Origin of the sequence: Thioclava nitratireducens, from assembly GCF_001940525.2 — a bacterium.
In the GTDB taxonomy this organism is placed as follows: Bacteria; Pseudomonadota; Alphaproteobacteria; order Rhodobacterales; family Rhodobacteraceae; genus Thioclava; species Thioclava nitratireducens.
Genome location: NZ_CP019437.1, coordinates 644,296 through 700,070, shown reverse-complemented (window position 1 = coordinate 700,070; position 55,775 = coordinate 644,296). Strand labels below are relative to the sequence as shown.

The 55,775-nt window shown below is 63.8% G+C and carries 60 protein-coding genes (2 of these 60 only partly in view); 23 read left to right on the top strand and 37 right to left on the bottom strand.

The genetic code is table 11. From position 1 onward, the window contains the following. Both BMG03_RS03550 and BMG03_RS03545 read left to right on the top strand, forming a co-directional pair. A protein-coding gene (locus BMG03_RS03550; protein ID WP_075775891.1) for a prepilin peptidase crosses the window boundary here: on the top strand, positions 1-100 show its final stretch. It extends 401 nt beyond the left edge of the window; 100 of the gene's 501 nt are visible here — the last part of the coding sequence; its start codon lies off the left edge, out of view; it ends in the stop codon at positions 98-100. Positions 101-240: 140 nt separating this feature from the next. Then, entirely contained in the window at positions 241-1,551 is a 1,311-nt protein-coding gene (locus tag BMG03_RS03545) for an ATPase (RefSeq protein ID WP_075775890.1), read from the top strand. Positions 1,552-1,556: 5 nt separating this feature from the next. Here BMG03_RS03545 and BMG03_RS03540 read toward each other — a convergent pair whose 3' ends face one another. The 18 genes from BMG03_RS03540 to BMG03_RS03455 all read right to left on the bottom strand — a co-directional run bounded on the left by BMG03_RS03540 (position 1,557) and on the right by BMG03_RS03455 (position 17,629). Then, entirely contained in the window at positions 1,557-1,865 is a 309-nt protein-coding gene (locus BMG03_RS03540) for a LytTR family DNA-binding domain-containing protein (RefSeq protein WP_075775889.1), read from the bottom strand. Between the two features lie 132 nt (positions 1,866-1,997). Then, positions 1,998-2,411 (bottom strand): hypothetical protein, encoded by a 414-nt coding sequence (locus tag BMG03_RS03535; protein ID WP_075775888.1) that lies wholly within the window; start codon positions 2,409-2,411, stop codon positions 1,998-2,000. Between the two features lie 107 nt (positions 2,412-2,518). Beyond that, entirely contained in the window at positions 2,519-3,421 is a 903-nt protein-coding gene (gene folD, locus BMG03_RS03530; protein WP_075775887.1) for a bifunctional methylenetetrahydrofolate dehydrogenase/methenyltetrahydrofolate cyclohydrolase FolD, read from the bottom strand. 12 nt (positions 3,422-3,433) lie between these two features. After that, positions 3,434-4,312, bottom strand: coding sequence for a bifunctional 5,10-methylenetetrahydrofolate dehydrogenase/5,10-methenyltetrahydrofolate cyclohydrolase (locus BMG03_RS03525; RefSeq protein ID WP_075775886.1), 879 nt, complete (start codon positions 4,310-4,312; stop codon positions 3,434-3,436). Then, positions 4,293-4,613, bottom strand: a complete 321-nt coding sequence (locus tag BMG03_RS03520; RefSeq protein WP_075775885.1) for a chorismate mutase — start codon at positions 4,611-4,613, stop codon at positions 4,293-4,295. Before BMG03_RS03520 ends, BMG03_RS03525 begins: the two co-directional genes overlap by 20 nt. A gap of 67 nt (positions 4,614-4,680) precedes the next feature. Further along, positions 4,681-6,348: a formate--tetrahydrofolate ligase gene (locus BMG03_RS03515; protein WP_075775884.1), complete on the bottom strand. Its 1,668-nt coding sequence runs from the start codon at positions 6,346-6,348 to the stop codon at positions 4,681-4,683. Positions 6,349-6,429: 81 nt separating this feature from the next. Beyond that, positions 6,430-7,020 (bottom strand): MOSC domain-containing protein, encoded by a 591-nt coding sequence (locus BMG03_RS03510; RefSeq protein ID WP_075775883.1) that lies wholly within the window; start codon positions 7,018-7,020, stop codon positions 6,430-6,432. After that, a complete protein-coding gene (locus tag BMG03_RS03505; protein ID WP_075775882.1) occupies positions 7,020-7,829 on the bottom strand; it encodes a methyltransferase domain-containing protein in 810 nt (269 codons plus the stop codon). The genes BMG03_RS03510 and BMG03_RS03505 overlap by 1 nt, the downstream gene beginning before the upstream one ends. Positions 7,830-7,847: 18 nt before the next feature. Continuing rightward, positions 7,848-9,761, bottom strand: a complete 1,914-nt coding sequence (ftsH, locus tag BMG03_RS03500; protein WP_075775881.1) for an ATP-dependent zinc metalloprotease FtsH — start codon at positions 9,759-9,761, stop codon at positions 7,848-7,850. An 82-nt stretch (positions 9,762-9,843) separates the two neighbouring features. Further along, positions 9,844-11,067 (bottom strand): tRNA lysidine(34) synthetase TilS, encoded by a 1,224-nt coding sequence (gene tilS / locus BMG03_RS03495; RefSeq protein WP_075775880.1) that lies wholly within the window; start codon positions 11,065-11,067, stop codon positions 9,844-9,846. A gap of 10 nt (positions 11,068-11,077) precedes the next feature. Continuing rightward, positions 11,078-11,911, bottom strand: coding sequence for a tol-pal system protein YbgF (ybgF, locus tag BMG03_RS03490; RefSeq protein WP_341865723.1), 834 nt, complete (start codon positions 11,909-11,911; stop codon positions 11,078-11,080). A 5-nt stretch (positions 11,912-11,916) separates the two neighbouring features. Beyond that, positions 11,917-12,450, bottom strand: coding sequence for a peptidoglycan-associated lipoprotein Pal (gene pal, locus BMG03_RS03485; RefSeq protein ID WP_075775879.1), 534 nt, complete (start codon positions 12,448-12,450; stop codon positions 11,917-11,919). 71 nt (positions 12,451-12,521) lie between these two features. Beyond that, entirely contained in the window at positions 12,522-13,844 is a 1,323-nt protein-coding gene (gene tolB, locus BMG03_RS03480; protein WP_075775878.1) for a Tol-Pal system beta propeller repeat protein TolB, read from the bottom strand. Between the two features lie 102 nt (positions 13,845-13,946). Further along, complete coding sequence (locus BMG03_RS03475; protein ID WP_075775877.1) at positions 13,947-15,203, bottom strand: hypothetical protein; 1,257 nt, start codon at positions 15,201-15,203, stop codon at positions 13,947-13,949. A 16-nt stretch (positions 15,204-15,219) separates the two neighbouring features. Continuing rightward, entirely contained in the window at positions 15,220-15,699 is a 480-nt protein-coding gene (gene tolR, locus BMG03_RS03470; RefSeq protein WP_075775876.1) for a protein TolR, read from the bottom strand. 2 nt (positions 15,700-15,701) lie between these two features. Next, positions 15,702-16,397, bottom strand: a complete 696-nt coding sequence (gene tolQ, locus BMG03_RS03465) for a protein TolQ (protein WP_075775875.1) — start codon at positions 16,395-16,397, stop codon at positions 15,702-15,704. 115 nt (positions 16,398-16,512) lie between these two features. Continuing rightward, entirely contained in the window at positions 16,513-16,914 is a 402-nt protein-coding gene (gene ybgC / locus BMG03_RS03460; RefSeq protein ID WP_075775874.1) for a tol-pal system-associated acyl-CoA thioesterase, read from the bottom strand. Then, positions 16,904-17,629, bottom strand: coding sequence for a hypothetical protein (locus BMG03_RS03455; RefSeq protein ID WP_425275161.1), 726 nt, complete (start codon positions 17,627-17,629; stop codon positions 16,904-16,906). The genes ybgC and BMG03_RS03455 overlap by 11 nt, the downstream gene beginning before the upstream one ends. A gap of 384 nt (positions 17,630-18,013) precedes the next feature. Between BMG03_RS03455 and ileS the strand changes: the two genes are divergently transcribed. Further along, positions 18,014-20,998, top strand: coding sequence for an isoleucine--tRNA ligase (ileS, locus tag BMG03_RS03450; protein WP_075775873.1), 2,985 nt, complete (start codon positions 18,014-18,016; stop codon positions 20,996-20,998). A gap of 60 nt (positions 20,999-21,058) precedes the next feature. Here ileS and BMG03_RS03445 read toward each other — a convergent pair whose 3' ends face one another. Continuing rightward, positions 21,059-21,454, bottom strand: coding sequence for a DUF805 domain-containing protein (locus tag BMG03_RS03445; protein ID WP_075775872.1), 396 nt, complete (start codon positions 21,452-21,454; stop codon positions 21,059-21,061). A gap of 163 nt (positions 21,455-21,617) precedes the next feature. On the opposite strand from BMG03_RS03445, the gene BMG03_RS03440 reads away from it, so the two are divergent. Then, positions 21,618-22,091 (top strand): hypothetical protein, encoded by a 474-nt coding sequence (locus tag BMG03_RS03440; RefSeq protein ID WP_077701090.1) that lies wholly within the window; start codon positions 21,618-21,620, stop codon positions 22,089-22,091. On the opposite strand, the gene BMG03_RS03435 is transcribed toward BMG03_RS03440, so the two are convergent. Next, entirely contained in the window at positions 22,081-22,518 is a 438-nt protein-coding gene (locus BMG03_RS03435) for a flagellar FliJ family protein (protein WP_075775870.1), read from the bottom strand. The genes BMG03_RS03440 and BMG03_RS03435 overlap by 11 nt on opposite strands. A gap of 7 nt (positions 22,519-22,525) precedes the next feature. Beyond that, positions 22,526-23,395, bottom strand: a complete 870-nt coding sequence (gene motA / locus BMG03_RS03430) for a flagellar motor stator protein MotA (protein WP_075775869.1) — start codon at positions 23,393-23,395, stop codon at positions 22,526-22,528. Between the two features lie 231 nt (positions 23,396-23,626). Here motA and BMG03_RS03425 point away from each other — a divergent pair, with 231 nt between their 5' ends. From BMG03_RS03425 to BMG03_RS03415, 3 genes are read left to right on the top strand one after another with little or no spacing between them, the layout of a single operon-like run. Then, positions 23,627-24,769, top strand: a complete 1,143-nt coding sequence (locus tag BMG03_RS03425; protein ID WP_075775868.1) for a hypothetical protein — start codon at positions 23,627-23,629, stop codon at positions 24,767-24,769. 3 nt (positions 24,770-24,772) lie between these two features. Further along, positions 24,773-26,119 (top strand): FkbM family methyltransferase, encoded by a 1,347-nt coding sequence (locus BMG03_RS03420; RefSeq protein ID WP_075775867.1) that lies wholly within the window; start codon positions 24,773-24,775, stop codon positions 26,117-26,119. Continuing rightward, positions 26,116-27,972 (top strand): tetratricopeptide repeat protein, encoded by a 1,857-nt coding sequence (locus BMG03_RS03415; protein WP_075775866.1) that lies wholly within the window; start codon positions 26,116-26,118, stop codon positions 27,970-27,972. Before BMG03_RS03420 ends, BMG03_RS03415 begins: the two co-directional genes overlap by 4 nt. A gap of 21 nt (positions 27,973-27,993) precedes the next feature. Here the strand turns inward: BMG03_RS03415 and BMG03_RS03410 are convergent, their stop codons facing one another. Next, positions 27,994-29,343, bottom strand: a complete 1,350-nt coding sequence (locus tag BMG03_RS03410) for a FliI/YscN family ATPase (RefSeq protein WP_199224671.1) — start codon at positions 29,341-29,343, stop codon at positions 27,994-27,996. An 86-nt stretch (positions 29,344-29,429) separates the two neighbouring features. Here BMG03_RS03410 and BMG03_RS03405 point away from each other — a divergent pair, with 86 nt between their 5' ends. From BMG03_RS03405 to flhB, 8 genes are read left to right on the top strand one after another with little or no spacing between them, the layout of a single operon-like run. Next, positions 29,430-29,801, top strand: a complete 372-nt coding sequence (locus tag BMG03_RS03405) for a flagellar basal body rod protein FlgB (protein ID WP_077701089.1) — start codon at positions 29,430-29,432, stop codon at positions 29,799-29,801. Between the two features lie 21 nt (positions 29,802-29,822). Continuing rightward, the gene (gene flgC / locus BMG03_RS03400) at positions 29,823-30,233 is read left to right on the top strand and encodes a flagellar basal body rod protein FlgC (protein WP_075775863.1); all 411 of its coding nucleotides are present in this window, start codon (positions 29,823-29,825) and stop codon (positions 30,231-30,233) included. Between the two features lie 7 nt (positions 30,234-30,240). Continuing rightward, on the top strand, positions 30,241-30,561 hold the full coding sequence (gene fliE, locus BMG03_RS03395) for a flagellar hook-basal body complex protein FliE (protein WP_075775862.1): 321 nt from the start codon (positions 30,241-30,243) through the stop codon (positions 30,559-30,561). Positions 30,562-30,577: 16 nt separating this feature from the next. After that, positions 30,578-30,847: a flagellar biosynthesis protein FliQ gene (gene fliQ, locus BMG03_RS03390; RefSeq protein WP_075775861.1), complete on the top strand. Its 270-nt coding sequence runs from the start codon at positions 30,578-30,580 to the stop codon at positions 30,845-30,847. 26 nt (positions 30,848-30,873) lie between these two features. Beyond that, a complete protein-coding gene (locus tag BMG03_RS03385; protein WP_240496987.1) occupies positions 30,874-31,656 on the top strand; it encodes a lytic transglycosylase domain-containing protein in 783 nt (260 codons plus the stop codon). A 7-nt stretch (positions 31,657-31,663) separates the two neighbouring features. Continuing rightward, the gene (gene flhA, locus BMG03_RS03380) at positions 31,664-33,754 is read left to right on the top strand and encodes a flagellar biosynthesis protein FlhA (protein WP_075775859.1); all 2,091 of its coding nucleotides are present in this window, start codon (positions 31,664-31,666) and stop codon (positions 33,752-33,754) included. A gap of 3 nt (positions 33,755-33,757) precedes the next feature. Next, on the top strand, positions 33,758-34,519 hold the full coding sequence (locus BMG03_RS03375) for a flagellar biosynthetic protein FliR (protein WP_244270985.1): 762 nt from the start codon (positions 33,758-33,760) through the stop codon (positions 34,517-34,519). 10 nt (positions 34,520-34,529) lie between these two features. Further along, positions 34,530-35,663: a flagellar biosynthesis protein FlhB gene (flhB, locus tag BMG03_RS03370; protein ID WP_075775858.1), complete on the top strand. Its 1,134-nt coding sequence runs from the start codon at positions 34,530-34,532 to the stop codon at positions 35,661-35,663. Positions 35,664-35,741: 78 nt separating this feature from the next. Here flhB and BMG03_RS03365 read toward each other — a convergent pair whose 3' ends face one another. From BMG03_RS03365 to BMG03_RS03350, 4 genes are read right to left on the bottom strand one after another with little or no spacing between them, the layout of a single operon-like run. Next, entirely contained in the window at positions 35,742-36,377 is a 636-nt protein-coding gene (locus BMG03_RS03365; protein WP_075775857.1) for a MotE family protein, read from the bottom strand. Beyond that, a complete protein-coding gene (locus BMG03_RS03360) occupies positions 36,371-36,748 on the bottom strand; it encodes a hypothetical protein (protein ID WP_077701087.1) in 378 nt (125 codons plus the stop codon). The genes BMG03_RS03365 and BMG03_RS03360 overlap by 7 nt, the downstream gene beginning before the upstream one ends. Beyond that, the gene (locus BMG03_RS03355) at positions 36,732-37,685 is read right to left on the bottom strand and encodes a flagellar motor switch protein FliM (RefSeq protein WP_075775855.1); all 954 of its coding nucleotides are present in this window, start codon (positions 37,683-37,685) and stop codon (positions 36,732-36,734) included. The genes BMG03_RS03360 and BMG03_RS03355 overlap by 17 nt, the downstream gene beginning before the upstream one ends. A 2-nt stretch (positions 37,686-37,687) precedes the next feature. Continuing rightward, the gene (locus BMG03_RS03350; RefSeq protein ID WP_075775854.1) at positions 37,688-38,233 is read right to left on the bottom strand and encodes a flagellar basal body-associated FliL family protein; all 546 of its coding nucleotides are present in this window, start codon (positions 38,231-38,233) and stop codon (positions 37,688-37,690) included. A 156-nt stretch (positions 38,234-38,389) separates the two neighbouring features. Between BMG03_RS03350 and fliF the strand changes: the two genes are divergently transcribed. From fliF to BMG03_RS03325, 5 genes are all read left to right on the top strand, one after another. Further along, positions 38,390-40,081 carry a flagellar basal-body MS-ring/collar protein FliF gene (gene fliF / locus BMG03_RS03345; RefSeq protein WP_341865722.1) on the top strand — a complete coding sequence of 564 codons (1,692 nt, stop codon included), beginning with the start codon at positions 38,390-38,392 and terminating at the stop codon, positions 40,079-40,081. A gap of 1 nt (position 40,082) precedes the next feature. Next, positions 40,083-40,733 (top strand): FliH/SctL family protein, encoded by a 651-nt coding sequence (locus BMG03_RS03340; protein WP_075775853.1) that lies wholly within the window; start codon positions 40,083-40,085, stop codon positions 40,731-40,733. Continuing rightward, positions 40,734-41,135 carry a FliM/FliN family flagellar motor switch protein gene (locus BMG03_RS03335; protein WP_075775852.1) on the top strand — a complete coding sequence of 134 codons (402 nt, stop codon included), beginning with the start codon at positions 40,734-40,736 and terminating at the stop codon, positions 41,133-41,135. Next, complete coding sequence (gene fliP, locus BMG03_RS03330; protein WP_075775851.1) at positions 41,132-41,995, top strand: flagellar type III secretion system pore protein FliP; 864 nt, start codon at positions 41,132-41,134, stop codon at positions 41,993-41,995. Before BMG03_RS03335 ends, fliP begins: the two co-directional genes overlap by 4 nt. A gap of 124 nt (positions 41,996-42,119) precedes the next feature. Next, positions 42,120-43,136, top strand: a complete 1,017-nt coding sequence (locus BMG03_RS03325) for a flagellar motor switch protein FliG (protein WP_075775850.1) — start codon at positions 42,120-42,122, stop codon at positions 43,134-43,136. Positions 43,137-43,160: 24 nt separating this feature from the next. Here the strand turns inward: BMG03_RS03325 and BMG03_RS03320 are convergent, their stop codons facing one another. The 7 genes from BMG03_RS03320 to BMG03_RS03290 all read right to left on the bottom strand — a co-directional run bounded on the left by BMG03_RS03320 (position 43,161) and on the right by BMG03_RS03290 (position 47,914). Continuing rightward, positions 43,161-43,991 carry a DUF1217 domain-containing protein gene (locus tag BMG03_RS03320; RefSeq protein WP_075775849.1) on the bottom strand — a complete coding sequence of 277 codons (831 nt, stop codon included), beginning with the start codon at positions 43,989-43,991 and terminating at the stop codon, positions 43,161-43,163. After that, the gene (locus BMG03_RS03315) at positions 43,985-44,419 is read right to left on the bottom strand and encodes a flagellar biosynthesis repressor FlbT (RefSeq protein ID WP_075775848.1); all 435 of its coding nucleotides are present in this window, start codon (positions 44,417-44,419) and stop codon (positions 43,985-43,987) included. Before BMG03_RS03315 ends, BMG03_RS03320 begins: the two co-directional genes overlap by 7 nt. 15 nt (positions 44,420-44,434) lie before the next feature. Beyond that, a complete protein-coding gene (locus tag BMG03_RS03310) occupies positions 44,435-44,836 on the bottom strand; it encodes a flagellar biosynthesis regulator FlaF (RefSeq protein WP_075775847.1) in 402 nt (133 codons plus the stop codon). Positions 44,837-44,995: 159 nt separating this feature from the next. After that, on the bottom strand, positions 44,996-45,829 hold the full coding sequence (locus tag BMG03_RS03305; protein WP_075775846.1) for a flagellin N-terminal helical domain-containing protein: 834 nt from the start codon (positions 45,827-45,829) through the stop codon (positions 44,996-44,998). Between the two features lie 120 nt (positions 45,830-45,949). Further along, positions 45,950-46,447, bottom strand: coding sequence for a hypothetical protein (locus tag BMG03_RS03300; protein WP_077701086.1), 498 nt, complete (start codon positions 46,445-46,447; stop codon positions 45,950-45,952). Next, entirely contained in the window at positions 46,440-46,757 is a 318-nt protein-coding gene (locus tag BMG03_RS03295; RefSeq protein ID WP_075775845.1) for a rod-binding protein, read from the bottom strand. Before BMG03_RS03295 ends, BMG03_RS03300 begins: the two co-directional genes overlap by 8 nt. After that, positions 46,757-47,914 (bottom strand): flagellar basal body P-ring protein FlgI, encoded by a 1,158-nt coding sequence (locus BMG03_RS03290; RefSeq protein WP_077701085.1) that lies wholly within the window; start codon positions 47,912-47,914, stop codon positions 46,757-46,759. The genes BMG03_RS03295 and BMG03_RS03290 overlap by 1 nt, the downstream gene beginning before the upstream one ends. A 152-nt stretch (positions 47,915-48,066) precedes the next feature. Between BMG03_RS03290 and BMG03_RS03285 the strand changes: the two genes are divergently transcribed. After that, positions 48,067-48,819: a response regulator transcription factor gene (locus BMG03_RS03285; protein WP_075775843.1), complete on the top strand. Its 753-nt coding sequence runs from the start codon at positions 48,067-48,069 to the stop codon at positions 48,817-48,819. Between the two features lie 9 nt (positions 48,820-48,828). Here BMG03_RS03285 and BMG03_RS03280 read toward each other — a convergent pair whose 3' ends face one another. The 4 genes from BMG03_RS03280 to BMG03_RS03265 form a co-directional block, all read right to left on the bottom strand. Further along, complete coding sequence (locus BMG03_RS03280) at positions 48,829-49,896, bottom strand: flagellin (RefSeq protein ID WP_077701084.1); 1,068 nt, start codon at positions 49,894-49,896, stop codon at positions 48,829-48,831. A gap of 12 nt (positions 49,897-49,908) precedes the next feature. After that, positions 49,909-51,321, bottom strand: a complete 1,413-nt coding sequence (flgK, locus tag BMG03_RS03275) for a flagellar hook-associated protein FlgK (RefSeq protein WP_075775842.1) — start codon at positions 51,319-51,321, stop codon at positions 49,909-49,911. A gap of 30 nt (positions 51,322-51,351) precedes the next feature. Beyond that, entirely contained in the window at positions 51,352-52,650 is a 1,299-nt protein-coding gene (locus tag BMG03_RS03270; protein ID WP_075775841.1) for a flagellar hook protein FlgE, read from the bottom strand. A gap of 133 nt (positions 52,651-52,783) precedes the next feature. Then, positions 52,784-54,565: a tetratricopeptide repeat protein gene (locus BMG03_RS03265; protein ID WP_075775840.1), complete on the bottom strand. Its 1,782-nt coding sequence runs from the start codon at positions 54,563-54,565 to the stop codon at positions 52,784-52,786. 141 nt (positions 54,566-54,706) lie between these two features. Between BMG03_RS03265 and flgF the strand changes: the two genes are divergently transcribed. Both flgF and flgG read left to right on the top strand, forming a co-directional pair. Next, positions 54,707-55,444: a flagellar basal-body rod protein FlgF gene (gene flgF / locus BMG03_RS03260; RefSeq protein ID WP_075776010.1), complete on the top strand. Its 738-nt coding sequence runs from the start codon at positions 54,707-54,709 to the stop codon at positions 55,442-55,444. A 23-nt stretch (positions 55,445-55,467) separates the two neighbouring features. Beyond that, positions 55,468-55,775, top strand: partial view of a flagellar basal-body rod protein FlgG gene (gene flgG / locus BMG03_RS03255; RefSeq protein ID WP_075775839.1) — the 5' end (the start) only. The gene runs 478 nt beyond the window's last position; 308 of the gene's 786 nt are visible here — the first part of the coding sequence; it begins with the start codon at positions 55,468-55,470; its stop codon lies off the right edge, out of view.

Sequence of the window (55,775 nt, the reverse complement as noted above, 5' to 3'; positions counted from 1 at the left end):
GACCCCCGACTGGGTCAGCTGGAAGCGCAAGGACTTCCCGATGGGCTTGGCGCTGGTCGGCACGCTCTGGGCGTATCTGCTGCTCGCGGCCCTCGGCTGATTGTTCGGCCCGCCGATCAGGTATCGCGACGATTACCCTGTTTTTCCAACTTTTGGCCACAATCGCCAGCAAGATTGGCCCGGACCGATCTTCGCCCCGTTTTCGATCAGACGGGACGTATAGCCGAGAGGATGCGCCAGATGAACATGATGACCGCGAATGTCATCGCCCCTGTCCCGCCGCGCGCGCTGGAGGAAACGGGGCTAAATGTCGTGGTGATGCGCGACATCCTCCTGAAGACGATGTTCCGCACCAATACGGACACGGCCTCCGCGCTGTCGAAGCTGGTCTGCCTGCCGATTACCATGGTGCAGGAATTGATCGACATGTGCCGCAAGCACGGTCTGCTGGAGGCGATGGGCACGCTGCACGCCAATTCCGGCGGCGAGATGGGATTCCAGCTGTCCGATAGCGGCAAGGCCCGCGCGCTCGATGCGCTCGCACAGTCGGAATATTACGGCGCGATGCCTGTCCCGCTGACGATCTATCGCGAGCAGGTCAAGCGCCAGTCGATCCGCAACATCCAGCTGACCCGCCAGCAGCTTCTGGGCGCGATGGGCCACCTGATCCTGCCGCCCGACCTGATCGGCCAACTTGGTCCGGCGGTCTCCTCGGGGCGCTCGATCCTGATGTACGGTCCCCCCGGCAATGGCAAATCCTCGATCTCGAACGGTATCCGCGACGCGATCGGCGACAATATCTTCATTCCTCGCGCCGTCGAATATGCCGGTCAGATCATCACCGTCTACGACCCTATCGTACATACCCCCGTCCCCGTCGAGGAGGACGATCCCACCGCCCTGCGCAAGCGCGGGATGCAGTTCGATCAGCGCTACGTCTATTGCGAGCGCCCGACCGTGATTACCGGTGGTGAACTGTCGCTCGACATGCTCGATCTGAAATACAACGCGACCGCGCGCACCTATACCGCGCCGCTGCAGTTCAAATCGGCGGGCGGCGTCTTCATCGTGGACGACCTTGGCCGTCAGGCAGAGCCGCCGCAGAAGCTGGTGAACCGCTGGATCGTGCCGCTGGAAGAGAACCGCGATATCCTCTCGCTTCAGTCGGGCGAGAAGTTCGAGGTGCCCTTCGACACGCTGGTGATCTTCTCGACCAACTTCCACCCGAACGATATCTTCGACAAGGCGGCGCTGCGTCGTATCTTCTTCAAGATCAAGATCGACGGGCCGAACCAATCCGACTATCTCAAGATCTTCCAGATGGTGGCGAAGAAGCGGCAGATGCCACTGGATGAGAAAGCGCTGCTGCACCTGCTCAAGGTGAAATATCCCACCATCGACAATGTCTACGCCAATTATCAGCCGATCTTCTTGATCGACCAGATGATCTCGATCTGCGAATTCGAGGGCATCCCCTATCAGATGACACCGGAGCTGGTGGATCGCGCCTGGGACAACATGTTCGTGAAAGACGAGGTGATCGTCCACTGACGGCGCTACTGCGCGGCCATCCGCTCCGCTCCGGAAGGCGGGAAGCCCGCAGCCTCGACGCGCGGCTGGTAGGTGCGCGAGACAGGCACCTCTTCGCCGTCGGACATCTCCAGAAAGACCCGCCCCTTCTCCTTGCGCATCGCGCGCACCGCTTCGCGCGCCACCCAATGCGAGCGATGGACCTGCAGGCCTGGCGCGCCCTCGGTCTCGGCGATCGCATCGGCAAGCCGGATCAGCAGACTGGTCTGCCCGGCCTCGGTGACCACGTCGACATAGTGGTCATTCACCGCAAGCCGGATCAACGGCGCGCGCAAGTCCGGCTCGAGCCGATAGAGCAGACGTGGCGCGGGCCGTGTCAGAGCTTTCTCGGCGGACGGATCGGCCCCGCTTGGCGCTTCTGTCGTATAGGCAGCGGCATGGATCTCACGCGACCGCGTCCGGCGCCCCTACTCGGGCGCCATCCAGTGCCGCAGGATCGATCCCGCCATCGAGAGGCCAAAGATGTATGCGGCCATGTGGAATATCTCGAACCCGCCGAAATTCGGCTTCTCCGCAAGCAGCAGGACGAGCAGGTAAAGCGGCGCGGTCAGCACGAGAGCCGAGAGACCCGCGAGGGTCGGAGCCTCGTATCGGAAACAGCGTAAACCCAACTTGCGCCGCACGAAAATGCGGATTGCCGCGCCTATCAGAATGCCCACGGCGATACTGGTCGGCCAGAAAACCAAGCGTGCGCCGAAGGACATGGATTCGAGAGAGTTGAACGGACCGGCGGCGACGCCGAAAAGCGATGCGACGATCCAGATCACCGGCAGAGCCGGAATCTTCAACGCCCGCCAATATGTCTTCCAGAATCCTGCCATAGCCGCCACGCCTCAATTGACGCTTGGGTAACGCAAGCATCACAGGTCCGACAACGGCAAAGGCCGTTTTCTCCTGTCCAACCTGCGGAAATCCTTACCTACTTTCGTCAGGCAGTCAAACCCTCGGGTTCGGGCAGATTGTTCGCGCGGCAGCAGGCAGTGACCGTGTTGGCCAGCAGGCAGGCGATGGTCATCGGCCCGACGCCGCCTGGCACCGGGGTGATCGCGCCGGCGACCTCCTTGGCGCTGTCGAAATCGACATCGCCGACCAGCCGCGTCTTGCCCTCGCCCTTCTCGGGCGCGTCGATCCGGTTTATGCCGACATCGATCACGGTCGCGCCAGGCTTCACCCAGTCGCCCGGGATCATGCGTGGACGGCCCACGGCCGCGACAAGGATATCGGCGCCGCGACAGACATCCGCGAGGTTCTTGGTGCGGCTATGCGCGATGGTGACGGTGCAGCTGTCGCGCAGCAGCAGTTGCGCCATCGGCTTGCCGACGATGTTGGAGCGCCCCACCACGACGGCGTTCAGCCCCGAGAGGCTACCCAGTTGATCGCGCAGCATCATCAGGCAGCCCAGCGGCGTGCAGGGTACCATCGATTTCTGCCCGGTGCCGAGAAGGCCCACATTGAGGATATGGAAGCCGTCGACATCCTTCGCGGGGGTGATCGAATTGATCACCTTCTCCTCGTCGATGTGATCGGGCAGCGGTAGCTGCACGAGGATGCCATGCACCGCCGGATCGGCGTTCAGCTTCTCGACCAGCGCAAGCAGATCGGCCTCGGAGGTCTCGACGGGCAGCTTGTGCTCGTAGGAGTTCATCCCGGCTTCAAGGGTCTGCTTGCCCTTGTTTCGGACATAGACCTGACTGGCCGGGTCTTCGCCCACCAGAACCACCGCGAGGCCCGGCGTGATGCCGTGTTCCTCCTGCAGCCGGGTGACATGCTCGGCCACCTTCTCGCGCACGCTCGCTGCGAAGGCCTTCCCGTCGATGATCGTCGCCGTCATTTCATTCCTCCGTCACTCCGCCGCCGCGAAGGTCGCGCGGTAATGGTCCATCTGCATGCGGGTCGCGCGGACCGCGTTGTTCATCAGCGTCGAGACCGTGACCGGCCCCACCCCGCCTGGGACGGGCGTGATCCAGCCCGCCACCTCGGCGCAGCTGTCGAAATCGGCGTCGCCCACGGCGCGCCCCTCGACCCGGTTGATGCCGATATCGATCAGGGCCGCGCCGGGCTTGAGCATTTCGCCGTGCACCAGCCCCGGCTTTCCCACAGCGACGAAAACGGCGTCTGCGGCGCGCGAATGCACCGAGACCTGCCGCGTCATGTGGTGACACACCGTGACGGTGGCGCCGAGCCCCATCATCAGGAAGGCGATCGGCTTGCCCACGATCTCGGAGTGGCCGATCACGCAGACATTGAGCCCTTCGGTCTGGAGCGGCAGGGATTTCAGGATCTCAACCGCAGCGACGGCGGTGCAGGGGCCCAGTTCCAGCTCGTTATAGACGATGTTGCCGATCGAGGACGGATGCATCCCCTCCACATCCTTGAGCGGATGCACCGCCTTTTGCAGCGCCTTGACCGGGATATGTGCGGGCAGCGGGCGCTGGATGATGATGCCGTTGACGCGCGGATCGGCGTTCAGCCCGGCCAGCACGCCCTGAAGCTGTTCGAGGCTGATCGTCTCGGGGTAGTTGCGCACCTCGAAGGCCACGCCGGCTTTCTCGGCATATTTCCTCTGGTTGCGCACATAGAGTTCGGCGGCGGCGACGTCACCTACCGAGATCGAGACGAGGCACGGCGCCCAGCCTGCCTCCGAGAGCCGCTGCGCCTCGGCATAGGTCTCGTCCAGCTTGCCCTGCGCAAACGCCTTGCCGTCAATGATCGTGGCGCTCATCGGGATCTCCCTTGCCCAGAACCTGTTCTTCCTGCCCGATGAAATGCTCGATCATCTCGCGCCAGAGGCGGTCGGCGAGATCGGGATCGAGCCCGGCAGGCTCCGCTGCGGCGCGCACCTTCGAGACCACGTCCTCGACCCGGTCGGGGATGCGTGCAGGCCAGCCATTTTCCTGTTTGAGTTCCGCCGCACGGGCGATCAGCCGGGTGCGCGCGGCGAGCATTTCGACCAGCTCCCGGTCGAGCGCATCGATCGCGACGCGCAGCTCTTCCATCGAGTGTAGTTCGGACGGGGTTTTCATCGACAAGGCTCCCGGAACACTTGCGCCCCCTATCGCAGCTTGGCCCAACAAGCTCAAGACCGCGCGCCTAGAACAAACCCGTGATGCGGCAGTCGGCATCGAGGCCGATCGTCTCCGCAGCCGGGTGCCGGGGGAGGCCCGGCATGGTCATGATTTCACCGCAGATCACCACGACGAACCCCGCCCCGGCCGAGAGCCTCACCTCGCGGATCGGCAGCGTATGGCCCGAGGGCGCCCCGCGCAGCGTCGGGTCCGCGCTGAAGGAATACTGCGTCTTGGCCACGCAGATCGGCAGGTTTCCATAGCCCGCGGCTTCCCAATCGCGCAGCTGGTTGAGAATCTTCTGATCGGCATAGACGTCGCTCGCGTGGTAGATGCGCGTGGCAATGGTCTCGATCTTCTCGATCAGCGGCATGTCATCGGGATAGAGCGGCGCGAATTGCGAAGGGCGCTCGGTAAGCGCGACGATCTTCTCGGCCAGCGCCTCGGCTCCGGCGCCGCCTTCCGACCAGTGTGTGCATAGAACCGCCTCCACGCCCTGCGCCTCGGCGGCGGCGCGCACCGCTGCGATCTCGTCCTCGGTATCGGCGGTGAAGCGGTTGATCGCGACCACGACCGGTACGCCGAATTTCTTCATATTCGCGATGTGACGGTTGAGATTAGCGCAGCCCGCCTCGACCGCGGCAACATCCTCCGCGCCAAGATCCGCTTTAGCGACACCGCCATTCATCTTCAGCGCCCTAACCGTCGCCACGACCACAGCAGCACTCGGCGTCAGTCCGGCCTTACGGCATTTGATGTCGAAGAATTTCTCAGCACCCAGATCGGCGCCGAACCCCGCTTCGGTCACGACGTAATCGGCCAGCTTCAGCGCGCTTTGCGTCGCGATCACCGAGTTGCAGCCATGCGCGATATTGGCGAAGGGCCCGCCATGGACGAAAGCGGGAGTGCCCTCCAGCGTCTGCACGAGATTGGGCTGCAGCGCCTCTTTCAACAGCACCGCCATCGCGCCGTCGGCTCCGATCTCGGCGCAGGTCACCGGCGAGCGGTCGCGCCGATAGGCCACGACGATCCGACCGAGCCTCTCCTGCAAATCCGTCAGGTCGCGGCTCAGGCAGAGGCAGGCCATGACCTCGGAGGCGACGGTGATGTCGAAGCCGGTCTGGCGTGGGAAGCCGTTCGAGACGCCGCCGAGGCTGACGACGATGTCGCGCAGCGCCCGGTCGTTCATGTCGAGCACACGCCGCCACGTTATCCGGCGCGCGTCGATCTCGAGCGCGTTGCCCCAATGGATGTGATTGTCGATCATCGCCGCGAGCAGGTTATGCGCCGCGCCGACCGCGTGGAAATCGCCAGTGAAATGGAGGTTCATCGACTCCATCGGCACGACCTGAGCGTAACCGCCCCCCGCGGCCCCACCTTTCATCCCGAAATTCGGGCCGAGCGACGCTTCGCGCAGGCAGATCGCGGCGCGCTTTCCGATCCGGGACAGCCCGTCGCCCAAGCCCACGGTCGTCGTCGTCTTGCCCTCGCCCGCGGGGGTCGGCGAGATCGCTGTGACGAGGATCAGCTTGCCGGTTTCGCGCCCATCCAGCCCAGCGACGAACTCCGCCTCCAGCTTCGCCTTGTCGCGACCATAGGGGATCAGGGCGTCTTCAGGAATGTCCAGTTTCGCTGCGATTTCCGGCATCGGGCGCAGCGTGGCGGCACGGGCAATATCGAGATCACTGGTCATCTGGTCCTCCTGCTGACGGAGGGTAACCATTTGACGACGCGGCGAAAGGGAAAGAAGCGACCGTTGCGGGATTAAATCGCCTCAGCGGACCTCGTCCATCAGCTCCCAGGCGCGCTGATCGGGGATGTGCAGCCGCAGCGTCTCACCGACCACCAGCCGGCCCGGACGTTCGACCCATGCGGTGACGCCGCGCCGTCCGTGCGCTGCGGGCTTGTAGCGCTTGCCTTTATCTGGATAGTGCTCTTCGATCACCCGGCCCGGCAGGACGCAGGGGCGGTTTTCCATATCGACGACGAGGGTCAGCCCGGTCTCGTTCTGAAGCCGCGCCGAGGGCGGGATATGGGTCAGATCCGGCAAGCCGCGCAGCACGATCGTCGCGCCGACCCAGGACGGATCGATTTCCGGCACGCCCATCGCGAAAGCGGTCTCCGCCAGCTCCTCGGCCGACAGGATCGTCAGCTGGCGGACATTGGCGATCTCGGTGCCCTTGGGATGCTGATCTGTGACCCGCGAACAAGAGGGACGTGTGCGTCCGCCATGCAGTTCTCCCACGGGACCGTCGAAGGTGAATTCGATCTCTTCGACCGGGGTCGAGGTCAGCTGTCCCTCGGTGGTAACCAGCCCGAGCCAGACGACCTCCCCTTGATATTGCGTGGGTTTCAGCGCGGCCATCAGCCCCTCTTTGACAAGACGACAAACAGACGACGGAACGGGAAAAAGACGCTGCCATCGTCCCGCAAAGGATAAACCGTCTCCAGCGCGGTTTCATAGCGTTCGATGAGAACCTGCGCTTCAGTGTCGCCCAAGAGCCGCAGGAAGGGTCGCATCACGGTGCTTTCCGTAAAGCGGCGGACCGGATGCGCGCCCGGCGTGGGCTCCAGTTCCTGCAGATATTCGGTGTGCCAGATGTCGACCTCGCCGAGGGGGCTGAGCATTTTCGCGTAATCCACCGCCGGGGCCACGGGCGGCACCCAGCCAGCGAAGTTGAAGCGGTCGGGAAACATCTCCTGCGACAGGTCGCGCAGGATGCGATGCGACGGCGCGCCATGCTGGGCGGGCATCTGCACCGCCAGAACGCCGCCATCGCGCAGCTCTCCGGCCAGACGCGGGAACAGCTTCGCGTGATCGGGCAGCCAATGCAGCGCAGCGTTGGAGAAGATCATCGCCGGCGGCTTGTTGGGCGTCCATTCGGAAATATCGACCAGATCGCAGCGATGATAGGCGCCGGTCGCCGCAGCGCGCTTGAGCATCGCCTCGGAATTGTCGACGCCCACGATCTTGCGCTTGGGGTACTGGTGGTTCAGCGTCTCGGCCACCGCGCCATTGCCGCAGCCCAGATCGATGATCTTGCCGCGCTCTGGCAGATGCGGAACCCGCGCCAGAAGGTCGAGTGCCGGACGCAGCCTCAGATTGCGGAACCGCGCATAAGCGTCGGGATCCCAATCGGCTGCGCCCGGCACTGAAGCGTCACGCGTGACCATTCTCGCGAACCTGCGCGATCAGGCCGAAGGCTCGGGGGTGGTTTCCGCCCCGCCGTCGCCCTGATCCTTTTTCTTGGACGTCTTGGGCAGCGCGGTCACCGACGGCAGGCTTCCCGAGGAGCTGTCATCGTCGTCGCCGCCCAGCGGCTCTCCGGAGAGGACCTTCTTGATCTCGTCGCCCGTGAGGGTCTCGTATTCCAGAAGCCCCTGCGCCAGACGTTCCCAATCCTCGATCCGCTCGGTGAGGATGCGGCGGGCCTCCTGATAGCCCTCTTCGATCAGGCCGCGCACCTCTTCCTCGATCAGCTCTTTCGTCTTGGTCGAGACCGAGAAGCCAGCGGTGTTGCCCTGATAGCCCTCATGCGCCTCGGCGTAGTCGATATTGCCGACCTTGTCGGACATGCCCCAGCGCATCACCATCGCGCGGGCGATGGCCGACGCCTGCTGAATGTCACCGGCCGGGCCGTTCGAGACATGTTCCTCGCCCCATTTGATGATCTCGGCAGCCTTGCCCGCCATCGTCATGGTGATTTTCTGCTTGGCCTCGTCCTTGTGGTAGTTGAGCTTGTCCATCTCGGGCAGCGAGACGACCATACCCAAGGCCTGACCGCGCGGAATGATCGTGGCCTTGTAGACCGGATCGCATTTCGGCAGCGACAGTCCGACGATGGCGTGACCGGCCTCGTGATAGGCGGTCATTTCCTTCTGCTCGGGGGTGAGGACCATCGAGCGGCGCTCGACACCCAGCATCACCTTGTCCTTCGCGTTCTCGAAATCTTCCATCGAGACGAAACGACGCCCGACGCGCGCTGCCATCAGCGCTGCTTCGTTCACGAGGTTCATCAGGTCGGCGCCCGAGAAGCCCGGCGTGCCGCGCGCGATGGTGCGCAGGTCCACATCGGGCCCCACCGGCACTTTGCGCGAGTGAACCGTCAGGATCTTCTCGCGGCCCTTGATATCGGGGTTCGGCACGTGGATCTGGCGATCGAAGCGGCCCGGACGCAGCAGCGCGGGGTCAAGCACGTCTTTCCGGTTCGTCGCCGCGATGATGATGATGCCTTCGTTTGCCTCGAACCCGTCCATCTCGACCAGCAGCTGGTTGAGGGTCTGTTCGCGCTCGTCATTGCCGCCGCCGATGCCGACGCCCCGAGCACGGCCCACCGCGTCGATTTCGTCGATGAAGACGATACAGGGCGCGTTCTTCTTGGCCTGTTCGAACATGTCGCGGACACGCGATGCGCCAACACCGACGAACATCTCGACGAAGTCGGAGCCCGAGATGGTGAAGAACGGCACACCCGCCTCGCCCGCAATCGCGCGGGCAAGAAGCGTCTTACCGGTGCCCGGAGGGCCCACCAGCAGCGCGCCTTTCGGGATCTTGCCGCCAAGGCGCGAGAATTTTTGCGGGTTGCGCAGAAATTCGACGATCTCTTCGAGTTCTTCCTTGGCTTCGTCGATGCCCGCCACGTCGTCGAAGGTCACGCGACCATGTTTCTCGGTCAGCAGTTTTGCCTTGGACTTGCCGAAGCCCATCGCGCCGCCTTTGCCGCCGCCCTGCATCCGGTTCATGAAGAAGATCCAGATGCCGATCAGCACGAGGAACGGGAGCCAGACGCCCAGCAGCGACATGAAGCCGGATTGCTGTTGCTTGACGACGCTCACCGCGATGCCCTTGTCGATCAGCTTCTCTGCGATCTGATCTTCCAGAGGCTTGACGGTGGTGAAGCTCGTGCCGTCGGCGAGCTGGTAGCGCACCTCTTCGCCATCGAGGCGGACGTTCTTCACCTCGCCTTTGTTGACGGCGTCCATGAACTCCGAATAGGTCGCTTGGGACGAGTTCATCGACGATTGCCCATCACCGAAAAGGTTGAACAGGGCCAAAATCAGCAGGAACAGCACCGCCCAAAAGGCCAGATTGCGCGCATTACCCAAGGAATATCCTCCAATCGTATCGGGCGGCTGACCTGCGGTCGCCGCCTCTTCCTCAGTGAAAATAGGCATTACGCGCCCGGGTTCAACGTCGAATTAGCCAAGTGTCGAATGCGTCGCGGCAAATCCGCGCCTGCCAGCCGATCCCGAAGCCTGCGAGCGGTGCCACGACAAGCGTTTCGCCGCGCCATATGGCCGGGCTTGCGGCAAGCGAGGCACGCGGAAGGCCCGTTTCGCGCCAATCGGGGCATTGGCGTAATCCCGCCTCCCCCAGCGCCGCGACTTCCGTGGCGTCCATGGCGGGCCCGGTGACCTCCCAGCGGTCCCAGGTCGCGGCGCCATCTTCGAGGGTCACGCGCAGATCGGCCACCGCCTGCGCCTCGCGGGTGATGCGTAGCGCGCCCTTGGCGGTGGTGATACGGCAACCGTGCAGGGTGCGGTCGCCTTGCCGGGGCAACTCCGCCAGCAGGGTCTGCACCTTCGAGGCGCGCGGCGCGTAATCCGCGCCAGAGATCCAGCGCAGCGCGGCCACGATCAGGCGGCGTTGCAGCTCCGGTTCCATCGCGGAAAAGCCCGCCACGTCGATCAGCAGATCTCCCGATTGCTCGGAGACATGGCGCTCGACCTCCGCCATCAGCAGTCGATGCAGCGCAGCGTTGGCCGACGCAAGGTTTGTCGTCACCCCGGCAATCGCCTGCGCATCGACGCCCAAAGATTTCAGCGCGCCAAGCGCCTGTCGCGCCTTCACCCGGTCGAAGCGTTCATTTTCGTTGGACGGATCGTCGACCCATGCGATGCCCTGCCTGCGCAGGTAATCGCGCAACGCCTCTCGTGTCTGGGCCAGAAACGGGCGGTGCCATGTCACCCCCTCGGCCTCGAAGCGTGGGCGCATGCCTGACAGCCCCTCCAGCCCCGCCTCGCGCGCGAGCCGCATCAGAAAGGTCTCTGCCTGATCGTCGGCAGTATGCCCAAGTGCGACATGACCGATCCCGGTCGAGCCCGCCCATGCGCCGATCAGGCCCAGACGCGCCCGGCGCGCGGCGTCCATCAGGTTACCTTCGGCGCTGGCTCCGTCCCAGCGCAGGATCGTGTGCGGAATGCACCGATCTGCGCAGAACCGCCCGACAAATGCGGCTTCCTCGGCAGCCTCGGCGCGCAGCCCGTGATCCACCGTCACCGCGGCGACCTCGAAATGCGCAGCCAACAGCGCCAGCGTCGCCATCGAATCCGAGCCCCCGGAAACGGCAACCCCGACGCGCCGGGGCGCATCGGGGTCAAAACCGTGTCTTGCGATGTCGTCCAGCGTCACCGGAGAACGCTCACTGGCATCCCAGCGATTGCTGCGCGTTCTGCGCCTCGCCCGCCGCCGAGGAACCCGGGAAGCGTGCGCTCACCTGACCCAGCGTAGTGCAGGCCTCGCTCTGCTGTCCGAGCTGCCCCAGCGCCTTGCCGAGCGACAGCAGGTTGTCCGCGGCGCGCGAGCCTTTCGGGTCGGCGGAGAACCCGTCGAGCCATGCCCGCGCAGCGCCCGCCTCATCACCCTGCTTTTGCAGTGCGAGACCGCGATAATACATCGCGTCGCTGGTCAGCGGGGAACCGGGATAGGTCTGCCGGAAGGTCGTGAGAAGATCGGCCGCAGAGGCGTAATCGCCATCCTCATAGGCCTTCTTGCCCGCCTCGAAATCCGATTTCTCGTTGATCGCAAGATCGGGTCCGGGCGTGGAATCCGGAGCCGGACCCGTGACCGACGCACCGGTGTTCGGCGCTTCGCCTCCCAGCGGCTCTGTCTTGCCAAGCTTCGAAATGTCGCAATTCTCTTCCATCTCGCAGACCCGGAAGTTCAGATCGCCGATCCGCTTCGTGCCGTCGGCGACGACGCGGTTGATCTTGTTTTCCAGCTCCTCGACGCGGTCGGTCATATGCGACAGCGACAGCTCCATCGAGTCCATGCGCTGCAGAGCGGAATCGCCGCCCGCCTTCTGCAGACCGGCTTGACCAGAGGATTTCAGTTCCTGGCGCAGGCTACCGATCTCGGTCTGAAGCTGTCCCAGTTCGGTCTTGATGTCAGCCAGCGTCTGGGCGCGGTTCGCGTCCTGAGCCAGCGCGGGCGCGGCTGCCAGAACAGCCGCACCGAGAAGCAAAGCTCTCAGCATCGCGATCAGCTCCCGACCGCCGATTGCGAGATCACCGTCACGGCGCGACGGTTCTTCTGGTAGCACTCTTCGGTCGAGCAGACTGCCAGCGGACGTTCTTTACCGTAGGAGACCGTGCGCAGACGGTTGCCGGCCACGCCTTGGCTGATCAGGTATTCCTGCACCGCAGAGGCACGACGCGCCCCAAGCGCGAGGTTGTATTCGCGGGTGCCCTGCTCGTCGGCATGGCCTTCGATGATCGCGGTGTAGCTCGGGTGGCTCACCAGCCAGCTCGCCTGCTGGCTCAGGATGCCGCGCGCGGTGTCGGTCAGCGTCGACTGGTCGACTTGGAAATGCACCATGTCGCCGATGGTCTGGCTGAAATAGGCCGGCGAGTTCGGATCGTTGATCCCGCCTTGGCTGACGCCGCCCATGCCAGCGCCGCCCGGTCCGAGCGCGCCGCCGGGACCGGTCGCACCGGAGCCGTATTGATCGGGGTTCGAACAGGCCGCGAGGCCCAGCATCGAGATGGCCAACACGGCCTTCACTGCAAATTTCATTGGTTCCGCCTTTGTTGATCTGCCCATTGCGGGCGAGCCTACCAGTTTCTCTAACGCTTGTTAATCCGCCCTCACGGCAGAAGCGGCGACCAGGCCGGGTCCGACGCGGCGCCCGGCGTGGAGACTTTCTTCAGGTTGCGCCCGGAGATGTCGACCGAATAGAGCGAGGCCGAGCCTTCGGCGCCGGGGCTCTCCCGGGTGAACATGATTACGCGGCCATTGGGCGACCAGGTTGGGCCCTCGTCGAGGAAGGACGAGGTCAGCAGCCGCTCTTCCGAGCCATCGGTGCGCATCACGCCGATATGGAACCGGCCTTGGTTCTGCTTGGTAAAGGCGATCATATCGCCGCGCGGCGACCAGACCGGCGTCGAATAGCGCCCGTCGCCAAAGCTGATCCGCGTCGCCTCGCCGCCGCCGACCGGCATGATGTAGAGCTGCTGGGTACCCGAGCGATCGGACTCGAACACGATCCGCGATCCGTCGGGCGAGAAGCTGGGCGAAGTCTCGATCGCGGGCGAGGTCGTCAGGCGTTGGGTCTGGCCCGTGCTGACATTCATCATCCAGAGGTCGGTATTGCCGTTCTGCTCCATCGAGTAGACGATCTTCTGCCCATCGGGCGAGAAGCGCGGCGCGAATGTCATCGTCCCGGGCACTTCAGGCAGCAGCCTCGCCGAGGCGGTCGCCACGTCGAGCATCTTGATGCGCGGGAAACCGGTCTCGAAGGTGGTAAAGAGCACTTTCGTCCCGTCGCGCGAGAAACGCGGTGCGAGCACGATGGTCGAGGCATCGGTGAGATAGGTCACATTCGCGCCGTCGTAATCCATCACCGCGAGGCGCTTCTGGCGGTTGTCCTTCGGCCCGCTTTCCGAGACGAAAACAACGCGGCTGTCGAAATACGGCCCCTCGCCCGTGATGCGCGAATAGATCACGTCCGAGACCTTATGTGCCAGACGCCGCCAGCTTGCCGGCGAGGCCGCAAGTTGCTGCCCGTCGCCCATCTGCTGTCCGGAGAACACGTCGAACAGGCGGAACTTCACGACCACCTTGCCGCCCTGCATCCCGACCGACCCCACGACCAGCGCCTGTGCGTTGATCGCCTGCCAGTCGGAATATTTCACCGGCGTGTCGAAGCTCGACACGTTCTGGATATAGGCGGATTTCGGAATTTCGCGGAACAGCCCGGTCCCGGTCAGATCGCTCGAGATCACCTGCGTGATCTGGCTCGCCATCTGGCCAGCGTCGGGGGTCTCGGGGATGAAACCCGCGATTGCGAACGGCATCGGCTCGATCACACCATCGGTGATCTCGATATGCAGCGGCTCGGAATCCTGCGCGATTGCGGCGATGGGTGCCAGCATCACAGCGGCCAGCAAACTGAGAACGAAACGCATCATGTCACACACTCCCTTTCCGGGTCTTGCCCGGTTTGTAACGCGCTGCGGCACGATCGTGCATCACAACCCCATGACACCGCGCGGAAATTCGCCGACCAGCCATCATTTCATCCTCATTTTTTCGGGATTGAAGTCGATGGTGATCGTTTTCCAGCGGTCATATTTCTCCGGCGGCAGCGGGAACCCGTCCGAACCGCACAGAACGATGGCGCGTCGCCCGGCCTCGAAGGCCTGATCGACCGCGTTGCCGGTGCCGCCCGTCGCCCCGACCAGCTTGATCGAGGAGATGATCGGGTGGCCGTCGGGCTGCATATCGACCGACAGCGTCACTGTGGTGCGCAGCGCATCCGAGCTGAGCGCGCCGGTGTTCCAGCACTGCTTGATATCGACGATCAGCGCGTCTTTCTCGCCCGCGGTGATCGGCGGACCCGTCGGCGCAGAGCCGGTGCCACCCGTGCCTTCACCGCCCAAGGCAGCCGCAAGCGCATCGTTGACCGAGGCGCTGTCGACTTTCTTCGGCTCGCTCGGCGGCGTTTTCTCAGCCTGTTTCGGCTCAGCCGGTTTCTTCTCGGCGGGCTTGGGCGCTTCAGGCTTCTTCTCTGCCGGGGACGCAGCCGTCTGCGTCTCTTTCGGCGCCGGCGGTTTCGGCTTGGCGCTCGGCCGCGGCGAGGCCAGCGGCGCGGAGCTTTCCGGCTTGTCCTTGGTCTTGTTCGCCTCGGTCACGATTTCGGTGGAGGCTTCGGGCGGCGCCGTCGCCTCCTTCGGCTTCTCGGTGGGCTGATCGGGCGTGTCGGCGGGTTTGGGGGCCTCTTGCGGCTGAGCCTGCGGGTCGACCTTCGCCTCGGGCGGCGGCTCGGGCGCAGGCGTGGGAGCAACGCGCGGCGCCTGTTTCGGCTTCGGCACGGGCGAGATATCGGGCGTGACCGTCGGCGAAGGCTCCTCGACCGGCGGCACGATCTCCGGCGGCGTGTCGCTAACTTCGGCAGGCGGCGTCGGCTCTTGCAGGGCCGACACATCGGGCTGCGCATCCGGTACGGGGTCGGGCTGCTGCATCGCCTGCGGTTCCGGCTCGGGCTTGGCCTGCGGCTCCGGCGCGGGCGGCTTGGGCGGCGGGGCCGTCTCGGTTGGCGTATCGGGCGCCGTGGGCGCGACCGGATCCGGCGTGGGCTGCGGCGCGTCCTTCGGCGCCGAGGCCATCATCGTGTTGAAGTCCTTCTCGGACATCACCGCGACCTGAGAGATCACCACCGGCTTATTCGGTTTCGGGAAGAACCACTGGCCCCCGGCAATGACCCAGAAGAGCACGCCCAGATGCAGCGCGCCCGACAGGCCGTAACCGATCTTGTCCGCACGGTTCATGCGATGCCCCCTGGGCTCAGTTCCCCGCAGGCGCCGTCAATTGCGGCCCCCCGGTATCGGTGACGAGCGTGATGTTCGAGAACCCCGCGCCGTTGAGCGCGCCCATCACCTGCACCACCTGAGAATAGGAAATCTTGCCATCCGCACGCAGGAAGACCTTGTCGCTCTTGCGCTCGGCCGCGATCGCCTTGAGACGGTCGATCAGCTGATCCTGCGGCACTTCCGAGTTCATCAGCGAGACCTTCCCGTCCGCCTGGATCGACACCGTCAGCGGCACCTCCTGCTCGGTCGGTACGGCCTTGGCCGCCGTCTTCGGCAACTCGAGCGGCACGCCCACCGTCATCATCGGCGCGGCGACCATGAAGATCACCAGCAGCACCAGCATCACGTCGACCATCGGCGTGACGTTGATCTCGCTCATCGCGGCGTGACGCCCGCGTCCGCTCCTGCGGCGCCGCGATCCGCCCGATCCGCGTTTTGCAACACCCGCACCCATGATCAGCTATCCAACTGGCGCGACAGGATGGTCGAGAATTCGTCCGCGAAGGCCTCATAGTTGCCCGCAATGCGATCGGCATCGGACGACAGCTTGTTGTAGAAGATCACCGCCGGAATTGCCGCGAGAAGACCCAGCGCGGTCGCCACCAGCGCTTCCGAAATGCCGGGCGCCACGACGGCGAGCGAGGTATTCTGCGAGATCGCGATCTCCTCGAAGGCGACCTTGATCCCCCAGACCGTGCCGAACAGGCCCACGAAGGGCGAGATCGAGCCCACGGTCGCAAGGAAGGTCAGCCCGTAATTGAGGTTTTCGGTCGCCTTCTGGATCGCGACATCCATCGAGCGTTCGATCCGCGCTTGCGCGCCGGTGATCAGCGCCCCGTCATGACGATGCGACCGGCGCCATTCCAACATGCCGGCGGCGAAGATCTTCTGGCTCGCGCCTTCGGGCGCGGGGCCGATCTGGTCGAACAGCTCGTCGAGCGGCTCGCCGGACCAGAAGGCCCGGTCGAAGGCTTCCGCCTCGGAGCGCGCCGCGCGATAGGCGATGAATTTGCGGATGATGATCGCCCAGGACCAGAAGCTGGCCACGACGAGGATGATCATCACGAGTTTGACGGTCAGCGATGCGCGCAGAAAGAGCGCCAGCAGGGAGAAATCGATCTCCTGCGCCATCGCAAGCGAAGAATGGTCCATAGGTACTGCTCGCCGGTTGGGGCCACGTTATCGGGCCTCTGATTAGCAGCGATTCTATATCAGCAGTAAGGGGAACGCCATAACAACAATGTAACCGGCGAAACCCCGCCGCTTTTCAATGCAGTTTCGGGGCCAGTTTCCGGCGAATATCGGCGGGAAGCCGCTGAGCCGCGCCCGCCTCGTTGAGACAGACGATGGTGACCTGCGCGGTGAACAGCACCTCGCCGTCGCGCTGCACGGTCTGTTCCATCACCAAGCGCGCGCCCGTTTCGGTGACGAGGTCGGTCGTCACCACCAGTTCGTCGTCGAATTTCGCGGGACACAGGTAATCGGCCTCGACGCGGCGCACCGCGAAAACCACCCCGTAATCGGCCTTCATGGCGACCTGATCGACGCCCAGCGCGCGGACGAATTCGGACCGCCCGCGCTCGATGAACTTCAGGTAATTGGCGTAATAGACGATCCCCGCGAGGTCGGTATCCTCGTAATAGACCCGGATCGGAAACTCATGCGCCATGCTCGTTCTCCCGATCGTCCGGCTCCGCCTCGCCCACTTCGCGCGACAATTCCCGTACCGCCTCTGCGGCCTCGCCCTGACGCAGGCCGGCGCGGGCCGCGAGACGCAGCGCGTGGCTCGGATCTTTCGCCACAGCCGGCATCGTCGGGTCGTAGGCAGCTGCGATCACCGCAGCGATCTCGGGGCGCAGCACGGTCACCCCGCGTGCCACCGCAAGCGGCGAGCGTTTCACGAAGGCCTTGTCGGACCAAAGCAGGATCATCTGCACCGCCTGGCTGAGCGCGATTACCTCGGCGGGCACCTCGTCGAGCCCCGCATCCATCCGCACGAAGGCGAAACAGGCGCGGATCGCGCCCTCCTTGTCGAAGCGGAAGACGCGATACTGGTTCGCCCCCTGATCGTCGAGCCGGATCACCAGATCCTGCAACCCGTCGATCAGGTGATCGAGATTGGGCACCTCGAGCAATTCCTGCCAGTCGCGGAAGAAGAAGACCATCAGGTTCGCGCCCAGCTCGGGATCGGTCTCGGCCATCTTGTGCCCTGCCAGCGCCACCACCGCCTCGACCGCGCCCTTCACCGTCGCAAGCGTCGCCGCCTCGACCCCGAACACGACGGGAACGACGGGGCGCCCCCAACGTGCGAATAGATATTCGTCGGAAGAGCGCCGGAAGAGCTGCTCCACCATTTCGCCCGTGATTTCTGCCTGTTCCGCCATGCTGCCTCCCTCGCTTCGCCCCGACCCTAAGAGATCGCGACCGAGGGGGGAAGGGGGCCAGCCCGATCGGCCGCGCATCCCCGGCTTTTGCCTGCAACGACGTTTCGGCTTGACACAAATATCCCGGGGGAGCGCCCGACCGGGCGTGGGGGCAGCGCCCCCTCCTCTTCGGCGATTGCGAACCCACGGTGACGGGCGGCAGCCCTCCCTGATCTGCGCTTGCCGCGCTTGCACCTCACGCCTATAAGGGCGGCATGTTCTTGCTGGCTGCATATCCGCGAATTATTTGCCCGGCGCTCTGACGCGTCAGGGTAGCCGGGATATTGCGCCAAGCCTCGCGGCGTGCGCGCGCACGCCCTTCCCTTTCCCAAGGACGACCTATCCATGAGTTCCGACCAGACCACCGAGACGACCGCCCCCGACTATCGCGGCACCGTCTTCCTGCCGAAAACCGATTTCCCGATGCGCGCGGGCCTGCCTGCGCGTGAGCCCGACTGGCTGGCGCGCTGGGAGAAGATCGGCGTCTACGATCGCCTGCGCGAGAAGGCCGCGAAGGAGACGCGCCCCGGCTTCGTGCTCCATGACGGCCCTCCCTACGCGAACGGCCATCTCCATATCGGTCACGCGCTCAACAAGATCCTGAAGGATTTCATCACTCGCTCTCAGCAGATGATGGGCCGCGATGCGCGCTACGTGCCTGGCTGGGACTGCCACGGCCTTCCGATCGAGTGGAAGATCGAAGAGCAGTACCGCGCCAAGGGTCTCGACAAGGACGCTGTCGACGTGGTGGCGTTCCGCCGCGAATGCCGCGCCTTTGCCGAGAACTGGGTCGACATCCAGCGCGAGGAATTCAAGCGTCTGGGTGTCTATGGCAACTGGGCCGATCCCTATCTGACGATGAACTACCATGCCGAGGCGGTGATCGCCGAGGAGTTCATGAAGTTCCTGATGAACGGCACGCTCTACCAAGGCTCCAAGCCCGTGATGTGGTCGCCGGTCGAGAAGACCGCGCTGGCCGAGGCAGAGGTCGAGTATCACGACCACACCAGCCACACGATCTGGGTGCGCTTCAAGGTCCGCCGGGGCGGCAATGCCGACATGCCGACCGAGGATGCGGTCGAATATGACGCCGCGGATCAGGCGCTGCTGGCCGATCAGCTACACGCGGCGAGCGTCGTGATCTGGACCACGACCCCGTGGACGATCCCGCAAAACCGCGCCGTGTCCTTCAATCCGGGCATCGCCTACGGGCTCTACCGCGTCGACACGCTGGGCGAGAAATCGACCGCCGAGGAAGGCGAACTGCTGCTGATGGCCGATGCGCTGGCGCAATCGGTGATGGATCAGGCGAAAGTCGAGAGCTTCACCCGCGTGCGCAATGTCAGCGCGGCAGAGCTTGAGGGGCTGACGCTCTCGCATCCCTATGCCGGCGTCGAGGGCGCGAATGGCGAGTGGGATTACGACGTCCCGGTCCTGCCCGGCGACCACGTCACCGACGAGGCCGGGACGGGCTTCGTTCACACCGCACCGAGCCACGGCGACGACGACTATCAGATGGGCCTGAAATACGGGCTGCAGATGACCTATAACGTCGAGCCCGACGGCAGCTACCGCAAGGACCTGCCGCTGTTCGGCGGCGAGGCGATCGTCGCGGCTGATGGCAAGGACGGGCCGGCAAATGTGTCGAACATCAAGCAACTGGCCTGGGCCGGGGCGCTTCTCGCCAAGGGCAAGATCAAGCACTCCTATCCGCATAGCTGGCGCTCCAAGGCCCCGCTGATCTATCGCAACACGCCGCAATGGTTCGCCGCGATCGACCACACGCTGGATGACGGCATGGGCGAGTATGGCGACACGATCCGCGCCCGCGCGCTGACCTCGATCGAGGAGCTGGTGACCTTCACGCCCGAGAAGGGCAAGAACCGCCTGCATTCGATGATCGAGAACCGTCCCGACTGGGTGCTGAGCCGTCAGCGCGCCTGGGGCGTGCCGCTCACCTGTTTCGTCAAGAAAGGCGCCAAGCCCACCGACGAAGACTTCCTGCTGCGCAACGCCGAGGTCAACGCGCGCATCACCGCCGCCTTCGAGACCGAGGGTGCGGACGCGTGGTACGAGGACGGTTTCAAGGCGAAGGTTCTGGAAGGCGTCGTGACCCCCGACGAGTACGAGCAGATCTTCGACGTGCTCGACGTTTGGTTCGATTCCGGCTCCACCCACGCCTTCGTGCTGCGCGACCGCGCCGACGGGACAGAGGACGGCATCGCCGATGTCTACCTCGAGGGGACCGACCAGCACCGCGGCTGGTTCCACTCCTCGTTGCTGCAGGCCTGCGCCACGAAGGGCCGCGCGCCCTACCGCAACGTGGTGACGCATGGCTTCACGCTCGACGAGAAGGGCATGAAGATGTCCAAATCGCTCGGCAACACCGTCGCGCCGCAGGAGGTGATCGAGCAATACGGCGCCGATATCCTGCGGCTCTGGGTTGCGCAGTCGGACTTCACGGCCGATCTGCGCATCGGCAAGGAGATCCTGAAAGGCACCGCCGACAGCTATCGTCGTCTGCGCAACACGCTGCGTTTCATGCTGGGCAATCTCGATGGGTTCTCCGACGCCGAGCGCGTCGATCCGACCGAGATGCCGGAGCTGGAGCGCTGGGTACTGCATCGTCTGGCACAGCTCGATACCGAGGTGCGCAAGGGCTATGACGCCTTCGATTTCCAGGGCGTTTTCCAGCAGCTGTTCAACTTCTGCACGGTGGACCTGTCGGCCTTCTATTTCGACGTCCGCAAGGATGCGCTCTATTGCGACCCCGAGGACAGCCTGCGCCGCCGTTCGGCGCGCACGGTGCTGGATCTGCTGTTCCATCGCCTGACGACCTGGCTCGCGCCGATCCTCGTCTTCACCATGGAAGACGTGTGGCTGTCGCGCTTCCCGGGCGACGATGCCTCGGTTCACCTGCAGGACATCCCCGAGACGCCAGAAGCCTGGGCCGACGCGAGCCTTGCGGCGAAATGGGATGGCATCCGCCGCGCCCGTCGCGTGGTGACGGCAGCGCTGGAGGTGCAGCGTTCGGCCAAGGTGATCGGAGCCTCGCTAGAGGCCGCACCAGTCGTGCATGTCGAGGATGCGGACGTTCTGGCGGCGCTGAAATCGGTGCCCTTCGAGGATCTCTGCATCACCTCGGACATCGCGCTGACCGCCGATCCGGCTCCGCAGGAAGCGTACCGCCTGCCCGAAGTTTCGGGCATCTCGGTGGTCTTCGAGAAGGCCGACGGTCAGAAATGCGAGCGCTGCTGGAAGATCCTGCCCGATGTCGGCACGCATGAGCATCCCGGCACCTGCAAACGGTGCGATGCGGCGCTCGACTGAGCGACGCGTATCCGGTGACGGAATGAAGGGCACCCGCATGGGTGCCCTTTTTATGTCAGGTCAGGACGGCATCTGGTGCGGCGGCAGCGGCGGCGGCCCGAAACGGTTACCGCGCGGGGATCCGCGCTGAACGGTGAAGAAGAGCAGGACCAGCGTCCCGATCAGCGGGATCAGCATGATCAAGGCCCACCAGCCGGTTCGGTCGAGGTCGTGCAGCCGCCGCACCAGCACCGCGAGCGATGGCAGGAACACGACGAGCGAGAAGATCGCCCCCAGCAGAGACGCTTCGCCGCCCCGCATCATCATCGGACCGAAAAGGATGCGATCCAGCAAGCCGAAGACGATGTTCCCGAGAAAGACGAAGAGCACGAACCACCAGAATTCGGGCCGGGCCGCGCGGCCGGTGAAAGTCACGTAGTTCGAGAAACATTTGCGGATCGCTTCGCTGAACTCCATCGGGCGTCTCCCTTCGTGGATGAGCTGTCGAGGAAGCTTAGCCTCAGGACGACGCGTCACGCCAGCGTGAATCCGGCGGGGCAGGTGCGGTGGGCGCGTGATGCGTCAACGCGCGACGTGCATTCTTCTTATTTGCGTCAAGATTCGCGGCTAACCTCGCGGAATGACCCGAAGTGAAAGCCATCCGTCCGCCCCGCTTCGCCCCCTGTTTCGCAGTTGGGGCTTCTGGGCGTTGCTGGCGGGCGCGGCCGCGTTGGTTCTCGTTTTCGTGCAGATCTCGGGTATTGCGAACGGGCCTCAGCCCTCTGCCGGAAGTCAGATTGGCGAGATCGCTGGCGAGATCAAACGCTCGGCTTGGCGGTCCTTCTTCGGCCTTGCGCCGAAGCCGGTGGAGCCGCAACCACTCCCGGCTTCCACCTACCTCGGCCTCGCGGCGCCGGTCCTCGGGATCCTAGCGATCGTGCTCGCGGGGATCGCAGCGGCACTCCGCGAAAACTGGCGACTGCCGAGCTATGCGGTGAGCCTCGGAATCGCGGCGATCGTCTTTCAATATGTCTGGTGGATCGCGCTGCTCGTTGCGGGCGTTGTCCTGCTCGTCACGATCATCGCCAATCTCGGCGAGATTTTCAGCTTCTGACCGCATCCCTGTCGCGCAGCCAGCGCTGTAGCGTGCGCTCCTCGACCTGCGCCTGCTCGCGCTTTGCCAGCTCCGCCGCGCGTTCGGCGCGGGCACGGTCGAGAAGCGTGTCATAGGTCTTCGCCTCTCGGAACAGCTCTCGCATCCGGTCTTCGAGCGGCACGCGGCGTTCGTTCAGCGTGCCGATCTCCTGATCGAGCCACGAGACCGTCTCGCGCACCGCCTCGCGGAATCCGGCGGCGTAAGGCGCGGTCTCAGGCGAGGTGACGTGAAGCTCGGCGCGGGCGCGCGCTGTCAGCGTATCGCGCTCGCTTTCCAGCCGCGCGACCTGCGCATTCAGCTTCGATAGCTCGCCGGCCTGCTCTTCGAGCTCACGCCGCCGCAGCCGCCCGATCACCTCCAGGGCCGCGATCCGGTTGCGGGCCATGGCGCGGTTACGCCGCCTGCGGCAGGTCTTTCTGCGCCTGCTCGACGGCGTAGAAATCCGGCTGATGCGCGGTTGGGATGCTGCCGCGCCCGATCTCGACGCAGATATTCGGCGGGTGGTCGCTCACAAGCGCAACGAAGATGTCGCGGATCACCGCATAGAACGCGGAATCCTCTTCCTCGATCTGGCGCAGACGGCCAGACATCGGCTGCACGAAGCAATAAGCAAGGAACACGCCGAGGAAGGTGCCGACAAGCGCGCCGCCGATCATACCACCCAGGATCTCCGGCGGCTGGTCGATCGCACCCATGGTTTTGATCACGCCCAGAACGGCGGCGATGATGCCGATGGCAGGCAAGGCGTCGGACACGGTCTGGAGCGCTGAGGCAGGGGCCAGAACCTCGCGGTGATGCTTCTTCAGTTTGCGGTTGATGACGTCCTCGGTCTGGTACTTGTCGTCGAAATTCATCGCCAGCATCCGGAAGCTGTCGGTAATCAGCTGGATCGCGAAATGATCCTTCAGGATACGCGGATAGCGGCTGAAGATCTCGCTCTCTTCCGGGGCTTCGACATGCGGATCGAGCGCGATGATACCCTTGTTGCGATAGAGCCGCGACAGCTCGTAGAGCAGGTTCAAGAGGTCGGTGTAATCCGCCGTCTTCCACTTGCTGCCCTTGAGCACCTTTACGAGCCCCCGGCCCGATTGCTTGATCATCCCGAACGAGTTGGCGATCAGGAACGACCCGAGCGCGGCGCCACCGATCATCATCCCTTCGAACGGCAAGGCATGAATCAGAACGTCCATGCTGCCGCCGGACAGGAGGAAGCCGCCGAACACGAGGCCCACGACGGCCAACAGGCCAAGGATGATCGTCATTATACTTTGTCCGTATGCTTCGCGCCCCCAGTCTTTCACCGGCAGGCGCAGTTTCCCCAAAATCTCGAGCAAATCTCCGGTGACGCTCTCGTTAAGTCAAGTATAAATACCAAAATCATTAACGAGAATAAGCACAAAACACACTATATCATCTATAGACAAGGAAACTTGACCGATTATTCATGAATAGATAGGATAACTCCAACACTGATCTTGGATTCAGGGCATCGAATGAGCGCCAGTGCGGAAGCCATAGCCTTTCTGCTCGAAGAGCAGGATCTGCGCCATCTGTTCCAGCAATGGCCGCAGCACATGTGTCTGGCCGTCGGCCTCGACCCGGAAGGCGGCTGCGCGATGCTGGTCTTCCACGCGAGCGAGGCCGAGCGGGTACTGCCCCGGCTCGCGCGGTCGATGAACTGGCGCGCGGATGAGTTCAGCGTCATTCCAAAGATCGACGGCTACCAGACACGGCGGATACTGTTCTCCGACGAGCAGAAGATTCTGTCGCTCGTGCAGGACACCGACAACCTTCCGGAGATCGCCCGCGATTACGCGATCAATTTCGCCTATGCCGCCGACGAGGGGCTCGACCCGGAAGCGCTGACCGATGCGAAATCCGCCTCGGTGTCGCCCGCGTTGCGCGAGGTCGAGCGGCTCCTGTCGGCGTTGAACCCGACACACTCCGCGACATCGAGCGCTCCGCCGACGAGCAGGAATGCGGCCTCTGTGCCTACCAATCGAGCGGAAACAACGGCCCCGGTGAGCGCGGATGGCGGCCCGCCCGGCTTCCGGCGGCTGAGCGATACGCACCGGGCCGAGGCGCTGATGGCGACTTGCGAATTGAGCCTCGATGCCGACACCGTGCGGATCACCATCGACGAGGCCGGCGCCGATGCGCAAAGCTTCGGGGTCCGAGACGTCTACTTCCGCGACGATCTTCGCAGCTTCGCCATCCCGGTGGCGGAACTCGCGCGTCAGGGGGCAACCGCCCTGCCCGGCCAGATCCACGCCGCGGCGGATCACTTCCCGGCCCCGCTTCTCGCGACCTTGCGGCAGGCGCCGCTGACGGCGCGACTGACCGCGCTCGACCACTACATCTTCATCGCCCCCGAAGCCGCAAAACCGCGCGCCGCTGCCCTGTCTGCCCCGGCGCGCGCCGAACCAGGCAAGTTTCCAGCAAAGCGCGAGGGCGCGAAGCCGCAGATGCGCACGATGTTGGGCGGCGCCGCGTTGATCTTCTTCTCGGCGCTGGCGCTGCAACTTGGCCTGACGCCTGCGCTCAGCCATGGCGAGGCGCGGAAGGTCTCGCTCGATACGATCCGGGAATCCGTCTTCCAGTCGCTTGCGGATGAACAAAGCGGCAAGGAGCGCTGAGCCATGGATTGCGCAATCATCACCCCGATCGGCCCCGGCCATCGCCAGTTGTTCGAAGAAAGCTGCGCGCCCTCCGTCGAGACCGCGATCGGCTTTTCCAAGGGGCCGTTCGACCATGTCCATCACTACGCGATGGATGACATGCAAGGGCTGCACGGCCGGTCTGCACGTCGCAATACCGCGATCCGGCAAGCGCAGGAGGCGGGCGTCGAATGGATTTTCTTCCTCGATGCGGATGACGTGCTGACCCCTAACGCGTTCGAGGCTTTCGGCGCGCGACTTGCCGATGAGCCCACGCTCGATGCGCTTTGGGGGCTGATCTGCGAATTCGACGCGGCGGGCGAGCCGCAGCTGCGTGACGGTCAGCCGGCAGAGCTTTCCAGCTATGCAGAGTTTCTCGCCACGCCCCCCTTCTTCGCGGTTCAGATCGGCGCCTTCATCCGCACCGAACTCGTGGCGCGCTTCGGCTTCGATGAGGCGATGGATACGGGCGAGGATTACAAGCTTTACCTGCAACTCTGGCAGAACGGGCACTGCGCGAAACGCCCGGAGATCTTCTTCATCAACCGCCGCGATCAGCACTCCACCGGGCCGCGCTCTGCGACCGGAGCCGATTGGGCCCGACAGGTCGAGCGGATGTGGGCCGACGCGGTCGAGCGCGATCCGCTCTGGGCGCCGCTCGAACATCGGGGGGTGGCGGCGAAAATGCAGATCACCAATCCGCTCGACATCATCCAGAACACCCACCTTCAGGGGAGGTTCTTCGAGGATAGCTCGCTCGAGAAGCTGCGCGATCTGATCGGCGTGACGCACCCGCATATCGTTGAGGTCGGCGCGAATATCGGCAACCACGTCGTCTGGTACGCACAGCATCTGAACCCGGCGCGCATCTATCCGGTGGAGCCGAACCCCGCGGCGCTGACCCTTCTGGAAGGCAATATCGCCGCGAACGGGATCGACGGCCTGATCGACCGGCGCGGCATGGGCTTCGGCGTGGGCCGCGCGGAGGGCAGCTTCCGCGCAGAGACGACGCAGGAAAACAACCTCGGGGCCACGACACTGATCGCTGACGAAGCGGGCGAGTTGAAGGTCGTGACGCTGGATGCGCTGATGGCCGATGCCCGCGCCGATTTCCTCAAGATCGACGCCGAAGGGATGGAGCTGGACGTGCTCGCCGGGGCCGAGGGGCTGATCGCGCGCGACCGCCCGCTGATCTGGGTCGAGACCCGCCGCGACAACCTCCTCGCCTTCGCGCAGGAATGGTGCCGCGCGCATGACTACGTGCTGGTCGACAGCGTGTTCTACGTCCACTCGATCGACTACTTCGCCATTCCGAGGGAACGCGCATGACCCAGACCACCCTCTCACGCAAGGACCGGCGCGCCCGGGCCGCGAAAGCCGCGAAGTATTACGGTATCGCGGACAGCGCAGCGGCGCTGACGATGCACGAAGCCTATGAGGCGCTCGCTGCGGCTGACGGCCCGCACGCGGCGCGGCTGGCGCATGAGGTCAGCCAGGCGCATCCGGCGAACCGTCACCCGTGGCTCGTGCTGGGCACCGTGGCGCTCGACCGCCGCGAGGCCGAAGCCGCAACGAAGTTCTTCGAACGCGCCCTGCTGATCGCGCCCACCGATCCGATGGGGCTTGCAGGGCTGGGTAAGGCGCGTGTTCTGAAGGCCGACATCTTCGCGGCCATCGATCTGTTTGCGCAGGCAATCGAGCGTGGCAGCGAAGACGTTCCGATGGCCCGCCTCTATGCCGATCTGATGGGGCGGCTCGACCGGTCGACCACGGCCGGACGAAATCTGCGCAAGATGGCTGAGCGCATGAAGACGGCCGAGATCTGGTTCATCACGGCCGACGCCTTCGCCACAGGCGAAAGCAATGCCGAAGCCGCGCCCGCCTACGAGGAAGCCGCGCGACTTTCGCCGGCGCCGATCGCGCACCGCATCGGCTTGCTCAAGGCGAAACTCTTCCGCCAGAACTACAGGGGCCTCATCGTCGGCGCCGATGCCTTGCTGGCCGAGGCCGATCTGCCCCCCGCGCATCGCGACGAAATCGTAACCCTTCGGATGGCGGCTCTACGTGCGTGCGGCGAGACCGAGCGCGCCCTCGAAACCCTCTCGCATCGCTTCGAAGATCCCGCGCAGTTCCAGCGGGTTTTGGGATTTTCCGGCAATTGCCACCTCGACCGGGAAGACTTTCGCGCGGCGCGGATCGCGTTTCGCGAAGCCCTTCACCTCGTTGACGGGGGCGGGCTCTGGGTGCGGCGCGCCTACGGCACCTTCCTGATGGGCGAAGGCGATTTCGCGGCGGGAGCCCCCTATTACGCAGGCCGCCAGCCCGACGCGAACCGCCGCCGCATTCCCTATGAAAATTCCGATCCCGAGCGGCTCGCCACCCGCGATCGCCTCTTTCTCGTCGACGAGCAGGGGATCGGCGACCAGCTTGCGCTGCTGCCCATCATCGGGCGCGCTCCCCTGCCCGCCGGCGCAAAGGTGACCTTCGTCGGCGAGGCCCGGATGAAGCCCTTGATCGAGCGTTCCGGCCTTGGGATCGCCTTCGCGGAGACCACCGAGGTCGACAAGATGGGCGTCGCTCCGGAGGAAATGATCTTCGTCGGTGACCTCGTGCGCTATCTCAGCGTCGAGGCGCTCGCGGCGCGACCGCTTGGCGGGTATCTGAACGCCGATCCGGTGCAGGTCGAGATGACCCGGGCCCGCTATCGTGAGATGGCGCAGGGGCGACCGATCGTCGGCGTCGCATGGCACAGCAGCGACGCGATCACCGGAGCGCATCGCTCGCTCGCGCTCGAAACGATGCTGAGGGCCCTGCCCGAAGGTGCCTTGGTGGTGAACCTGCAATATGGCGACCGCGAGGCGGAGCTGGCGCAAGCCGCCCGCAGCCGTCCTGACCTGACGCTTTTCCACGATGCCGCAATCGACCAGTTCGCCGATCTCGACGGGTTCGCCGCGCAGATCATGGCGCTCGATCGGGTGGTGAGCATCGACAACACCACCGCCCATCTCTGCGGTGCGCTGGGGCATCCCGACACCCATGTGCTGATCCCGAAAGGGGCGGCGTGCATGTGGTATTGGGGCCGTCAAGGAAGCCCGGATCGTTGGTATGGAAACCTGCAACTTCATCGCCAGGCGCAGCTCGGCGACTGGAGCGGCCCACTGTCGGAAATCGCCGCGCTTTAAGGGGCGCTCGGGACCGCGGGCTTACGCGCCCTCGCCATCTACCTCTTCGGGAAGCGGCACGTCGAAACCCGCTTCCAGTAGCAGCCTGTAGGTTTCCGCGAAGGCCCGCATCGATCCAAGCTGCTCCGATTTCCGCTGCGACAGGAAAACCGTCGCGCTTTGGTGGAAGCGGATCGCCGCATCTGTGTCGGGATCGGCGCCGGGACGGTAAGCGCCCACCCGGATCAGATCTTCCATATCGGCATATTTCCCCAGCGCACGCCGTGCTGCCTGCATGATCCGATACTCGGCGTCGGTGTGGCAGTCGGGCAGCATCCGCGAGATGCTTTTCTGCACATTCACCGCCGGATAGCGGTCCTGTTCGGCGATGTGGCGGTCGAGCACGATATGCCCGTCCACGATCCCGCGCACGGTATCGGCAATGGGCTCGTTCATGTCGTCGCCGTCCACCAACACCGTGTAGAGCCCGGTGATATCGCCCGTCCCTTCGACGCCGGGTCCCGCCCGTTCCAGCAGATGCGGCAGTTCCGCGAATACGGTGGGCGGGTAGCCCCGGGTCGTCGGCGGCTCGCCCCCGGAGAGGCCGATCTCCCGCTGCGCCATCGCGAAGCGGGTAACGGAATCGATCAGCAGCAGCACCTGCTTGCCCTGATCGCGGAAATGCTCGGCCACCGCCGTCGCGGTCCAGGCCGCCTGACGACGCAGCAGAGGTGGCTCATCACCCGTCGCCACCACGACCACCGCGCGCGCCATCCCCTCTGGGCCGAGGTCGTTCTGGATGAAGTCCTGCACCTCCCGGCCACGCTCGCCCACCAGCCCGATCACGATCACATCCGTATCGGTATTGCGCGCGAGCATCGCCATCAATGTCGATTTCCCGACGCCGGAGCCCGCGAAGACACCCATGCGCTGGCCACGGCAGATCGGGGTAAAGATGTCGAATACTTTGATTTGCGTCTCGAGCTTCGCGCCGACCCGCTTTCGGTCGAAGGCGCGCGGCGGGGCGGCCTTGAGGTCGCGCGCCATCTCCCCCGGGGTCCAGCCAGTGCCGCTGCGCACGGGCCGGCCCAGCGCATCCACGACCTGACCGATCCAGCTTTCATCGGGGTGGATCAGATCGCCGTGCTGGTCGAGTTCGACCCGATCCCCCACCGAGACGCCATCCCAGCTGCCGAACGGCAGAACGCGGGTTCCAGCCTCGTTCAAACCGACCGCCTCGGCGAGAACCGGACCGCGCCGCCCGTGCACGATGCAGCGCTGGCCGATTCCCATCGCGCGTTCGAGCCCGACGACAGTCAGCGACAGGCCCGTGACCGAATGGACATGACCGACAATTCTTGCCTCATCGGCCTCGTCAACCGCATAATTCAAGGAAGAAAAAATCGTATTCACAAGTATAAACCCTACCAATCCATTCTCACACCAGTATACTATCCATGAAAACGGAGCGATCCAACGTGAAACTTGATACGATATCCTTTTTTAACCTCGCCTCGGATCGGATGCAGTGGCTTGCGGCCCGCCAGAAGGTGCTGGCCGAGAACATCGCCAATGCCGACACGCCGAATTACCGCGCGCGGGACGTCACCGACTTCCAGAGCTTCCTCGAGAAGAGCGACGCGGCGCGCGCAACCGGCGGCCTGTCGCACGAAACCACCGTCGAGACGGTGAATGCCAGCGGCGCATGGGACAGCAGTCTCGACGGCAACGACGTGGCGCTGGAGCAGCAATCCGTGATCGCGAGCGAGAATGCGGACCAATATCGGTTGGCGGCGAACCTCTATCGAAAGGCCTACCAGCTTATCAACGCCGCCAGCGGCAAAGAGTAACGTGCGGAGCAGACTATGAGCATGGACCCTCTGAAATCAATCGGTGCGATCGCGGCAAGCGGGCTGCGCGCGCAGGGCGAGCGACTGAAGGTCGTCTCGGAAAACGTGGCCAACGCGGATTCGACCGGCTCGACGCCGGGCGCGGATCCCTATCGCCGCAAGACCATCTCCTTCGGCGAAATGGTCGATGACGCGACAGGCGCCTCGATGGTCGATGTCACCGAAGTCGGTCGCGACACCTCTGATTTCGTGTTGAAATACGACCCGGCTCATCCGGCGGCGAATGCCGAGGGTTTCGTGAAACTGCCGAACGTCAACCCGATCATCGAGATGAGCAACATGCGCGAAGCGGCGCGAAGCTACGAGGCCAACCTGAACATGCTCGAGACCGGTCGCCAGATGCGCCGCGAGATGATCGACCTTCTGAAATAGGTGACGCATGAGCGATCCAGTCCTCTCCAACGCAGCGATCCGGGGCGCCTATGGCGCCTCGCGCAACCTGAACGGCGGTCCTGCCTCCGCGCAGGAGGCCAAATCCGCGGGACAAAGCTTCGGCGACATGCTCAAGAGCGCCGCCGAAGACGCGGTCCAGACCATGCGTGCGGCCGATACCACCGCGCAGGCGGGTCTGACGGGACAGGCCAGCACGCAGCAGGTCGTCGAAGCGACGATGGCGCTGGAATCCACCGTGAAGGTCACCGTGGCGATGCGCGACAAGCTGGTCGAGGCCTACCAGGAAATCATGCGGATGCCGATCTGAGACAGGCGGGGGCGTCATGGAAGAAGCCGATGTCTATGCGATCATGTCGGACACGATCTGGACGATCCTGCTCGGGGCCGGCCCGATCCTCGCGCTCGCGCTGCTTGTCGGCCTTGGCATCGCGATCTTCCAGGCACTGACGCAGGTGCAGGAGATGACGCTGACCTTCGTGCCGAAGATCGTCGCGATCTTCGTGGGCCTCGTGCTCGCCCTGCCCTTCATCTACGCGACGCTCTCGCACCTGTCGGATACCGTCTTCGATCTCATCATGAACGGGCCCACCTGATGGCGCGGGCGGGGTGGTTTCGCGCCTTGGCGGCGCTTGCAATCGCGAGCTTCGCCGCGACAGGCCCCGCGCGGGCAGAGGGCTGGGCGGGGTTCTACACCTCCAGCCGCCCCGTGCCCGAGGCAACCACAGTCGTCCCCTCCAAGTTCGGCAATGACCAGCAATGCCTGCGCCAGATTTTCGCGGCGCAGGACCGCTACGGCATCCCCGACAACCTGCTGCTCGCGATCGGGCTGCAGGAGGCGGGGTTTCGCAATGAAGGTCGCTTGACCGTCTGGCCGTGGAGCGTGAATGCCGCGGGCGAAGGGCGCGTGTTCGACAGCCGCGAAGCGGCGATGGCTTGGGTCCACCAGAAGCAAGCAGCTGGCGTCACCTCGATCGATACGGGCTGCATGCAGGTGAACCGCAAATGGCATCCGGACGCGTTTGACTCGCTGGCCCAGTCCTTCGATCCGGCGGCGAATGTGGATTACGCGGCGCGGTTTCTGGTCGATCTGCATCGGCGGACGGGGGATTGGTGGCTCGCCGCAGGCTCGTATCACTCCTTCACCCCGGAGGCGCGCCAGACCTATCTGACCGCGCTCAGGCGCAATCTCGCGGTGGCGCAGAAACGGGGCGACTATTTCGTCCGACTCGCAGGCGCCGCCTCCGTGGACGCGCCCACCATGACCGCCTCGCCACGCCCCACGCGCCGCAAACTGCCCGTCTTCTGGTCGGCCGATCTGACGGCGGATCAGGACATGCGGCTTTCGATCTATTCGACGAACGACCTGCAACCCGTGCTTCCCAATTTCACGCGAACGAATTGAGCGCGCAATGAGCCAAAAACAAACCAGTCTCGGCCAGAACCTCGTGGGGCTCGGCATCAAGAACCGCGATATCGGCTTCGCGATCGGCGTGACGCTGATCCTCGGGATGCTGTTCGTTCCCCTTCCGCCGATCATTCTGGATTTCGGTCTCGCGATCTCGCTGTCGGTCTCGGTGCTGATCCTGATGGTGGCGCTGTGGATCCCGAAGCCGCTGGAGTTCAACTCCTTCCCGACACTGCTGCTCGTGGTGACGATGCTGCGGCTGTCGCTCAACATCTCCTCGACGCGGCTCATTCTCAGCCAGGGCCATACCGGCCCCGGCGCGGCGGGCGGCGTCATCGAGGGGTTCTCGCGCTTCATCGTGGGCGGGGATTTCGTGATCGGTATCGTGATCTTCGCGATCCTCGTGGTGATCAACTTCGTCGTCATCACCAAGGGCTCGACCCGGATCGCCGAGGTTTCCGCGCGCTTCTCGCTCGATGCGATGCCGGGCAAGCAGATGGCGATCGACGCCGATCTGGGCGCAGGACTGATCGACGAGGTGGAGGCCAAGCGCCGCCGCAAGGAGCTGGAGGACGAGAGTGGCTTCTTCGGCGCGATGGACGGTGCGTCGAAATTCGTGCGCGGCGACGCGGTGGCCGGGATAATCATCACGCTGATCAATGTCGTCGGCGGGATTCTGATCGGCGTCGTCCAGCACGGGCTGAGCGTCTCTCAGGCGGCGGGCAACTACACCGTTCTGACGATTGGCGACGGGTTGGTGACGCAGATTCCGGCGCTGGTGGTGTCGCTGGCAGCGGGCCTGATCGTCACGAAAGGCGGCACCGAGGGCGCGGCGAACGAGGCGGTTCTCGGGCAGCTGTCGAACTTCCCGAAGGCGCTCTACATGGCGGCGGTGCTTCTTGGCGGGATCGGCCTGCTGCCCGGCTTCCCGATCGTGGTGTTTTTCGCGCTGGCCGGGCTGCTCGCCGGGCTGGGCTATGTGATGCAGGAGCAGGCCGCGCTGCGCGCCAGCGACGAGGCGGCAGCAGAAGCCCGCGCGGCCCAGATGGAAGAGACCTCGGCCGAGACGACGCAGCAGCAACTCAAGCTCGACGAGCTGCGCCTCAGCCTCGGCGCGGGACTGGTGCCGCTGATCTCGAGCATGGACGCCGCCCTGCCCGGCAAGGTCAAAAGCCTGCGTAATCTCTTCATGAAGGATTACGGCTTCGTCCTGCCCTCGGTCCGCATCAAGGACGACCCGATGCTGCCGACGAACAGCTATTCGATCCTCGTGCAGGGCGTCGAGGCGGCGAAAGGCGAGCTGCGCCCCAACCTCGTGATGGTGATCGACCCGTCCGGCGATCAGGTGAAGCTGCCCGGCGAGCGGATCAAGGAGCCCACCTTCGGGCTGAGCGCGGTCTGGATCGACCCGGCGCGCGCGTCCGAGGCCGAACAGCAGGGCCATACGGTCGTGGACCCCGAGAGCGTGATTACCACCCATCTCACCGAGATCATCAAGGAGCATATGTCCGAACTGCTCACCTATGGCGCGGTGAAGAAGCTTCTGGCCGAGCTGGACCGGGACTACCAGAAACTCGCGAGCGACATCTCCAACCCCGCCCCGGAAATCCTGCTGCAGCAGGTGCTGCAATCGCTGCTGGCCGAGCGTATCTCGATCCGCAATCTGCCGCTCATCATCGAGGCGGTGGCCGAGGCCGCGCCGTCGAGCACCAACCCTGCCGTGATCACCGAGCGGGTCCGCGCCCGCCTTGCGAACCAGATCTGCCGCGCGCTGGCGGATGGTTCGGGCTTCGTGCCGGTGCTGACAATGTCGGGTGCGTGGGAGCATGAATTCGGCGAAGCGGTGAAGATCAACGGCAAGGAGCGGACCTTCCTGATGTCGCCGCAGCGCGTGCAGGAATTCGTGCTGGAGGCGCGTCAGGAAATCCAGCGCCACGCCGCACGCGACGAATGGCCCGCGCTGATGGTCGCGCCGGAAGTGCGCGGCTATGTCCGCTCGATGCTCGAACGCGTAAGCCCGATGACTCAGGTGATCTCGCATAACGAGGTGCACCGAAAGGCCGCGATGAAGACGGTCGGGACGATCGGGGCCTGAGGGGTGAGCGGGCTGAGCACATTTCTCGACGCGCAGCTATTCGGCTATCTCATAGTCTTCGCCCGGCTGGGCAGCGCTATGATGTTCATGCCGGGCTTCGGCGAGATGCAGGTGCCGACCCGAAGCCGTCTGGCGATGGCAGTGGTGTTCAGCCTCGCGCTTTATCCCGCGACGCCGGTGATGCCGATGCAGCCCGACAATCTCGTTACTTTCGCGATCTATCTCGGGTTTGAGGTGACGACGGGTCTCTGGATCGGGCTGACTGCACGGGTGCTGTTCAGCGCGCTGCAATTTGCGGGGCATCAGGCCGGGCAGGTCTCGGGTCTCGCCAATGCTTTCGCGCCGAGCCTCGGGTCGTTCGAAGGCTCCACGATGATCGCGAGCTTCCTGCTGATCTCGGGCGTCGCGCTGATTTTCGTCACGAACACGCATCACGTCATCATCCGCGCGTTGCTCTATTCCTACGACGTCTTTCCGCCGGGCACCCTGCTGCTGGGCGACATGGCGAAGCAGATCGTGAAGGCCGCGTCGGCCAGCCTCTATATCGGGGCGGCTATCGCGGCGCCGTTCTTCGTCATGGGGCTGATCTTCAATCTCGGGATGGGGCTTGCAAACCGGATGATGCCCGCGCTGCCTGTCTTCTTCGTCGCAGCACCCGCGCTGATCGCGTCGGGACTGCTGATCCTTGCGGCGGCGTCGCCCAGCATGCTGCATGTCTTCCTCGGCCGGTTCACCGACTGGCTCGGCACTTTCGTCATACCCTAAGGAGCGCGCCGTGGCCGAGGGCGACGAACAGGATAAATCCTCCAAGACCGAAGAGCCGACAGACAAGCGGCTGAAATCGGCGCGCGAGAAAGGCGACGTGCCCTCCTCGCGCGAGACCGGCAACATGATGTCGGTCTTCTCGCTGCTGATGATCGTGATGTTCATCCTGCCACTGGTGGCGGGCCGGGCGATGACCTCGCTTGGTCAGGTCTTCGCCGGGGCGGGCCAGGTTAAGATTGGCCAAGGGTCGGCAGGCGCGCGCGATATTGGCGACATCCTCAGCATGCTCTTCGGCGAGATCGCGGGCTGGGCCGCCCCGATCTTCGGCGTGATGCTTCTGGCCGCGCTGTTCGGCGTGTTGATCCAGGGGGAAACCGTGGTCTCGTCCGAGCGCATGAAGCCGAAACTGTCGAAGCTCTCGCCGCTTGGGGGGCTGAAGAAGATGTTCTCGCCCGGCGCACTGGTCGAGTTCGCCAAGAGCATCACCAAGGTTCTCGTCATCGGCGTGCTCGCGCTGTGGGTGGCGAAACGCGCGGTCACCGGGATCTGGCAGGGCGAGAATTTCCTGCCCGAGAACATTCCGAGCTACGCCGCCCATTGGGCCGGATGGCTGCTGAGCGCGGCGATGGTGTTCCTCGTGCCGATCACCATCGGCGACATCATCTGGAAACGGTTCGAGTGGCGGCGCAAACTGCGCATGTCTCTCAAGGAAATCCGCGACGAGATGAAGGACACCGAGGGCGATCCGCAAATCAAGGGCCGCCGTGCGGAGATCGCACGCAGGCGCGCCCGCCAGCGCATGGCGCAGGCCGTGCCGACCGCCAGCGTGATCGTGACGAACCCGACGCATTATGCCGTGGCGCTGAAATACGAACAGGGCAGCGACGCCGCACCGGTCTGCGTCGCCAAGGGGGCCGATGCCGTGGCCGCCCGCATCCGGCAGATCGCGCGCGAGAACGAGGTGCCGATCGTCGAGAATAAGCCCCTCGCGCGTACGCTGCACGCGACGATCGAAGTGGATGACACCGTGCCGGTCGAGCATTGGCAGGCGGTTGCGGAGATCATTGGCTATGTCATGGATCTGCGTCGCAACATCCGGCGCGCGCCGCCGAAAGGCTCGGTCCTGCGGGTCGACGAGGAATGAGAAAAGGGGCTGAACGCCCCTTTTCCCCAAAACGGATGCAAATTCGGGTAGCTGCGCGGGCCGGAACGCCCGCGCGTTTCAGTTGAGCTTGACGTTGACCAGCTTCTGGTCGCCCGGCAGCTTCGAACGTTCGAGAATGATCTTGGAGACGGCCCGCGCGCGCACCGGGGTCATCGCGGCCATAATCGGGGCGACGTCGCGCTCATTCATCGTGGCCAGCACCATGACCGTCACCTCTATATCGAGGTCGTTCATGATCGAAGCCGCCGCCGCCGGCTTCATGTTCTTGTAGATCGACACGAGGCGATCGACGTCGGCGGTATGCGATTTGTCGACCTGGTCGAGCAGCTTGGTCACCTTGTCCTTCAACTCGGTGAGATGCTGCGACTGGGTGTCGAGCCCCTGCTTGGCAAGCTCGATCTCGGCGCTGCGGGCGTCGAGCTTCTTCTTCTGTTCCGCAAGAAGGTCGCGTTCCTGCCGCACGGACATCAAAAGCTCCTCCGGCGTCGGGGCGCAGCTGATCTTGGCATCGCTGGGAGCGTCCGCCGACGAAGCCTTTGCCGCGGTCGGCTTTTCCGCCCCGCTTGCGAGAGCCGCCTGCAAAAGCGAGTCCGGGAACGGGATCATGTCCGTGGGAAGGCTGGTAGCGAGCTTCGCGCCGCCCGAAAGCAGCAGCACACCGACGAGAACCTGCAGGGGGCGGCTCTTCACCATTGCCCCTGCGCCTCCCGGCGCACGCGGGTCTGCTCGAAGAAGCTTTTCACCAGCTCGGCCTTGCCGGTCACACGGGTCAGCCCCATCGGCGCTTTCGGCGCGGCGCGGCGCGAGTTGAAGGTCAGGGCGGGCGCAGCCTCTTGCGCGGGCGCCGGTTCGGGCGCGGGCGCTTTCTGCGCCTCGGCGACCGCGTCCTTCATCTCCTCGACGGAGAGCTGCGATTTGTCCACGGCCGCGGAGAAAGCGGCGACGAGCGGCTCCATTTCCTCGAGCACGAGCATCAGCTTCTTGACCCGTCGCGTGATCACCACGCCATAGGCCATCAGCCCCACAAGAGACACGAGAATAATCGCGTTAATCAGCATCGACATCATTGCTCCACTCGTCCTTTCCCATGAGGTTCGCGGTCACCTTCAGCGCCATCGACCCGTTCTGCTTCTTGCCCATTTCGCCTTCGAGAACCGGACTCCCGGCACAGAGCAGAAGGACCGGCTGGGTGTCGTCGATCCCGAGGTCGAGCGTGTCGCCCACTTTCCAGTCCAGAATCTCGCGCATCGGTACCACAAGCTCGTGCAGCTGGGCGGTCAGCGCCACCGACGACCCTTCGATCTTCTGTTTCAGCTGCGTACGCCACGAGCTGTCCGCGCCGAGCCGATCCCCGAAGAATATCTTGGTGAGCAGCGGGCGCACCGGCTCCAGCGTCGAGTAAGGCAGGATCAGATGAACCTCGCCGTGGTAGCCTTCGAGGCTGACCTTGAGCGGTACGCGGACCGTGGGACTGTTGGGCTGAGCGATGTTCGCGAATTGCGGATTGCTCTCCATCCGGTCGACCTGGAATGAGACCTCGCAAATCTGACGGAAGCCCACCGCCATGTCGGCGAGGATGCGTTCGGCGACCTGCTCTCCCATCCTGCGCTCGATCGTCGTGAAGCCGTTCTTGGCATCCTTCGCCCGCCCCGTCGGCTGCCCGCCCAGCATCAGTTCGAGCGCGGAGAACAGGAAGACCGGATCCTGCGAAAGGATAAACTGGTCATCCCAAGGATCGGCCTGCGCGACCGCGATCAAACCATGCTTGGGCAGGCTTTTCATCGCGTCGGCGAAGGGCAGGTATTCGACGTCGCCCAGCGTCACGTCCAGCACCGAACCCGTCAGCGACTTGAGCGAGCTGGAGAAGGACAGAACGAAGCGCTCGAAGATCACGTCCAGCATCGGCAGACGCTCGTAATTGAGCATCGACATGCGGATGATCTCGTCCTCGACCTCCGCCGTCGTCGTCGCCGCCATCGCCATGTCCGCCTGCTCCGCCATCGTCACTGCACCACCAGATCGCTGATGAGAACCTCGCTCGGCGTATTGTCCCCGACGACCGCGCGGGCGCGCTTGAGCAGCTCCGCCTTGAGCTTGATGAGACCGATGCTGCCGCGCAGATCCTCGACCGTCATCTGCCGGAGGAACCCGGTGAAGGTATCGCGGATGAAGGGTTTCTTCTCGGCCATCGCGGCTTCGGCTTCTGGCGATTCGGGATAGACCAGCGCTAGGTGAATCTTGAGGTAGCGCGCGGCGGAGGCGCCGTCCGCGGTCGTCCCGGTGATGTTCACCACGATGTCGTCGAAATCCAGTAGCGCGTCCCCGCCGGCCGCGGCACCCGCGCCCGTACCGCCATGGCCTGCCGACTCTGCGGGTTTGCCCCCGGTGAGGGCAGAGACGCCACCGAAAGCGACGAATCCACCGCAGAACATGGCCACGACCGCGAGGGCGCCCGCCGCCATCACGAGACGCTTGTGGTCACGCAAGACACGCCAGCGCCCGGCAGGCGCTTCGGCAAGCTCTTCTCCATCAACCGCCGCATCTGTCATCGGCTACCGCGCCTCTCTTCGTCGAACTTAAAGATAAAACCCGATCTTCATTGGATGTCGTGAAGTATATACATCCGGACTTTACTTGCAATACAAAGATAGAGTAGCTTTTATTGCGTAGATGAAGAATAACTGGTGTTCGCCGTGCAGCAATTCTTGCGGAATCTTCAATCCTTGGGACGGCGCAAGCTGCTGATGCTTGGGGCCGTCGGCGTCGTCAGCGTGTTCGCGCTGGTCTTCGGCCTATCCGTCGTGACCGCCCCGAACTACAAGCTGCTCTACAGCCAGCTTTCGCCCTCCAGCGCAGCCGGAATCGTCGACGCGCTCGAACAGGCAGGGTTCAAGACGCAACTGTCTGCAGATGGCAGCGCGGTGTCGGTGCCGGAGGGAGACATGGCCCGCGCCCGCATGGCGCTGGCCGAAAAGAACCTGCCAGTGGATGGCGAACCCGGTTGGGAGCTGTTCGACAACGCAAGCGGCTTCGGCATGAACACCTTCATGCAGCATGTGAACCGTCTGCGCGCGATGGAGGGCGAGCTGGCGCGCTCGATCCAGACTATCGACGGGGTGCGCAGCGCCCGCGTCCATCTGGTTCTGCCCGAGCGCGAAGCCTTCTCGCGCACCAGCCCCGACCCGAGCGCCAGCGTCATCGTGCGCGCCGCCTCCACCCGCGGCATCAGCCGCAAGGAAGCTCTGGCCATTCGCAACCTGATCGCGGCGGCAGTGCCCAATCTCGACGGCAACCGGGTGACGGTGCTCTCGGCCAGCGGCGAGACGATCCTCGCGGAGAATTCGGATGCGGCCGGGCAAGCGACACTCCAGTCGAACAAGGCCGCGACCGAAGACCGGATGGCGCGCTCGATCGAGCAGATCCTGACGGCGCGGGTCGGTGCGGGGAATGCCCGCGTGCAGGTCAATGTCGACCTGTCCAACCAGCGTGAAGTCGTGGTGCAGCAAAGCTTCAACCCCGATCAGCAGGTCGTGCGCTCCACCCAGAACAACGCCGAGCAGCAAAAGGGTGTGCAGAATGGCGATGCGGGTGTGAACACCGGAAACAACATCCCTGGCGCGCTTGGCGGCCCCGGCGCGAGCAGCACGACCGACAGCCGCAGCAAGAACGGCGAGTCGGTGCAATACGAAATCGGCAACACACGGCGCGAGACGACGACCGAAGCGGGTGCAGTCAAGCGCGTGTCGGTCGCCGTGCTGGTCAACGGCATATACAACGTGCAGGACGACGGCTCGCTGAAATACGAACAACGCTCGCCCGAGGAAATCGCGCGTCTCACCGCACTGGTGAAATCGGCGATCGGCTACGACCAGAATCGCGGCGATACAGTCTCGGTCGATAGCCTGCGCTTCATCGATTACTCGATGGAAGTCGGCGGCCCGGTCGGCCCGACGCTGATGCAGCGGCTCTCCGACAATATCGTGTCGATCCTGCGCTGGGTCTTTGCCCTTCTGATCGTGGTCGCGGTGCTTGTCTTCGGTCTGCGCCCGTTGCTGAACCGGGCCGACCGCGAACGCCCGCGGCTGAGCGAGGCGCCTGGCGCCGGGGCGCTCGCAGCCCCCGAGGGCGAGGCGGAAGCAGCGGCACCCGCGGGCAACAACCTGCCCGCAGCGCCCGCCAGTGCCGTCGCGCCCCGAACGCAGGAGGCCGCCGAGCCCGCAGCGCCCGTCCAACGTGCGGAGCGCTACGATCCCGCCAGGGACGAGGAGCTCGTCACCAACTTCGCGATCAGCGGCGCGATCCTGAAGCGCAAGGTCTCGGCAATCCAGAAGATCGCCGAAGAAGAACCGCAAGAGGCCCTCAAGGTCCTGCGCGGCTGGCTGCTAAACGAGGCATGACATGACGGTTTTCCAGCGAGACTTCGATGAAGAGATGCAGGCGGAAGACGCCCGCCGCGCCGCCGAACGCCTGAAGGTCTTCACCCAGGCCGATCTCGATGCCGCGGCGGCGGCCGCGCGCGCCCAAGGGTTTGAGGCGGGCCGTGCGCAAGGCCGCAACGAGGCTACCACCGAGATCAGGACCTCGCTCGAGGCACGCCAGACCGAGGCGCTGGAAAAGCTCTCGCCGGAGATCACAGCACTTCTTGGCAACCAGCTCGCTCATCAAGCAGCACTGGAGCGACACCTTTGCGGCTTCGCGCTGCGCGTTTGCGAGAAGGTTTTCCCCGAATTCATCGAGAGCTGCTCGACCGCGCGGGTCGAGACCCAGATCCGTCGGGCGATGGAAATCGCGCTGCGCAAACCAAGCCTCACGATCCGCCTCTCCCCCGCCAATGTCGCGGGGCTGACGCCGGTGATCGAGGCGAGCGCCGGGCCGAACAGCCCCGCCCTGAACATCGTCGCGGACCCGGCGCTTGCCGATGGCGACATCCATGCCGACTGGGAAGACGGCGTGATGGATTACAGCTTCGAGACGGTCTGCCGCAGTATCCTCATCGCCCTGCGGCAGACGATCTCTCCCCAAGCCACACCAATCAGGAAAGCCGTGTAAATGTCCGACAACGATACGCCCGAATCCACGCAGCCGCCTGAGACGCCGGAAACCGGAACCCAGCCGACGCAGGGCGAAGCCCGCGCCGCTGCAGCCGAGACCCTGCTGCATACGCTCGCCAGCAAACAGGCCGAGAGCGATGCCGACGGGCAGAACGTCAACGCGATGCTCAATGTCGGGCTCTCGGTGCAGATCGTGCTGGGTCAGAGCCGTATCCCGATCTCGCAGCTTCTGAACCTGAGTCGCGGCTCGGTCATCGAGCTGGAGAAAAAGATTGGCGAGCCGGTCGACGTGGTGATCAACGACCGGCTGGTGGCGCGGGGCGATCTGGTGAAAGTGGGCGACAACCGGCTCGGCGTCACGCTCACCGAGATCGTCAAAGACTACGTCCCGAAACGATGATCCACCTCACGAAGCGATTTCTGACGGCGCAACCCGGCCTGCCAATTGTCGCCCTGACGCTCGTAGCGTCGCTCGCTTTCAGCAGCGGCGCAGAGGCGCAGGAGGCGGGCGGGTTGCTGAGCGACCTAGCGCAGGGGCTGAACAATGCCACGCCAGGCAGCGATGCATCGGCCAGCCTGAGCGGGCGGATCATTCAGCTGATCGCGCTGATGACCGTGCTCAGCATCGCGCCGGGCGTCCTTGTCGTCATGACCAGCTTCACCCGCTTCGTGATCGTCTTCTCGATGCTGCGCTCCGCGCTGGGGCTGAACCAGACGCCGCCGAACATGGTGCTGAGCGCGATGGCGCTGTTCATGACCTTCTTCGTGATGCAGCCGGTCTTCGACGATGCCTGGACCGGGGGGCTGCGGCCGCTTCTGAACAACACGGTGACCGAGGAACAGGCGCTCGTCGGGATCGGCGCGCCGTTCAAGGCCTTCATGTTCGCCAATACGCGCCCGAAGGACCTGAAGCTCTTCGCCGATCTCGTCCGCGACAACGAAGCGGGGCAAAACGCCGAACCCGCGCCCGAGACGCCCGCCCCAGCAACGGCGGAAGAGGCGAACTGGCGCACCCTCGTGCCCGCCTTCATGATCTCCGAGCTGCGGCGCGCCTTCACGATCGGCTTCCTGATCTATCTGCCTTTCATCGCGATCGACCTCATCGTCGCATCGGTGCTGATGAGTGCGGGCATGATGATGTTGCCGCCGGTGATGATCTCGTTGCCTTTCAAGGTCATCTTCTTCGTGCTGATCGACGGCTGGTACATGCTCGCAGGGAGCATGATGCAATCTTACGTCGCCTATGGCGGGGGTGGCTAAGCCTCTACGCCGCCCCTATCCTTAGAAAACACATCACTACAAAGAATAGCGCGCGATCTTGATTGAGAATACAAGGATAGCCTGCTATCCTTGCCGAGACCTCAGAACAGATCGAGCGCCGACGATGAGAACCTCCCGGGATTACAAGAAACTGCGTGGCCCAGAGAAGGCAGCGATTCTTTTCCTCTGCCTCGGGGAGAAACACGGCGCAGGGCTCATGCAGCGGCTCGACGATTACGACATCCATTCGATCACCCATGCGATCTCGTCCCTTGGTACGATCCCCGCCGATATCGTCGAAGAGGTGATGAGCGAGTTCATGGAAACCGCAGGCGATGGCGGCGGCCTCGTGGGCTCGATGGAGATGGCGGAGAGCATGCTCAAGGGGTTCCTCCCCGACGAGCGCGTCTCCGACATCATGAACGAGATTCAGGGCCCGCTGGTGGGACGCAATATCTGGGAAAACTTCTCGGCGCTGAACGAGCAGATCATCGCAAATTATCTCAAGGAAGAGCACGACCAGACGGTCGCGGCGATCCTGAGCAAGGTGAAACCCGAGGTCGCCTCGAAAGTGCTGCCGCTTCTGGGCGAAGAGCGCATGATGGAAGTGCTGGAGCGGATGATCGGCATCGAGACCGTTCCCCGTTACGTCTTCCAGAACATCGAAGAAACGTTGCAGAAAGAGTTCATGAGCTCGGCGACGCGCAATACCGGGCCGGACCCGCAGCAGCGCATGGCCGATCTCTTCAACAAACTCGATAGCAAGCTGTTCGACGACATCACCCAGCGTCTGGAAAAGCGTATTCCCGAGGCGTTCGGTGCGATCAAGGCGAAGATGTTCACCTTCGACGATCTGTGCAAGCTCGACCAGCAGAGCCTCGTCAAAGTCATGCGCGGGGTCGAAGGGCAAACGCTTCCGCTCGCCTTGCGCGGGGCCAAGAAGGAGGTACGCGACTACTTCCTGAGCGCCCTGCCCGCCCGCTCGCGCGACATGCTGAACGAGGAAATGACCGCGATGGGCCCGGTGCGCGGGCGCGAGGTGCAAGAAGCGCAATCCGCGCTTGTGGACTATGCGCTCGAGCTGTCGCGCGAGGACGAAATCCGCATTCCGCTCGACGATGATGACGTGATTATCGACTGAAGCCGTCCGTGACCGGCGACCAGCTTACCGGTAGCGCGAAGCCGAGAAGGTAGCGATCGCAGTCAAATCGAAGGTCGCGGGCACGAATTGGCCCGAGCCCCCCTGCACCGCGCCTTGCATCAGCGTCACCGCAGCATTCCCCGCCGCCCCTCCGATTGAGAAGTTATTCGCATCGGACACAGCGACGAAACGGGAGACAAGATCATCGACCTCTTTCGGGTCTTTGAGTTTCGCAAGATCGAACTTGTCCTCGAAAATCTGTTTCTGCCGCTCGACATCGAGCTTCACCACGTCATTCGGAATCCCCAAGGCCGTGCGCATGAACTGCGCCATATCCTTGTCTTTCAGGACCGAATACCATGTTTTGACGCCGCCGAGCTTCTGCCGGAATTCGAGCACGGACCCGACGGTCTCGTTCTGGTCGCGCTCACCATTGATGAACTGCTGGCTGACATATTGATCGACGATCTTGTCCTGCCACGAGGCCGAGGAGGTATTCGCGTTTGCAGTGCCGCCATTGGTGAACCCGAGCGCATCGTAGAGCTTGCGAAACCGCGGATCGGTGAGCCTGTTGACGAGGGAACTTTTGTCATTGGGATCGCTCGACAGGATTTCGCGCATCATCGCCTTGCCGAACATCTGGTCTTCCAGATCGAAGGCCTTCATCACGAAACTATAGGCGTCGTAATCCTTCACCAAGTCGGCCGCAGTATGGATATCCCCGATCTTCTCGCGGAAACGGCTGATCGCGCGCGCATGCTGCGGCTCTTGCGCCAGTTGATCGAGTTGCTTGGCCTGCGTCCGATCGATCAGGCTCAGCGCGAGCCGACTGCTCATGCCCGAAATCGTCAGCATTCTTCGCCCTCCAGCGCCGCCGTCGCGCTCGTGTTTGCGGACAGGCGGGCGAACAGTTCTTCTTCGCGGCGCATGACCGGGCGCAGCGCGCTCAACGCTTTGTAATAATCGCCCTGAGACACCCAGTTCGCGGCCTCGAAAACACTGCCAACCACGGCGGCACTGAAGATCGTGGCGAGATCGGCGAGCTTCTCCTGAATGACCGGCACCAGCGTGTCGCGGGTATCGGCGCGGATCAGCGCGGTCTGGATCAGGAAATAGGCCTGCTTCACCGGGGTCGGCTCGCAGTTTTCATCCAGCAGATCTTCGGCCCGGATCACGTCGGCGGTATTCTCGATCTGAAGCGTCTGGCGGCGGTTGGCATTTCGGATCACGCATCCATTGACCACGATTCGCTCGTTCGGTTTCAACGTCAGTCGTAATGCCATGACCCGCGCCCCTCTTTATTCCGCAGCCACCGGCTCGCCCGCGTCGCCGCTGAGCCCGCGGATGATATTGCGGTTCACCTCGACCAGCGGCGCGACCGCGCCGCCGCCGCCCATCACCATCTGCGTCTGCCGCTCGACCCAGAGCGCGAGCGAGATCAGCCCGGCCTTCAACTCGGCGGGAAACTGGTTCGCAGGCTCCGCGAGGTCATCGCGCAATGCCGTCCAGATGCGCTCGTTTTCCCAGAGCGCAGTGCGCAGACCCTGCGCGAGGATCGCCCCCCGTCCGGCCCGTGGCGCCTCGTCATAATCGACGAGAAAGGCCTCAAGCTCGCCAGTGACGCGCGACAGGATACGACGCTCGATCTGCCGCGGAGACTCGGTTTCGGAAATGGTTCGCTTATACGCGGCGACACTCATGCAAGCTCTCCTCTCGATATTCTTTTGTTCTCTTCGCCCGAACTTAGCACGACGCGGTTAAAGGCGTTTTTAAACTTTGCCGGAAAAGACAACCCAAGCGCGACAAAAGAAAAGGCCCCGTACTGCACGGGGCCTTTCCATTCAGTTCATCGCCGCGATTTAGCGGAACAGGCTCAGAAGGTTCTGAGGACCCTGGTTCGCGATCGAGAGCGACTGCGTCGCGAGCTGCTGCTGGACCTGGTAGGACTGAAGGCGAGCCGCCTCCTGCTCCATGTCCGCGTCGACCATATTGCCGACACCGGTGTCGAGCTTGTCGGTCAGCTTGTTGAGGAAGTTCTGCTGGGATTCCAGAGACTTCTCTGCCACGCCGAGCGAGGTCGCATTGTCGATCGCCGTTGCCAGCTGAGCTTCAGCGGTCGTCATTGCGTTCGCCAGTGCACCCGCCGAACCCGTGGTGTCCGAGATATCGATCGCACCCAGAGCCGACTGAATCGCGGTCAGGTCGACAGCGTTGAAGGTGATCGCGGTGGTCTGGAACGAACCACCCGCGCGGCTGATACCGGTCACAACCGAGACCGCGCCAGTCGTGTTCACCATGTTGTCGCCGTTGAAGGTCGACTGCTGGATCGTGGTCCCGATCTGGGTCACGATGTTGTCGAGTTCCTTCTGAACCGCGTCGTGGTCAACCGCGTCGCCTTGGGCGAACGAAACGCGCTCGACGAACTGCTGAGCGAGATCCTTCACCGACTCTGCGCCAAGACGTGCGGTCGAAACCGAGTTCTTGGTCAGCGTCAGACCTTCGTTGATCGACTTGTACATGCCGCTGTCGCTGTTCATCGATTCCGAGATCGAGAAATACGCGGCGTTGTCTTTCGCCGAGTTGATCTTCTTGCCGGTCGAGATGCGGTTTTGCGTGTCTTCGAGACCTTTGTTCACCGAACGCAGGGTCGCAAGAGCATTCATCGCGGAGGTATTGGTAAGAATGGACGACATTTCTGGTCACTCCTCATTCTGAAAGATATTTTGTTTTCGTCTTCTGACAGAAAAACGGCGCGAGCCGTGGAGAGGAATTTTGGACCGAAGATTAAGCGCGGGTTAACGTTTGGCCGAAACCTAGAATTCCTTATCGATATGCATCTGTGGACCATCCTGTCCTGTGACCGGTTTGCCACTCTTTCCATAGAGACCGTCGAGGCTGTGCCGGTTCCGGATTTTCTCGATCTCGCGCACGATGTCCCGGGTCGCGTCGGACATCCGCGACAACAGAACGCTATTGTCCTGCACGGCGACCTTCAGCTGGCGGAGCTTCTCGCGAAGTGCGGGCGCGGCTTGCTCAGACGCCTCCAGAAACGGCTCGATCACAGGGATCTTCAGCTCGATCCGCTTCAGAAGGTCCGCCTTGCGATCATAAAGCTCCGTGACGCGGTCGAGATGTCCCGCCTCGACCGCCGCGATTTCCTCATGCAACAGATCGAGCGTCGCATCGATATTCGCCTCGAAAGCGGCGAGGTTGGCGTCGTCCTCCTCGGTTAGGACGGGCCCGTCGGCGGAGATATCGTCGCGCCGGGCTTGCATCCGCTTGCGAAAACGCGACGGGGTTTCTTCAGCCATGATCTTCTCCGTTCGAAGTATAGGCGCCGATCATCCGCTCGACGCTTTGCGCGATCCCGGTCCGGCCCGAGGCGGCGATCTCATCCGCGATGCCGCGCGCGAGGAAGGACTTCCACATCTCCTCGGCGTGGCCGCCATCCAGTCCGCCCATCTTCACGGTCTTCATCATCTCACCAACGGCCTGCTGCAGGAAGGTCGCCTCGAAATTCTTGGCGATCTCCTTCGCGTTCTGCGACTTCGCACCAGATGCGGCAGGCGCCTTGAGCGACGCAGCCGAGAGAAATGGCTTCGACGGACCGAGCGGGTTCATCAGATGATCTCCAGATCGGCATGAAGCGCGCCGGCTGCCTTGATCGCCTGCAGTATCGAGATGGTTTGCCGCGCGCCGACACCGATCGCATTGAGACCGTCCACGAGGTCCTGAAGGCTGACATCACCCCCTTGGAGCACGCTGAACTGAGTGTTGCGCTCTTCGACCTGCACATCCGTTTCGGGCACCACGACCGTCTGCCCGATGGAGATAGGCTTCGGCTGGCTGACCGCGTAGCTTTCCTTGACCTTCACGGTCAGCCCGCCCTGGCTGATCGCGACCTGATCGATCCGCACATTGGCGCCGATCACGATCGTTCCGGACTTCTCGTCGACCACTACTTTCGCCACGGAGTCGGGCGTGACGGGGAGGTTCTCGATCATCGCCAGAAGCTCCGGTACACCATATTTGCCCTTCGCCTGCACTTCGATCGTGGAGGGGTCGAGCATCTGCGCGGTGTTGTGGCCGAGCTTGTCATTGATCACCCCTGCGACCCGGGAGGCCGTCGTGAAATCCGGCTCGCGCAGGGAGAGACGCACCGAGTTCATGGAGTTCAATTCGAAATCGATCTCTTTCTCGACGATTGCGCCATTCTCCATGCGCGCGACCGTGGGCACACCGTCCACGATGCTCGCCGCGTTTCCCTTCGCGCTGTAGCCCGCAACCGAGATCGGCCCCTGCCCCACGGCGTAAATCTCACCGTCGGCGCCGACGAGCGGCGTCACGATCAGCGTGCCCCCCCGCAGGCTGTCCGCATTGCCGAGCGAGGAGATCGTCACGTCGATCGTCGAACCACGGCGGGCGAAGGGCGGCAGCTTGGCCGTCACCATCACCGCGGCCGTATTCTTCGTCTTGATCGCATCGCCGGAGAGATTGCCGACCCCGAGCCGCTCGAGCATCCCCTCGATCGACTTCTTCGTGAACGGGCTGCCGTTGAGGGTGTCGCCAGTCCCGTTCAGGCCAACGACGAGACCGTAGCCCACGAGCTGGTTCTCGCGCACGCCTTCGAAACTGGCGATGTCCTTGATCCGGACCTGTGCGGTAGCCGGGATCGCGCTGAGCACCCCCGCAAAGACGGAGAGCGCGACGAGCGCTCCGCGAAACCCGGCGCAAGAAAGCGACGCCCGACGACTTTTTCGGCACAAGGCAGCAAGCATAGTTTCCTCACGTCACCGACACATTCCATTAAATTAAAGTAAAACGCGAATAGTGTCCAATATAAATCGGTACTATTCTTGACTAATCCTTTGTGACAACTTAGCGTGAGCTTGCCGCTTGTGCGAGAAACTTGCCCGGGATGGAGACCTGTATGAATATTTACGTCTTTGAGCCTCGCGATGGTCGTGTTCGCGGCCTGCTCGGCGAGCTGGAGAGCGTTGGGTTGCAGCCCGTCCTCGTCCCTGCGTCCTTCTTCGCGTCCGATCTCAGCACGCTGAACCAGAAGGGGGTCGACACGCGGGCGATCCTGATCGGCGACTGCCCCGAAGTGACCGAATACATCCGGGCCATCCGCAGCTGCGGCTGCCGCAACCCGGTTCTGGTGATGCGGGACTTCAAGAACTCGCGCGACGCCTCCGAGGCGCTCGATGCCGGGGCAGACGATGTCATGGTCAGCCCGATCAAGGGGATCGAGGCGCTGTCGCGGATCAACTCGATCATCCGGCGTTCCTATGGCCACGCCGCCGAGAGCATCAGCGTCGGCGAAATCACCGCCTTCTTCGACGGGCGCGACCCGCTTGTCTCCGGTGTGCGGCTGAAACTGTCGAACCGCGAACACGCGATCTTCCAGCACTTGGCACTGAACGCGAACAAGGTGATCGCAAAGGGCGCGATCTATGACGCGGTCTACGGGATGAGCGACGACCAGCCCTTCGACAAGGTGATCGACGTCTATATCTGCAAGCTGCGCAAGAAGATCGCCGACGCGGCCGAAAGCGGCCACCAGTATATCGAGACGGTCTACGGTCGCGGCTACAAGTTCAGCGAACTGGACAGCACGAGCGACGTGAAAATCGCCGCTTACGAGCAGACCGACTCGCGCCGCACGGTGGCCGCGCGATAAACGCGCGGCTCAGAGATAATTCAGGATCGACAGTTTCGACATCTGCGCGGCAACGCTGTAGCTCGCGTTGAGCTGCGTCTGGAGTGCCGTCATCCGCGTCGCGGCCTCATAGGGATCGACCGAGACATAATCCGACAGCCGACTGTTGAGCACCGCATCCATCGATTGCTGCTGCGTCAGCTTGATGTCGAGCCGCTTCTGCTTCGCACCCAAGGCGGTCTCGGAATTGCGCAGCCCCTCTACCCCATCGCTCAATGCTTTGACCCCGGCCGCCACCCAGCTTTTATAGGCATCCCGATCCGTGATCTTCGAGACGTCGGTCGAGGCGAAGAGTGCAAGCCCCTTGATGATGTTGTGGAATTCGGGATCGTTCGCCTGCATCCCGTAATCAAGCGTCTCGCCATCCCCGATCAACGCCGACTTGCGCGCCGCTCCGCTCGTCGCGTCGCCCTTGAAGAAGGTAGAACTGAAGCGCTTGGCCGGATCGGCATTGCTGTCGTCGAACACGCTGTCGATCTGCGACAGCATCGCCGCCGCCTGGGTCGCATCCGCTGGGCCACCACCGACGATGCCCGCCAGGACATCCTTTGCCGACAGGCCCGTCGCACCATTCGCCACGTCATAGCCCCGCAGCGCGGGCTTGTCCGACGCGACGCCGGAGAACAGGTGCTCGCCGTCGAGCGAGATGTTCAGGCTCGTCATGATGGTGTCGAGCGCGGCGCGGGCGCTTTGCTGCAGGGTCGCTGCCGCGGCGCCGGGTTGCTCGAGGTTACCGACGGCGAGCCCGAGCACCTCCTGCGCGGCCCCGCGCGCCGTCGACGCGCTCGATGCAATCATATCGAGCTTGCTTCCGAGGAGCTTGTTCGAGGTGACGTAATTCGAATTTGTGGTCGCGCGATCTTCCAGAGCGAGGACGAAGGCCGATTTCGCCCCCATATCCGCGTAGACATCGGATTTGCGCCCGGTCGCGACCTCGTCGCTCGTGCGTTGCAGCTCTGCCGTGGTGCGGTCGACCGAGCGGCGCGAGATGATGCTCATCTGCAGGGTCGACAGCGAATTCCGGATCAGGGGGATCATCGTTCAGTCTCCTCAGACGGCGGCGAGCAGCGTGTCCATCATCTTCATGACGGCGGTCATCATTTTCGAATTGGCGGCGTAGCTTTGCTGAATCGTGATCAGCTTTTGCATCTCGTCATCGATATTCACGCCCTGAATGCTCTGACGCGTACCGTTCACGGTTTCAGCGGCGGTGCGGGCGGCAGCGAAACGCTCCTGCGCGCGGGTGCCCTCGAACTCCTGCGCGGAGATCATGCTGCTGCCGTAGTCGCGCAACGACAGGGACGCCGCCAGCCCGGTGTCCGGATTCGCCGAAAGCGGGGCGTCGAACATCGACACAAAGGCCGCGATCTGGGTCGAATCTCCGGCCGCGCCCGGCGTGGTCGCACCGATCCCGTCGCGCAGTCGCGACAACTGCCCGCCCTGCGCAGGGTCCACGGCTGCGCTCACGGCGATCCGTCCGGCAAGCCCGTCGAGCTTCGCGGGATCGTAAGCCGCACCAGCGTCAGTAAAGAGACCCGCCTGCCCCGGAGCGAGCGAGGCATCCGCCCCCTCGAACCCTTGCACGAGGCCGCGCGCCATCTCGTCGAGCTGAAGCTGGAAGCGCGGCAGAACATCCTTCTTCACCGCGAACAGCCCGGAAATGCTGCCATTCTGGAAGCCGCGCGCGTCGGTTGATTCCGGGGTGATCTCCGTCTTGCCCGCGAACAGCTTTCCGGCCACCTTGTCATAGGTGACGTAATTTGCCTGATCGCCATCGACGAGCGGCGTGCCCCCCGCGGTGTAGAGCGTGGCCCGCCCATCGGTGGAGCGGCGCACCTGCATATCGATCAACTTCGACGCCTTTTCCACCAGAACGTCCATCTGGTCGCCGAGATCGGCCGCGCCGAGCGAGCCGGGCTGCGCATCCGAGATCTGCTTGTTGAGCGAGGTGATCTTATGCAGCGTCTCGTTGAAATCGGAGACGTCGTACTTGATCTCCATATCAACCTCGCCACCGATCCGCGCGAGCATGTCGCTGCTCTGGTTGAGCGACGTCACCATCTCCTGCGCGGCGGAGGCCACGCCGTTCTGCGCCGCGTTGTTGCCCGGATTGTTCGCCAGCGCGATCATCGAGCTGCGCAGGTCGGTCAGCCGATCCGCGGGCGACAGCCCATCGCCCGGCTGGCCGAGGGTCGCGGTATATTCGCCCACCGCCTCGAAGATCGCCTGCTCGCGCGCCATGGCAGAAGAATGCTGCCGATACATGCGGTTGAGCGAGGCGTCGACGTCGCGCCGCGCCTCGCCGGTCTGCACGAGGCCGCCCGAGATAGTGACCTGCGGCAGTTCCTTGCGCACATAGCCCTCGGTGCTCGCATTCGCGATATTGCGCGAGGTCGCTTCCGACTGCATCTGCGCCGCGCGCAGCCCGCTCGTGCTCGCCTGGAGGGCGCCCGTCAAGCTCATCGGTTTGCTCCGTTCTTCTCAGCGTGACGATCAGCGCTTGAGGCGCGTGGTTTCGTCGAGCATCTCGTCCATCGTGGTGACGATCTTGGCGTTGGTGGAATAGGCCCGCTGGGTGCGGATCAGATCGCTCAGTTCCTGCGCGATATCGACATTCGACCCTTCGAGCGCACCCGAACTGATCGTGCCCACCGGACCCTCGTTCGCCTTGTGGATCGTGTAGGCGCCGCTGTCGCGGGTCAGACGATAGGCGTCGCCGTCGATCTCCTGCATGCCGTTGGGGTTCTCCACATGGGCGAGCGGAATCTTGTAGAGCGGCTGGCGCTGCCCGTTGTCGAAGATTCCGTACATCGTGCCGGTATCGTCGACTTCGATCCGGGTCAGCGCGCCGGACGAGGAGCCGTCTGCAGTGAACTTCTGGGGCGTGAAATCGCCAGCGAACTGGGTGATCCCGTCGAAGCTGTTCAATGCGCCGAGCCCGATCTCGATCGGCTGCGTGGTGCCGCCGTCATTCATCGTCAGGCTCATCACGCCCGTGGTCGTGTCCATCGAGAAAGCGCCGGGGGCCGTGGCGAGGTTGGTCACACCGGAATAGCTGATCGGCGCGCCGGCATTGGCACCGCCCGGGGCGAAATCGACCGTCACCTGACCATAGGGCACGCCGTCACCATCGGAGACAGTGATGTCCCATTGGTTCGGCGTCGAGGTCGGCTGCCACGAATATTCGAGCCGCTTCACCGCGCCGAGCGGCGTGTAATATTGCGACGAGGAGGTGAAAGGCGCGCCCGGCGTCGCGTTGCCGGTTTCCTGCGAGGGAAGATTGCCCTGCACCCCGATAGAGGTGGTCGCCTTCGCGCTCAGCGTGGCGTCCGTGACGTTCACCGTCTTCAGACCGTTGAAGCTGTTGCCGTCGATCGTGGCAAGTTTGACGTCCGTGTAAGGATAGCCGGACAGGAAGTAGCCCGCCGAATTGACGAGGTTGCCGTTCTCGTCGGGCTGGAACGAGCCGGCGCGCGTCATGACGTAATCGGATTGCACGCTGGTATTGGCGTTGCTGGACACGACGAAGAACCCGTTCCCGTTCACCGCGAAATCGGTGGGCGAGTTGGTAGGGATCACCGCACCGCCATTCTGCAGATCGGAGGAGACGACGGCATTGACCCCGGATGGCGCGTTGAGCCCGCCGGTCGGCGTCATGGTCACCATCTGGGCGAAGCTGCGCTTGTAGCCCGTGGTGTTCGCATTCGCGATATTCTCGGAAATTTCGCCAACGGCGACGGAGTTCGCATTCAGGCCGCTCACACCGGTCTGCATTGCGCTCGAAATACTCATGGTTTTATCCTCTCATGTCCGAAGAGAAAGGGGTCCTATCCAAGAGATAGACGAGTGATGTTTCACTGAAGTTAAAAATATCCGCCGTTTTTCTTTGGACTCGTGTCAGGGGCGCAATGCATAGCAAAGATACCTAGCCTCCTGCCCGCTTCGCCTCCGCCCCGACCATCTCGATCGCATCACCGGCGTTGCGCAGCCGATCCCGCGCTGCGGCGTCCATAAGCGGGGTCAGTTTGGCGGGCTCGGCCAGCAGGCTTGCGACGAGCTTGTTCAGGTCCTCCCGCCCCGCGAGACGGGGGAAAACCTCTGCGACGCTGCGGGCCGTGGTCAGGTCGCCGGACCGGTAGGCAGCAAGCAGCAATTGGACCGCATCGGTCTCCGAAAAATCACCAGAGGCCGTCTTCCACAATGCGCGATAGGACCGCGTCGCCGCTGACCAGTCGCCCTTCTTCCAATGGAGCTGCGCCTGCAACCGAAGATGGTCGATCGATTGCGCGGTGACCTTGGTGTCCAGGGCCGCATCGGTCTTTCCGGCCTCGGCCAGAACGCGGGCCTGCAGTGCGTTGAACTGGTTCAGCTCCTGCGCGTCGGCGGGACGCTCGGAGGCTCCCAACACCTTGGCGGCACGCGCGAATTGCCCGCCACGGGCAAGCGCTTCCGCCTCGCGAAGCGCAAGATAGGCCATCCGGTCCTGCGACACCGCCTCGGGGTTATCTTTGCGTTGTACGCTGAGAGCCTCTCGGATCTTGCGATATTCCGACGAGGCTTGCGTCGTGGCGCCCAGCTCCAGCAGACGATCCGCGAATTGCTCGGCATAGGCCTGGAAATCGGCGCGAGCCTCGTAATAGGGCTCCAAGCGCTGATGGCCTTCGGTGAAGGCGGTGAGCGAGATCTTCCCCGCCGCGCCTTTCGCATAGAACGCCTTGAGCAACCGATCCGCCGCCTCGGCGGCCGTCCGCGCCTGCGGGCGGTCCGGGAAACGGGTCAGGATCTCGCCATAGGCGATCAGCGCCTCCACATCTCGACCGCTCTTTTCCCCCAGATGCGCGCGCTGTTCGAGGGCCTGAAGATCGAACCGGTCGCCGCGCCACGCAAGATTGGCCTCGGCGAGCATGGATAAACCTTGGTCCGTCGTGAGCGCACCCTTCGCAAGGCCGAGATCGACCAGAGCGAGCCGCGCCCGCTGAGCGTATCGATCCCGCCCCTTCGCTGCTTCACGATAGGCGGCATAGGCCTTTTCCGGATGATGCGATTGCTCTGCCACCCGCCCGATGAGGAAGCTGTAGACCGGTTGGGCCTTCAACTCGGGATAGTTGTCGAAATCCCGGCTCAGTCGCTCGGCCAGCGCCCATTGCTTGACCGCGATCGCGCCTTCCAGAAGCGCGGGCAGGCAGGCCTCCACGAAAACGGGCGGATAGGCGGGCAGCCGGTCCGCCGCACCCGCGAGGTTCCCCTCGAGCTCCTCCGCGCCGCCCTGCGTGATCGCATTCAGCGCCGCCCAGAGGTGATAATCCTGCCAGTTCGCCCAATCCGCATTGGGCAAGAGCGTGCCAGTCGGCACCCCCACCCCTTCCATGATATCGAACCCGGCGGCGATCGCGCGCCAGCGGGCCTGTTCGGCGGGGAGCAGACCGTCGGGCATCTCGTCGCCCAGCACCGACCGCCCCTCGGGCAACATGACATGCGCGAGATAGAATTCAGCCAGATTGAGCCGCGCGACCGCGCGCGACGGCCCGGGCTCGGCCGCGGCGAAACCTGCGGTTAGCGCATCGCGGTCCGCAAGGAAGCCCGCCTGAGTGTATTGCGCGAAATCGAATGGTGGCGGCGCAGGTATGGCCTCCGCCGCGGCGGGGCCGCACAGAAGACAGAGCGCCAAAACGCCGCCCATCAAGGGGAAACCGCTTCGCAATTCCATCACCTCTTTCCCAAACGCGCCATAATTCCTTCCCTCTTTAAAGAATAGTATTGATTAATCCAAGAAGAGCAAACATTATTGACCGGAAATCGGCAGCAGTCCAAGCAAAGCCACAAGTTCTATTCGCGCGGGCGGACATTCATGGATAGCTCAAATTACGTCTCCCTATCCCTCGCCTCGACGCTGTGGCGCAGTCTCGACATCTCCGCCAACAACATGGCCAATGCCAACACGGCCGGCTTCAAGGCGGAGCGCTCGCTGAACGAGAGCTTCGAGTCGAAGGGCAATGCCGGGGCCGAGGATGACGTGAGCTACGTGCTCGACAAGGGCTCCTATCTCGACGACCGGCAGGGATCCCTCACCAAAACCTCGAACCCGCTCGATGTGGCGCTGAACGGCGATGGCTGGTTCGCCTACCAGACGCCGGCGGGCCAGACCGCTTTCGGGCGCGACGGCCGGCTGACCGTCGACCCGCAAGGCAATCTCGTGACGCTGTCGGGCAATCGGGTACTCGACCGGGGCGGCGCGCCGATCGCGATCCCGCCGGGCGAGGAGATCACCATTTCCCGCGACGGCACGATTTCGGGGCCGAATAGCGGCACGATCGGCACGCTGGGCATGTTCGCCGTACCCGACATCCAGAGCTACAGCCGGCTGGGTGGAGGCCTCTTTGCCGCGCCCGGCGGCGCCGTACCCGCCTTTACGCCATCCGAAACGACGCAGGTCGCTCAGGGCTTCATCGAGGAGAGCAATGTCCAACCGGTGGTCGAGATGACCCGGATGATGGACATCCAGCGCTCCTACGAGCGCGCGGTGAAGTTGATGGATGAACAGAACAACCTTCGTCAGGAAACGTTGCGCAGACTTGGCAAAGTCTGACCGGCGCGAAAAGGAGCTGAACCATGAGAGCACTTGGAATTGCCGCGACGGGGATGCTGGCCCAGCAGACCAATGTGGACGTGATCTCGAACAACATCGCGAACGCGAACACCACCGGCTACAAGAGCACCCGCGCCGCCTTTCAGGATCTGGTCTACCAATCGCTGCAACGCGAAGGCTCGCTGACCTCTGCCGACGGGACAGCGCGCCCTGTGGGCGTGGATATCGGCCTCGGTGTACAAAGCGCGGGCGTGGTGCGGCTCAACACCCAGGGCGGGCTCGTCCAGACCGAGAACCAGCTCGACCTCGCAATCGACGGCGGCGGCTATTT

Bases quoted from the DNA above. Each gene is read 5' to 3' on its own strand.
- BMG03_RS03440 (WP_077701090.1), top strand. From the start codon at position 21,618: ATGACCCGAAGTGAAAGCCATCCGTCCGCCCCGCTTCGCCCCCTGTTT.
- BMG03_RS03510 (WP_075775883.1), bottom strand. From the start codon at position 7,020: ATGGCCGCGCTGAAACCCACGCAATATCAAGGGGAGGTCGTCTGGCTC.
- flhA (WP_075775859.1), top strand. From the start codon at position 31,664: ATGAGCCAAAAACAAACCAGTCTCGGCCAGAACCTCGTGGGGCTCGGC.
- BMG03_RS03325 (WP_075775850.1), top strand. From the start codon at position 42,120: ATGAGAACCTCCCGGGATTACAAGAAACTGCGTGGCCCAGAGAAGGCA.
- BMG03_RS03340 (WP_075775853.1), top strand. From the start codon at position 40,083: ATGACGGTTTTCCAGCGAGACTTCGATGAAGAGATGCAGGCGGAAGAC.
- pal (WP_075775879.1), bottom strand. From the start codon at position 12,450: ATGAAATTTGCAGTGAAGGCCGTGTTGGCCATCTCGATGCTGGGCCTC.
- BMG03_RS03295 (WP_075775845.1), bottom strand. From the start codon at position 46,757: ATGAACCCGCTCGGTCCGTCGAAGCCATTTCTCTCGGCTGCGTCGCTC.
- BMG03_RS03335 (WP_075775852.1), top strand. From the start codon at position 40,734: ATGTCCGACAACGATACGCCCGAATCCACGCAGCCGCCTGAGACGCCG.
- BMG03_RS03285 (WP_075775843.1), top strand. From the start codon at position 48,067: ATGAATATTTACGTCTTTGAGCCTCGCGATGGTCGTGTTCGCGGCCTG.
- folD (WP_075775887.1), bottom strand. From the start codon at position 3,421: ATGACGGCGACGATCATCGACGGGAAGGCCTTCGCAGCGAGCGTGCGC.
- ileS (WP_075775873.1), top strand. From the start codon at position 18,014: ATGAGTTCCGACCAGACCACCGAGACGACCGCCCCCGACTATCGCGGC.
- fliP (WP_075775851.1), top strand. From the start codon at position 41,132: ATGATCCACCTCACGAAGCGATTTCTGACGGCGCAACCCGGCCTGCCA.
- BMG03_RS03320 (WP_075775849.1), bottom strand. From the start codon at position 43,991: ATGCTGACGATTTCGGGCATGAGCAGTCGGCTCGCGCTGAGCCTGATC.
- tolR (WP_075775876.1), bottom strand. From the start codon at position 15,699: ATGGGTGCGGGTGTTGCAAAACGCGGATCGGGCGGATCGCGGCGCCGC.
- BMG03_RS03355 (WP_075775855.1), bottom strand. From the start codon at position 37,685: ATGGCGGAGCAGGCGGACATGGCGATGGCGGCGACGACGACGGCGGAG.
- BMG03_RS03350 (WP_075775854.1), bottom strand. From the start codon at position 38,233: ATGACAGATGCGGCGGTTGATGGAGAAGAGCTTGCCGAAGCGCCTGCC.
- fliE (WP_075775862.1), top strand. From the start codon at position 30,241: ATGAGCGATCCAGTCCTCTCCAACGCAGCGATCCGGGGCGCCTATGGC.
- BMG03_RS03305 (WP_075775846.1), bottom strand. From the start codon at position 45,829: ATGTCGTCCATTCTTACCAATACCTCCGCGATGAATGCTCTTGCGACC.
- BMG03_RS03505 (WP_075775882.1), bottom strand. From the start codon at position 7,829: ATGGTCACGCGTGACGCTTCAGTGCCGGGCGCAGCCGATTGGGATCCC.
- tolB (WP_075775878.1), bottom strand. From the start codon at position 13,844: ATGATGCGTTTCGTTCTCAGTTTGCTGGCCGCTGTGATGCTGGCACCC.
- BMG03_RS03420 (WP_075775867.1), top strand. From the start codon at position 24,773: ATGGATTGCGCAATCATCACCCCGATCGGCCCCGGCCATCGCCAGTTG.
- BMG03_RS03310 (WP_075775847.1), bottom strand. From the start codon at position 44,836: ATGAGTGTCGCCGCGTATAAGCGAACCATTTCCGAAACCGAGTCTCCG.
- BMG03_RS03360 (WP_077701087.1), bottom strand. From the start codon at position 36,748: ATGTCGATGCTGATTAACGCGATTATTCTCGTGTCTCTTGTGGGGCTG.
- BMG03_RS03290 (WP_077701085.1), bottom strand. From the start codon at position 47,914: ATGCTTGCTGCCTTGTGCCGAAAAAGTCGTCGGGCGTCGCTTTCTTGC.
- fliQ (WP_075775861.1), top strand. From the start codon at position 30,578: ATGGAAGAAGCCGATGTCTATGCGATCATGTCGGACACGATCTGGACG.
- BMG03_RS03280 (WP_077701084.1), bottom strand. From the start codon at position 49,896: ATGATCCCCCTGATCCGGAATTCGCTGTCGACCCTGCAGATGAGCATC.
- BMG03_RS03415 (WP_075775866.1), top strand. From the start codon at position 26,116: ATGACCCAGACCACCCTCTCACGCAAGGACCGGCGCGCCCGGGCCGCG.
- ybgF (WP_341865723.1), bottom strand. From the start codon at position 11,911: ATGCTGAGAGCTTTGCTTCTCGGTGCGGCTGTTCTGGCAGCCGCGCCC.
- BMG03_RS03265 (WP_075775840.1), bottom strand. From the start codon at position 54,565: ATGGAATTGCGAAGCGGTTTCCCCTTGATGGGCGGCGTTTTGGCGCTC.
- ybgC (WP_075775874.1), bottom strand. From the start codon at position 16,914: ATGGCGCATGAGTTTCCGATCCGGGTCTATTACGAGGATACCGACCTC.
- BMG03_RS03515 (WP_075775884.1), bottom strand. From the start codon at position 6,348: ATGACCAGTGATCTCGATATTGCCCGTGCCGCCACGCTGCGCCCGATG.
- BMG03_RS03270 (WP_075775841.1), bottom strand. From the start codon at position 52,650: ATGAGTATTTCGAGCGCAATGCAGACCGGTGTGAGCGGCCTGAATGCG.
- BMG03_RS03315 (WP_075775848.1), bottom strand. From the start codon at position 44,419: ATGGCATTACGACTGACGTTGAAACCGAACGAGCGAATCGTGGTCAAT.
- BMG03_RS03525 (WP_075775886.1), bottom strand. From the start codon at position 4,312: ATGAGCGCCACGATCATTGACGGCAAGGCGTTTGCGCAGGGCAAGCTG.
- BMG03_RS03445 (WP_075775872.1), bottom strand. From the start codon at position 21,454: ATGGAGTTCAGCGAAGCGATCCGCAAATGTTTCTCGAACTACGTGACT.
- BMG03_RS03475 (WP_075775877.1), bottom strand. From the start codon at position 15,203: ATGAACCGTGCGGACAAGATCGGTTACGGCCTGTCGGGCGCGCTGCAT.
- BMG03_RS03520 (WP_075775885.1), bottom strand. From the start codon at position 4,613: ATGAAAACCCCGTCCGAACTACACTCGATGGAAGAGCTGCGCGTCGCG.
- BMG03_RS03300 (WP_077701086.1), bottom strand. From the start codon at position 46,447: ATGGCTGAAGAAACCCCGTCGCGTTTTCGCAAGCGGATGCAAGCCCGG.
- BMG03_RS03535 (WP_075775888.1), bottom strand. From the start codon at position 2,411: ATGGCAGGATTCTGGAAGACATATTGGCGGGCGTTGAAGATTCCGGCT.
- flgC (WP_075775863.1), top strand. From the start codon at position 29,823: ATGGACCCTCTGAAATCAATCGGTGCGATCGCGGCAAGCGGGCTGCGC.
- flgK (WP_075775842.1), bottom strand. From the start codon at position 51,321: ATGAGCTTGACGGGCGCCCTCCAGGCGAGCACGAGCGGGCTGCGCGCG.
- BMG03_RS03425 (WP_075775868.1), top strand. From the start codon at position 23,627: ATGAGCGCCAGTGCGGAAGCCATAGCCTTTCTGCTCGAAGAGCAGGAT.
- BMG03_RS03455 (WP_425275161.1), bottom strand. From the start codon at position 17,629: ATGGCGGAACAGGCAGAAATCACGGGCGAAATGGTGGAGCAGCTCTTC.
- flgF (WP_075776010.1), top strand. From the start codon at position 54,707: ATGGATAGCTCAAATTACGTCTCCCTATCCCTCGCCTCGACGCTGTGG.
- BMG03_RS03435 (WP_075775870.1), bottom strand. From the start codon at position 22,518: ATGGCCCGCAACCGGATCGCGGCCCTGGAGGTGATCGGGCGGCTGCGG.
- BMG03_RS03365 (WP_075775857.1), bottom strand. From the start codon at position 36,377: ATGGTGAAGAGCCGCCCCCTGCAGGTTCTCGTCGGTGTGCTGCTGCTT.
- tolQ (WP_075775875.1), bottom strand. From the start codon at position 16,397: ATGGACCATTCTTCGCTTGCGATGGCGCAGGAGATCGATTTCTCCCTG.
- motA (WP_075775869.1), bottom strand. From the start codon at position 23,395: ATGACGATCATCCTTGGCCTGTTGGCCGTCGTGGGCCTCGTGTTCGGC.
- BMG03_RS03545 (WP_075775890.1), top strand. From the start codon at position 241: ATGAACATGATGACCGCGAATGTCATCGCCCCTGTCCCGCCGCGCGCG.